This window comes from Haematomicrobium sanguinis DSM 21259 (assembly GCF_000688395.1).
Lineage (GTDB): Bacteria > Actinomycetota > Actinomycetes > Actinomycetales > Micrococcaceae > Haematomicrobium > Haematomicrobium sanguinis.
The window spans coordinates 57,445-115,115 of record NZ_JIAG01000009.1 but is presented as its reverse complement, the minus strand read 5'-3'; the positions used below and the strand labels follow the sequence as shown (position 1 = coordinate 115,115).

Genomic DNA, 57,671 nt, shown 5'->3' with positions numbered 1-57,671 from the left:
GAGCCGATCGAATTTGAGCAGCTTCTCACGCGTGTTCCGCCGCACGCTCACATTCCTGACACGAAAATAGGGTTGTTTTGACAAAGTAGGGGAGTATACGGCCCTACTTTGTCAAAACAACCCTAGAAAGTCGGCGAAGGAGAGGCGCTGTGCCGCCGCGAGGCGACTACCGCTCGCAGGCAATCCCGTCACGGTCGCGATCCAGGTGCTTGTTCGCTGTGTAGAGGGCGTTGTCGACGCGGTGCAAATTCTTGGCATTGCGCTTGGGCTTGCCGTTAGCCAGGTCGCGAGCGCCCTTTTTGCCTACGCCGTGCGGGTACTTTTTCGTCAGCTCGGTGCAGTTCTTGAACTTCTTCGCCGCGAACGGTTGGGCCGCAGAGGTTTGAGGTGTCGCATCCGCGTCCGCCGCCTGTGCGGGCGCAACGGAGGCACCCAATAATGCGAGCGTGGCGACGGCGGGCAGGGTCAATCGAAGGAAATTGCGTGTCATGGTGTCCCCGGAAAGTACTAGTGGGCCGCGAGTTCGGCCAGAAAATAGGATAGCGCCCGGGACGCCCGCCAACCGTCTGCAAAGAAAAATCGCGCGAACCCATTAGCAAGACTGATTCATCGGACTATTCTTGTGGCGTTTGCCCCAGGTTAACCATTCTTTACCTCACCGTTGAGAGGCTACTTCCCATGGCACAAGCACCGAAGAAACCATCCGCTATTTCACGTCGATTCTTTATGGGTCTGGGCGCGGCAACTGCCGCAGGTTCCCTCCTGCCCGTCTCTTTCCAGAAGGCCATGGCGTTGCCGCCGGCGCCCGGGGGATTGCAGGGCGTTGAGCACGTGATCGTGCTGATGCAGGAAAACCGTTCCTTTGACCACTACTTCGGTACGTTGCAAGGCGTGCAAGGATTTGCGGATAAGACCGTGCTGCGGCGGCGCAACTCGGACAAGACCCTTTTTGAGCAATCGCCGAGCGGCTCGGACTCCACCATCATGCCGTTCCTCGCCCGAGACGCGGTCAACAAGGACCAAAAGAACATCGAGTTCCTGGCCTCGCTGCCGCACAGTTGGGGCGATGGCGGCACCGCGGTCGCAGGCGGCTGGTGGGACCAGTGGATCCCGGCCAAGGGCGCCGCGAGCATGGCCGGGTACGATCGACAGGACATTCCATTCCAGTTTGAACTCGCCGACAAGTTCACCATCTGCGACGCCTACCACTGCTCCATTACCACTGGAACCAGCCCCAACCGCAACTATCTGGTGTCCGGCCACACCGGATATGAGCCCGGCACCAACCAACGCGCCGTGACCAACGCCGCCTACAACGCCAGGCATCCCGGCTACGAGTGGAAGGCCTACACCGAATACCTAAGCGATGCCGGTGTCAGCTGGCAGGTCATGCAGGAGTGGGACAACTTCACGGACAACAACACCGAATACTTCCGCGCCTACAAACTCGTGGCGAACAAGGTGCTGGGCGCACTGAATCTCGGCCAAAACTTCCTGAATATGGAGAACTTCTACTCGGCGGTCCGTGCCGCCAGCCCCGCGCGCCGAACCGAAATGCAAAACCGGCTCAACGAGGTCGTCGCCACGCTCTCCGAGCGCGAACAGGAAATGTTCAACGGCGCGCTTCGCCGCGGCGAAGACGGTAGCCTCACCAACCAGTTCCGCACCGCAGTTGAAAGCGGAACACTACCCAAGGTGACCTATCTGGTGGCGAGCGCGGCCGACTGCGAGCACCCGGCCTCGTCCTCGCCGATCCAGTCCTCCAACATTGTCTACGACATCCTCCAGGTCTTTGGCGACAACCCGGAACTCTGGCAAAAGTCCGTCTTCTTGATCAACTATGACGAGTTCGATGGCTACTTCGACCACGTTCCAGCGCCACGCCCCGAACCCAGCATGACCGATGAGTTCTACCAGGGCTCCGCGATGGGTCTCGGACCGCGCGTCCCGATGACCGTCATTTCACCGTGGTCGGTTGGCGGCTGGGTGTGCTCGGAAGTTTTCGACCATACCTCGGTCGTCAAATTCTTGGAAACCTGGACCGGCGTGAAATCGGAGATGCTCACCGACTGGCGCCGCGCGACCGTGGGCGATCTCACCAGCGCACTCAACTTCGAGGGCGCGCCAGTTCCCGCTCTGCCGACGGTCACGCAACCGGGCCCGATTCCGCCCTTCAACGGCCGCTGGGCCGCGCAACCGCCGAGCGCGCAGGCGATGCCCGCCCAGGAACCTGGCGTGCGCGCTTCGCGCCCGCTGCCCTACGCTTTGGACGCGAGCTTCGCAGTTGCAAACGGCACCTTGACGATCACGGTAAAGAACGACGGCGATCGGCCGGCTCCCATAGCCATCTACAACTATGCGGATACTCGCCAAGCACCCATCCACGCCAACGTATCCGGGGCGCGCACGTTCACTCTGCCGGGCTCCGGCGGGATCGACGTCGTGGTGACTGGGCCTAACCGGTTCCGCCGAGACTTCGCCTCGAAATCCGGTGACGTGTCGGTGGCGGCAACTGCAGATCACCGTGCGCAACGCTTGAGCGTCCAAGTAGCTAACGCGAGCCCAGCGAAGCGCACCATGAGGCTCGCAAGTTCGGCCAAGAACAACGCCCGCCCGCTCGTGCTCCCGGCCGGAAAGGCTAAGAGCGTCGGCGTGGACGCTCGCGACAAGTCCGGATGGTATGAGGTGGAGATTGTTGAAGATGGGTTCCGGTACTGGGCGACTGGTCACCTCAACAACGGGAAAGCGTCGGTGACAAGCCCATTTGGCCAGGACGCCGATTACCCAATCGCCTAGTTTCTAAGCGATCCCGAGCTTATCCTTGACCGCGAGAGCCGGGGGATTGGTCGCAGAGCTACCGTCGGGGTAGATCACAGTCGGCACCACTTGGTTGCCGTCATTGATCGACTCGACGAGCTTTGCGGCCTCGGGCGTCTCTTCGATGTTGATCTCGTTGTACTCGATGCCCATCCGGTCAAGTTGCGACTTGAGATTGCGGCAGTATCCGCACCAGGTCGTTGAAAACATGGTGATGGTGCCATCTTGAGGGGTGAATTCCACGGGTGGTCTCCTTGATCTATTCGACTATTTTGCTAACACTGTCACGAAGTTCAGCATTTCCGAATTCGCCGATTAAGCTCGGTGAACATGAGATGGTTCTGGCCCGCGTTTCGGGTCTCCTGGCCGGTGTTTGCCGCGTACTTTCCATTGGGCGCTGCCCTCGGTGTGCTCGCCGTGAGCACCGGCCTGGATTGGTATTGGGCGCCGATTTTCGCAACGATCATCTTCGCCGGGTCTATCGAGTTCGTGGCGATCGGCATGGTCGCAACGGCGATGCCGCTGCTGCAGGTTGCAACCCTTGCGCTGCTGATCAACTTTCGTCACGTCTTTTATGGCTTCAGCTTTCCCATCCAGAAGCTTCGCACCCGGGCGCAAAAGGTGTACGGGATATTCGCGCTCACCGATGAAGCCTTTGCCATTGCGGCGACGCCCGTAGGCAAGGAATTGAGCGGCGCCTCCTTGACGGCGTTCCAGGTTATGACGCAGGTGTATTGGGTCGCCGGAGCCGTGACGGGAGCGCTCCTTGGCGGTTTCCTTCCGCCGAATGTGACCGGATTCGAATTCGCGCTCACCGCCATGTTCGCAGTTCTCTTTCTGATGGCGCGCGAACAAGATCGGAGCGTGGTTGCCCTCATACTTGGATTTCTGGGGGCCGGTGTCGGGTTGCTCAGCGAACGGGTCCTTGCCGCGAATACCTTTTTGCTTTCCGGAATGACCTTCTACTTTGTGGCGACCTCGCTGTGGTTCTGGGGAACACGCCGTCGTCATTCAGGAGGAACCATGCGAGGGGAGGCGCGCGCATGAGCGGGCCCGGCTACACGCTGGCAATTGCGCTGGTCATCGCCGCGGTAACGCAGGTGTTGCGCTGGATCCCGTTTGCGTTGCCGAAGCGAGTGCGGGAGAGCGAATATATGGCGTTTTTGCAGGAGCATTTGCCTGTCGGGTTCATGCTGATCCTGACCGTGTACACGCTCATGCACGTCAATGTCGCGGTGCCGCCGTACGGGATTCCCGAGGCGTCCGCGCTGGCGGTGACCTTCGGACTGTATTACTGGCGAAAGAACCTCGTGGTGGCGACCCTGGGTGGGATCGTCTGCTACTTGCTGCTGGTGAATCTCGTGTTCTAGCGTGGCTCCTCATGTGTCCGAAGGCTTAGCCGCCGGTCAACTCGGCGATGATCTCGACGACAATTGGCATGAGCGCGGCGATGTTTATCGCGACACCTAGCGGAACCGCGAGGGCGCAAACGGCAATGTGACGGTTAGGCTTCACATATACACACCTATGTGCGGTCGCCCGGAGTGAGTTACATACGGCGGCTGCGCGCAGAGCGGGTACATTACCCGGAAATTACTCGACCTGATGAAGGGTTGGCACAACCATGCGACTATCACTTCTGGATCTGTCCATCATCGGCCCCACCGAAACCGCCCGCGAGTCACTCGAGGGCAGCGTCCGGCTAGCCCGCGCGGCCGAAGCCGGGGGTTTGCACCGGATTTGGTTCGCCGAACACCACAACATGCGGGAGGTCGCCTCCAGCGCCACCGCCGTCCTGGTGGGCCACATCGCGGGCGCCACCGAACGGATCAGGGTGGGCGCCGGCGGCATCATGCTGCCCAACCATTCGCCGCTGACGGTCGCCGAACAGTTCGGCACGTTGGAGACGCTGTACCCTGGCCGCATCGACTTGGGGCTTGGCCGCGCTCCGGGCGGTGACCGGCGCACCCTCTACGCTCTGCGCCGCGACGAGACCAGCTCCGACCGTTTCCCTTCCGATGTGGTGGAACTCCAGCGCTACCTGAACGAGGAATTTGACGCCCAAGGCGTGAACGCCGTGCCCGGCTGGGGGACCCGAGTCCCGCTCTACATTCTCGGTTCCTCGCTTTTCGGGGCGGACCTGGCCGCAAAGCTCGGCTTGCCCTACGCGTTTGCCTCCCACTTTGCCCCCGGCGCTCTCCAGGATGCGCTGGCACACTACCGGTCCACATTCCGGCCATCGGCAGAACTCGCCGAACCGTACACCATCGTCGGTGCCAACGTTTTCGCTGCCGACACCCCCGAGGACGCCGAGCGCATCCGCCAGCAGGTCACCCGTCAGCGCGTGAAGCGGTTCTTGCCGCCGGGCCGCAACTACACGGATCAAGAGATTGATCAGATCCTCGCTTCCCCCGAGGGCACGAAGGTCGCCGAGATGCTCAGCGTCTCCGCGGTCGGCACCGGATCCGAGGTGAAGCGCGGTCTAGAGGCCATCAAGCAAGCCACCGGGACCGATGAAATCATCGCGACCTTTAACGGTACCACGGTCGCCGAACGAGTGCGCGCGGTCGAGATCACCGCGGCGTCCGGGGTTGTCAGCGAGACCTAGCCCGAGATGCTAGTATTGACTGTCGGTCATTCGACCGCCAAAACACACCTTGCACCTGGCAAAATCCAGGCGCGCCAAGAAAAGGACCTATTGTGAAGACTGGTATTCACCCGGATTATCACCCCGTCGTGTTCCGTGACCTTGCCTCCGGCAAGTCCTTCCTGACCCGCTCCACCGTCGGCAGCGACAAGACCGTGGAATGGGAAGACGGCAACACCTACCCGCTCATCGAGGTTGAAATTTCCTCCGAGTCGCACCCCTTCTACACCGGCAAGCAGCGCATCATGGACTCCGCTGGCCGTGTCGAGCGCTTCAACCAGCGTTTCAAGGGCTTCGGCGGCAAGAAGTAATCCGCTCCGCAGCTTTGTTGGTGGCCGGTACCTGGTTTCAGGTGCCGGCCACCGCTGTATCTACCGGAAGTAAAGCACCCCAGAAAGCGTTAGCAACCACGTGAACACCGAATACGAAGGACAATACAAGGTCCCCGGCGGCAAACTAGTCCGCGCGAACTTCAGTGCCGAAGACGGCCTGATCACCGACATGAATATCAACGGCGACTTCTTCCTCGACCCGGACGAAGCCCTCGAGGACATCAACAATGCGCTCAACGGTTTGCCGCTGAACACGCCGCGCACCGTGATGATCCGCAGCATTGAGGACGGGTTGCGTGCCGAGGCGGCGCTTCACGGCTTTGACGCCGAGGCAATTACGACGGCGGTGCGCCGCGGAGCGGGTTTCGCCACCACCTGGGATGATCACCAATGGGACGTTATTCCACCAACGCCCATGAGTGCGGCCATGCATGTGGCCGTGGATGAGGTCCTGACCAGGGAGGTAGGGGACGGTGTCCGCAATCCGACCTTGCGTTTTTGGGAGTGGGAGGCTCCCTCGATCGTGATCGGGAGCTTCCAGTCGCTGGCCAACGAGGTTGACGCCGCAAACGTTGAAAAATACGGCGTGGGCGTGGTGCGGCGCATTTCCGGCGGCGGGGCCATGTTCATGGAGCGTGGTAATGCGATCACCTATTCTCTGTATGTCCCGCAAACCCTCGTGGACGGGCTCAGCTATGCCGACTCCTACCCGTTCTTGGATTCCTGGGTCATGGCATCACTGCAAAAGCTCGGCATCAACGCTTTCTACAAGCCGTTGAACGATATTGCGACAGATCAGGGCAAGATCGGCGGTGCCGCGCAAAAACGCATGGCCAACGGGGGACTGCTCCATCACGTGACCATGTCCTATGACATGAACGCGGAGAAAATGGTCGAGGTTTTGCGCATAGGCCGCGAAAAGCTCTCGGATAAGGGCATCAAGAGCGCGGTCAAGCGAGTCGACCCGCTCAAGCGGCAAACCGGGCTCTCCCGCGAAGAGATCATTCGCACCATGATGGACACCTTTGTCGAGACCACCGGCGCCACGCTTTCCGAGCTGAGCGCGGCCGAACGCGCGGAGGCGGAAGAGCTGGTGGCTACCAAGTTCGCGACCCCGGAGTGGACGGCTCGCGTTCCCTAGGCCCATTTACCCTTGGCACAGCAACCGTAAGCACAGCGCCTCACTCTGCAGGCCCAAATTAACTTTGCCGGCCCATATATGCGCCTGCGAAGTTAAAGTGAGCCTGCAAAGTGGTGGCTCTACACGTTGGAGAGGCGCTGAGCGGCGCGCGACTGACCAAGCAGGAAAGCCTCTTCGCGCAGAACACGGGTGAGCGCTGCCGGCGCGTCCGGATGGTCTGCGAGCCACCTCTCGGTGAGTGTTACGGCATCGATTGACGCCTCGGTGTCCGGGCCCTGCCACGAAGGGTAGAGACCGCGAACCAGCCGTTGCGCAATCTCAATACTGTTCTCGGCCCAGAACGCCTCCAGACCCGTAAAGTACTCCGGTACAAACGGGTCCAAGAGGGCGCTGGAACCGTCAGTGAAACCGTCGATCAGCGCGCTTACCTCATCGTTGGAGAGCGCGTCTGCACCACTCACGCGCTCGAAAGCGTCCTGCTTTGCCGCACCCGAATTCTCTGCGCTCACGGCACGCAAATACCCGACGTGACCGCTCGCGGTGCGATCCGCGCGGCGGGCCGTCTCAAGCTGATCTCGCTCAAGTGCGCCCAGGGCCGAGAGTGTGCGCAAAATGCGCCAGCGCAGATCATCATCGAGAGTTTGCGAACCAAGTTCACCGGCGGCGAGAGCGCGCTGCAACCCATCGGCGGATGCCGAAACGAGAGCAGCGACGCGAATCATGAAGCGCGTCCAGATGAGGCGTGTCTGCTCGGGGGCGCGCTCTTGTTCGACCTCGGCAGTATCGAAAACCTGGCGAGCCATTTCGGGACGTGCGTCTTCGCCTAAGTAGTGCGTCAACGCGAAGTACACATTGGCGAGCACCGTCTCCAAGACCGATGAGTATTTTGCTGTGGGGGCATAACGCATAACCGCCTGAATGTATGCGGCGGCAGGCAGTTTTGCGTCCCGGGTCATGGTCCACAGCGCTGCAAGTGAGACGGCTTGAGCCAGCGGGTCCCGCACGTCCTTGAGATTGCTCAACAGTGTGTTCAAGGATTGCTCGTCAAAGCTCACACGGGCGTAGGTCTCGTCCCCGACATTGGGCACTAAGAGGGCCGGTCGAGGTTGGTGGGCCAATTCGGCGACAACGGTTTCCTCGGTCTGCGCATCGACGTCAAAGGTGCCGGTGGCAACCAAGGAGGCATCGTCGTCGTAATCAAAAATGCCAAGCGTAAAGCGCTGCGGACGCGCTCCGCGAACCCCTGTGACCGAATCCGCCGCGTCCTGCACCATGGTTGCCGAGCCGATCTGACCCGCATCCCCGCTCAGTTCGGCACGGAGCTCGGGGACCCCGGAGGTTTCCAGCCACGCCGCAGACCAGGCGCGCATATCCCGCCCAGAAGCACGCTCGAGGGCGTCCAGGAAGTCGTTCAGCGTCGTATTGCCGAAGGCATGCTCGCGGAAATAGCTGCGAGCGGCGTCGATGAAACTGTCGAACCCCACGTAGGCGACCAACTGTTTGAGCACCGAGGCGCCCTTGGCGTAGGTGATGCCGTCAAAGTTCTGTTTTGCGGCATCGAGGTCGGTGATGTCGGCCACGATCGGGTGCGTGGTGGGAAGCGAGTCCTGCTGGTATGCCCAAAGCTTGCGGCGATTGGCGAAATTGACCCAGGCTTCGGTGAACTCGGTGGCCTCGGCCGAGGCGAGGGTGCCCATGTATTCGGCAAAGGACTCTTTGAGCCACAGGTCATCCCACCATTTCATCGTCACAAGGTCCCCGAACCACATATGCGCCATCTCGTGCATGATCGTGTTGGCGCGGGCCGAGTATTGCAGCCGGGTGGCGGCAGAGGTGAAGATGTAGGACTCGGTGAAGGTGACAAGTCCCGGGTTTTCCATGGCGCCAAGGTTGTATTCGGGGACAAACGCCTGGTCATATTTGCCGAAAGGGTACGGGTACTCAAAGAGCGTGTGGAAGTAGGAGAGCCCCGCCTTGGTGAGCGCGAAGATCGCCTCGTGGTCAAAGTGCTCGGCGATGGAGGAACGGCAATAGAGTCCAAACGGAACGGTGAGCTCGGTGGTGCCCCCGCGCCCGTCGGGAACGGTCTCGGTCCATTCGTCGCGGACCTGGAAGTAGGGTCCCGCGAGGATGGTCGTAATGTAGGTGGAAATGCGTTCGGTGGGTTTGAACGTCCAGGTGCTCGTCTCGCCGGTGCGGCGCCAGGATAAGCGCTTGGTGTTGGAAGCTACGACCCAATCTGCCGGCGCGGTCACCGCGAAGGTGAAGCTGGCTTTGAGGTCGGGTTGCTCAAAGTTGGGAAAGACACGGCGGGAGTCCGCGGGTTCGTATTGGGTGTAGAGGTAACACTGACCGTCTGCCGGGTCGAAGAACCGGTGCAGACCTTCGCCAGAGCGGCTATAGCGGGAGTTGGCCGTCACGGTGACTTCGTTGCTGGCTTCGAGGCGCGGCAACTCAATGCGCGCGCCGTTGACCTGCTCGGCCGCATCCAGTGTGGTGCCGTTGAGCGTGATGCTTTCGACGTTTTCGCCCAGGTAATCCAAGAACGTGCTCGCTCCGGGGGAGGAGCACTCGAAACGTATGGTGCACGTCACCGGATAGGTTAATTGTGCCTCGTGCGGTGCGCCGGTGAGATCCAGGTGAACTTGGTAGTCCTGGACGGTGATCAGTTGAGAGCGTTGGCGCGCGTCGGAGCGACTGAGATTCTGGTTATGCACGCTTCACAGTGTAGGCAGATGCGATGTGCCCCGGCCAACACGGCCCGACGGCGGCCAACAGCGGCCAACACCGGCTGGCGCTAAACACAACACCGCCGGGGCCGAGCCCGACACCCGCCTATAACCGGTCTTCGGGCTCATCGGTGGGCCCCTGCGCCTCCTTGCGAACCACGAATCCTTGAAACGCCAATCCCGCGGCGACCCCGAAAACGCCAAACGCGATGATCATGCCGCCCATATCGCCCCAGCCGAAACCGCTGACGGCTTCACCCACTTGGGGCTGAAATAGCAACACCAGAATACCGAGCGCCGCAAAAACCGCCGCCGCCACAAACCACTTCTTCACGCAAATTCGCCTTTGGCTACCTTAAAACTGTTGATCCTTGGCTAGTACCGTCAACCCGGAATCGGTGACGGTAAAGCCGCGAGCGCGGTCCGCCTCCGGATCGACCCCCACGCTTTCACCATCCGGGACCACGACATTCTTGTCGATAATAGCGCGCCGGACGGTGGCGCCTTGACCAATGCGCACATTGTCCATGATGACCGAGTCGGTGACCTCCGCGCCGGCATCGACAAAAACTTCCCGGCCCAACACCGATCCGCCTACCGCGCCACCGGACACCACCACACCGGCAGACACAATCGAATCGGTGGAGGATCCGGATTCGCCCGCGGCGCTTCGCACAAATTTCGCGGGCGGGGCATTGGTGTGCAGGGTGTAGATCGGCCAGGAGGCGTTATAGAGGTCAAAGGCGGGCAGCGGGGCGATCAGATCCATATTCGCCTCATAGTAGGAGTCCAGGGTTCCCACATCCCGCCAGTACCGGGCGTTTTCCGGGGTGGCGCCAGGGACCTCGTTGCGGGTGAAGTCGTAGACGCCCGCCTGATTCTGCTCGACGAAATACGGGATGATGTCCCCGCCCATGTCATGTTTGGTGTCCAAGCGCACGTTGTCCTCATGGAGCGCCTCCACCAGCGCCGACGCCGTGAAGACATAGTTGCCCATCGAGGCCAGAAACGAGTTCGGGTCTTCGGCTAGCCCCGGTGTCGATTCCGGTTTTTCCACAAAACCCTTGATCCGATCCGGGTTCTCAGCGAACGTCTCGATCACCCCAAACTGGTTCGCCAGGGCGAGCGGCTGCCGCACCCCGGCCACGGTGGCATCCGCCCCAGAGTCGATGTGCGCGTCCAGCATTTGCGAAAAGTCCATCCGGTACACGTGATCGGCGCCGATGACCACCACATAATCCGGGGCGGCATCCTTGATGAGATTCTCGGACTGGAAGATGGCGTTCGCCGAACCGAGGAACCAATCCTTGGACACGCGTTGTTGCGCGGGAACGGTCGCAATGTAGTTACCGAGCTGGGTGGACAGCCGCCACGTTTCGGACACGTGCCGGTCCAGCGAGTGGGACTTGTACTGGGTGAGCACCACTATTTGCAGGTACCGCGAATTCGCCAGGTTACTCAGCGCAAAATCAATGAGCCGGTAGCTCCCGCCGAACGGCACCGCCGGCTTCGCCCGATCCATGGTCAACGGCATCAGCCGCTTCCCCTCGCCACCGGCAAGCACAATTGCCAACACTTTCGGTGCCATGACATCCCCCTCTGTTACACCCGGGCCGCGCGTTTACGGCCACACTTCGACCCTAGAACATTCCGGGCCGCATGCACTAGGTTTAGAGCGTGCGGATCGATATGGTGACCAAAGAATTTCCCCCCAACATCTACGGCGGGGCCGGGGTGCATGCCGCCGAACTCGCCCGGGTGCTCAGCTCCCTCGTGGACCTCAAGGTCCACGCCTTTGGCACCAACGCGCCGGCCGACTATTTTGGCGCCCGCGTGGAATTCACGCCTACTCCCGCGAGCATGAGCCAAGCGAACCCGGTGAGCCAGACACTCGCCGTCGACCTTCAGATCATGAATGCGCTGGAAGGTACGAATCTCATTCACTCCCACACCTGGTACGCGAATTTTGCGGGACTGGCCGGCGCGAAACTCTATGGTGTGCCGCATGTGGTGACCGCGCACAGCCTCGAGCCGCTGCGCCCGTGGAAAGCCGAGCAGCTCGGCGGCGGTTACCGGCTGTCCAGCTGGATTGAGCGGGAGGCCTATCAGGATGCCGACGCTGTGATTGCGGTGTCCGAGGGGATGCGCCGCGATATTTTGCGGGTGTACCCGCACATCGATCCGGCCAAGGTGCACACGATTTATAACGGCATTGACGCCGCGCGCTTCCATCCGGTGAAGAACGACGGCGACCTAGCCGCCTTGGGCGTGGATCCTCGCCTTCCCTCGGTGGTCTTCGTGGGCAGAATTACCCGGCAGAAGGGGGTTCCCTACCTTTTGAAGGCGGCGCGCGAGCTGGATCCCGAGGTGCAACTCGTGTTGTGCGCAGGGGCCGCGGATACCCCCGAACTGGCGGCCGAGGTGGCCGAGCTCATCGCGCAATTGCGGGCAACCCGCTCAAATGTGGTGGTGATTGAACGGATGCTCTCCCACGAGGAACTGCTCACGGTGCTCTCGCATGCGACGGTGTTCGCGTGCCCGTCGATTTACGAGCCGCTCGGGATTGTGAACCTGGAGGCGATGGCTTGCGGCGCTCCGGTGGTGGCGACCGCGACCGGGGGAATTCCCGAAGTCGTCGTGGATGGGGTGACCGGGATTTTGGTCCCGATCGAGCAAGCGGACGATGGGACCGGCACACCGGTGGACGAGGCGAAGTTTGTGGCCGATTTTGCCGCCGCACTCAATACCGTTCTCGGCGATCCGGCGATGGCCGCACGCATGGGGGAAGCCGGGCGCAAGCGAGCGGCCGAGGACTTCTCTTGGGAGGCGATCGGCGAGCAGACGGTCGACCTGTACCGCGCCCTCAGCTCCTGACCCCTCCCTCTACTGTGTAGCAGTTAATGCCCATGTTCGGGCCAACATGGGCATTAACTGCTACACAGTCGAGGGGGCTCCTTCGCGAGGGGTTACTTGGCGGGGCGCTTTTCTGGGCGCTTTTCTGGGCGCGGTGCCGATCCGGACGCACGGGCCGCACGTTGTGCCGCGCGCGCTTCATCCTGGCGTTCCGCCTCGGCGCCGGTTGCCACCGCAATACGGATGTTGTCCTCGGTGTATCCGAAGGACTCGATCAAATCCAGCGCGTGCGGGCGGATCTTGACCAAGAGCCGGTTCAGGTAGTCCTTCAGGGTGCGGGCACGCTGACCAGAAATTTGCGTTTCCATCAGGAACCAGCCCAAATGCTTATCGATCAGTCCCAGCCCAAACAGGTCACGAACCCACGTCATGATGCGTTTGGTGTCCGGATCGTCAATACGCTCCAGCCCGCGAGTGAACGCCTCCCACTGCAAGAGTTCCGCATGGGCCGCGGCGGCTTCAATGAGTTTGCTCTGGTTGTCGTTGAAGATCTTGGCGGCGGAGGCCTGGTCCAGTTTCCGCGCCTTGTGCAATGCATCGGCGACCTCTGCCACCATGGTCCGTACTCGGCTTGCTAGCAAGTTGCGCTGCAGCTCGGGGTCCTTGAGCGCATTGGCGGACTTTTTCTCGCTGCCGGTGTCCACCACCGTCTGAACTACCTGGCGCAGCCCGGTGCGGCTGAGCGCCCGGCCCGCTGTCTGGCCCACAATGAGTTTCGCAATGGCACCGGCGTCGGCGGCACGGAATTCGCTCGCATAATCGGCCAAGAGACGCTTTCCGACAAGTTGGAGCAATACGGTGTTGTCGCCCTCGAACGTGGTGTAAACATCCAGGTCGCTGCGCAGCGACGCGAAGCGGTTTTCGATCAGGAACCCGGCGCCGCCGCAGGCTTCCCGGGTGACCTGCAAGGTATCCATGGCGTGCCACGTGGACAAGGACTTGAGCGCCGCGGCGAGGGTCTCGAGATCTTGGCGATCTTCGTCGGTATCGGACTCGCCGGAGAAGACGGCGTCGAACTTTTCCAGGAGCTCTTCGTGGGCGTAGCTCATCGCAAAGGTCGCAGCGAGCGGGCCGAAGAGTCGGCGCTGGTGCTCTTGATAATCCAGAAGCACCTCTTCTTCGGTATTGGAGCTGGCGTTGAATTGGCGGCGCTGGCTTGCATAGGTGATGGCGCCGTAGAGCGCAATCTTGGACGCCGCGACGGAGGCGCCATCAAGGGACACGCGACCCTGGACCAGGGTGCCGAGCATGGTAAAGAAGCGGCGGCCCGGGCTTTCGATGGGGGAGGAGTAGGTGCCATCCTCGGCGACATCGCCATAGCGGTTAAGCAGGTTCGTCCGGGGGATACGCACCTGGTCAAAGTGCAGGCGCCCGTTATCGATGCCGTTCAACCCGCCCTTGATACCGTCGTCTTCACCGCCGATTCCGGGCAGGAAGTCGCCGGCTTCATCCCGCAAATCCACGTAGAACGCATGAACCCCGTGATCCACTCCCCGGGTGATGAGGTGGGCAAAGACCACGGCGGCCTTTCCGTCCTTGGCGGCGTTGCCAATGTAGTCCTTCCACGCCGCGCGGTACGGGGTATTAATGACGAATTCCTGGGTTTCCGGGTCATAGGTTGCTGTGGTGGCAATACTGGCCACATCAGAGCCGTGGCCGGTCTCGGTCATGGCAAAACATCCGGGCACGTCCAAGCTCATGATTCCTGGGAGCCACTTATCCTGATGCTCTTGGGTTCCCAAGTGCAGCACGGCGGCGCCGAAGAGGCCCCATTGCACACCGGCCTTGATCTGCAACGATGGGTCCGCGGTGACGAGCTCTTCGAAGCCGGCAATGTTGCCGCCGTGGTTCTCGTCTCCGCCCAAGCGCTTAGGGAAGGCGCGATGCACGGCTTTGGCGTCCACCAGAACCTTGAGCTGGGTGAAAACGCGTTCGCGGTGTTCCTGATAGGTCAGCCCCTCGACCTTCCACAGCGCCGGATCGGCGGCGAGCTTGCGCGCTTCTTTGCGCACCGAAGCCCACTTGCCTAAAAGCTGTTCGCCAAGCGCCGCTGCATCCAGTTTCGGGGTTTCACGGGTGGTCGTTGTTTCAGTCATTACTGGTCCTTCCATTGATGCTGGCGTACAGCCAGTCCGTAATGAGGTTGCTCATCTTTTCTTCCGAGGGCTTGCTGGAACCCTCGGGGGTAGCGATCCACTGTTCGCCGGCCGCGCGCACCATGCCGATTGCCGCCTGCGGCCAAAAGTTTCTCGCCGCGCGTCCCCGCGCGCTGTCCGAGTCCTTGAATATTTCGCCGAGCGGTTCGGCGAACATGGCGGAAATTTCGCCCAGAAAATCGGTGAACTCGGCGGCTTTGTCTTTATCCAGCGCGGGAGCTGCAAACTCCGGTGTGCCTGTGACAAAGGCGTAAACATTGGGCGAGGTCTGCGCCATCTGCAGGTAGGCGGAAATCATGGCGCGCAAGGTTTCCCGGGGGGAGCTCGCCGCTTGCCCGGCTGAAAGAATCTTGTCCCGCATTTGTGCGACCACCACTTGGCTGACCTCGCTTTGCAGCCCGGCCTTGTCCCCGAAATAGCGGTAATAGACGGACTTGGAGGTCTTGCACTCGGCGGCAATCTCCTCCATGGACACGTTGCCGCCAAGCCGGTGGATTGCTTTTCGGGCGGCGCGAATGAGCTCTCGGCGGCGCGCCACGCGATGGGCTTCCCACCGCGCATGGCGACCGTCCATGGTCTGCTCATCGCTCAAAGCTGAAGACTGGTTCACGATACTTAGCGTATCAGGTACGATTAGTATCGGTAACCACAATTTCGCTAGGAGACCTACATGGCTGCCTCACCCTCACCGAAGCAAACCCGACCCGCCTTGATTCTGGGCGGAAACCGCATCCCGTTCTCACGTGCCGGCGGACCGTACGCGCACACCTCCAACCAGGAAATGCTGACCGCAGCCATTGACGGACTCGTAGCCCGCTACGGCCTTCAGGGGCAACGCATCGGGGAAGTGGCCGGCGGCGCCGTTCTCAAGCACTCCCGCGACTTCAACCTCACCCGCGAGTCGGTGCTGGGTACTGCACTCTCGCCCGACACCCCGGCCTTCGATCTGCAACAGGCCTGCGCCACCGGGCTGGAAACGGTAGTGACGCTCGCGCACAAGATCATGCTCGGTCAAATCGATTCCGCGATCGCGGCCGGTGTGGACTCCGCCTCCGATGCGCCCATTGCCGTCAGCGAGGGCCTGCGCCGCGCGCTTCTGGATCTCAACCGCGCCAAGAGCCTCGGCGATAAGCTCAAGATCATCGCCCGCATTCGCCCCGCCGACCTGGCGCCCAACGCTCCCGGAACCGGCGAACCGCGTACCGGCCTATCGATGGGGGAGCACCAGGCCATCACCACGGCCGCCTGGAAAATCACTCGCGAAGCGCAGGACGAGCTCGCTCTGGCCAGTCACAAGAATATGGCCGCCGCTTATGATCGCGGATTCTTCGACGACCTCGTCACACCGTTCAAGGGCCTGACCAAAGACAACAACCTGCGGCCCGATACCTCAATGGAAAAACTGGCCAAGCTGAAGCCGGTCTTTGGCAAGAGCCTGTCCACCGAGGCCACCATGACCGCTGGAAACTCCACGCCGCTCACCGACGGCGCATCGGCGGTTCTGCTGGGCTCCCAAGAGTTCGCCGACGAGCATGGTTTGCCCGTGCTGGCAGAATTCGTGGACGCGGAAGCCGGGGCCGTCGATTTTGTGCACGGCAAAGAAGGACTCTTGATGGCCCCCGCCTATGCGGTGCCGCGCCTCCTGCAGCGCAACAACCTCACCCTGGATGACTTTGACTACATCGAAATCCATGAGGCCTTCGCCGGCACCGTGCTCTCCACGCTCGCCGCCTGGGAAGACGAGGACTTCGGCAAGACCCGCCTGGGACTGGACGGCGCCTTTGGCACCGTGGATCGCAGCAAGCTCAACGTCAACGGCTCGTCATTGGCAGCCGGCCATCCCTTTGCCGCTACCGGTGGACGGATTGTCGCCTCGCTGGCCAAACAATTGCATGAGAACGGCGGCGGCCTCGGCCTGATTTCCATTTGCGCCGCGGGTGGCCTCGGACTGACCGCCATCATTAAGGGGCGCTAGGCCATGACCGATAAGTACCTCGAACTCGTCAACACCGGCATCACCAAGAAGATTGCCGCACAGCTGGGGTTGCCCCGACCGGCGAAACTCCGCCGCTTTGAGCCCGGCGTCCCGCTGATCGACCAGCCCGTCCTCGTCCTCGGAAAGGGACCGGACGCGGATACCGTTGCCACCCAACTCTTGGACTGGAACCTCGATGTCCGCCGGCACCTCGGTGAGAAGGACAAGGTCGGAGGCATCGCCGTCGTACTCACCGAGGCGAAGACACCGGGCGATCTCTCCGACACGGTGCTGGAACTTGGCCCCGCGCTCAAGGCGGTCAAGCCGGGCGGGCGCGTGATCGTGTTCTCCCGACCGGCAAACCCCGAGGAGGACCCCGCGACCGCGGCCACCCGCCAGGGGATTACCGGTATGGTCCGCTCGCTCGCCCACGAGATGCGGGCCGGTGCCACCGCGAACGGCATCCAGATCGCCGAGGGCGTACCGGTTGACGCGCCCAGTTCCATCGCCGCCCTGCATTTTCTGCTCTCCGGGCGCAGCGCCTATGTGGATGGACAGTTCATCCAGGTGTCCAGCGCCGAGGGCGAGCTTCCGCAGGATTGGGACCACCCGTTTACCGGTCAGGTTGCGGTGGTGACCGGGGCTGCGCGCGGGATTGGCGCCACCATTGCGCGGATCCTGACCCGAGACGGCGCGCGCGTCATTCTGGTGGACGTCCCACAGGCCGGCGAGGCACTGGCGAAGGTCGCGAACGAGGTTCGCGGCACCGCCTTGCAACTCGATGTGACCAAGCCGGACGCGGCGGCGAAAATCCTCGAGCACGCCCAGCAGCGCTATGGCCAACTCGACATCGTGGTCCACAACGCCGGAATCACCCGTGACAAACTCCTCGCGAACATGGATGCGGCTCGCTGGAATTCGGTCATTGCGGTGAATATCGAGTCACAGCTGGCGATGAACAAGGTGTTCTTGGACTCGCCCGTCTTTGCTGAGAATGGACGCATTGTCTCCCTCGCTTCCACCAGCGGCATCGCCGGAAACCGGGGGCAAACCAACTATGCGACCAGCAAGGCCGGCGTGATCGGCATGGTCGCGGCCACTGCCCCGGAAATGGCGACGCGCGGCGGCTCGATCAACGCGGTAGCGCCCGGGTTCATCGAAACCGACATGACCGCGAAAATCCCGTTCCTGACCCGGGAAGTGGCACGCAGGCTTTCCTCCCTGCAGCAGGGCGGGTTACCGGTGGACGTCGCCGAAACCATTGGCTTCTTGGCTAACAACACGGCAGGCGGAATTAACGGGACCACGTTGCGGGTCTGCGGGCAGAACTTGGTGGGCGCATAATGTTGCTCGCCGAGGTTCCCAAGCTTGGCGGACTCTACGCGAAAGCGGCGCTGGCCAGCGTCACTCGGCGCGGGGGCGCGGGCAAGAACGGTCCGCTGACGCTCCCCGGTGAGCGGCACGAAGCGCGCGGTGTTCGCATTCAGAGCACCGCCGTCGACGCTTACGACCGGCTCTTCCACGCCCCCTCAGGTGATCTGGTTCCCAGCGCCTACGTACACTCGGTCGCCTTTCCGGTGGCGATGAGCGTGATGACCCGGGACGACTTCCCGCTGCCCTTGCTCGGGATGGTGCACCTTTCCAACCATGTGGAGCAAACGGCACCGATCAGCCGCACCGACACGCTGGATATCTCCGCCTGGGTCGAGAACCTGCGCCCGCACCCGCGCGGCGCGCAACTCGACGTGCACACCGAGGCGTCGGTGAACGGCAGGGTCGTGTGGCGCGAGCGAGCCGTCTATCTGGCTAAGGGAAAATTTTCGCTCCCGGCAAGCGCCGGGTCACCGGAGCGGGGGATGACCGAGCAGGGCTTAACGGAGCGGAGTACGACGGCGCGCCAAGACTTTGTGCCGCCCGTCCCTACGGCCTTGTGGTCGCTCGGAGCGGGCGTGGGCCGCGAGTATGCGGGAGTATCGGGCGACGTGAATCCCATTCACCTGAGCTCTGTGAGCGCAAAGGCGCTGGGAATGAAGCGGACGGTCGCGCACGGAATGTATTCGGTGGCGCGGGTACTCGCGGAAGCGGGCCGCATCCAGGGAGTGCGCGCCGACCTTGGCCCGTGCGCCTGGGACGTATATTTCGAGGCGCCCATACTCTTGCCAGGAAAAGTGTCTGTGGCCATCACCGACGGTCCCGGCGACTCACGCGAGTTCACGGCGTGGAACGCGAAGAACGGACGGCGTCACTTTTATGGAGACGTGCGCCCGGTCTCGTGAACGGCCGCACAGTAAAGGTGGCACAGTAGATAGTGGCTCAGTAAAAGGTGGCACAGTAGAGGCATGACGCTTTCCACCAGCCAGCTGAGTGTCGATGGGATTCGGGTGCGTTACCGGCGCACCGGCACGGCCAGGAGTTCTGGCCAGACCGTTCTCTTGGTGCACGGTTTCACCCGGAGCCTGGATGATTGGGAGGAGCTTCATGCCCGGGGGAGCGGGTTTGACCTCATATCCCTTGACCTTCCCGGTTTCGGCGAGTCACAACCCTTCGATGGGCCCGTCTCCATCGGCCGCTACGCACAATTTCTGAGCGCATTTCTGGATGAGCTGGGAGTCGCGGACTTTCACCTGGTGGGCAGTTCACTCGGCGGTGCGATCGCCATGATGCTCACCGTCCAGCACCCGGATCGAGTGCAGAGCCTGCTCCTGGCCGACAGTGCCGGTTTTGGCAGAAGTGTCACCCCGGGCCTACGCGTGCTGGATCTCAAACCGGTAGGAAACCTGGTGCTGTCCGTACCCCGGCTGCACGCAAGCGTCGCCGTGCACGGCCTGTTCCACGACCGCAGGCACGCCACCCGCGAACGCATCGACGCCAACATGCGCTACGCAAGCGTGCCGCACTATCGCGAGCTGATCTATGAGCTCGGCGCGAGCCTCGGGAACCTCTTCGGCGTCCGGCGCGGCTGGCGCACCGATCTGGTGTCCCGGCTGGCCCGCCTGGACGTCCCCATCACCATTGTCTGGGGTGCCAAGGACCGCGTGCTCCCTGCGCGTCACCTGCGCCATGCCGCCAGGCTGTTGCCACGCGCCGCCACGATCTTGCTCCCACGGGTGGGGCACCTGCCGCAAATCGAGGCCGCCGCGAGGTTCGCCGAGATCGCATCCGAGCTGTGGAACGCGTCCGGGCGAGGAAACGACGGGCCGCACCCGCGAGCCCGAGGCGCGGCATCGCCGTCGAACATCAGCTAAGACAGCAAAAAGGCGAGGTGCCCGGAGTATTCCGAACACCTCACCCAATGTGTGCGCGAGGGGGGACTTGAACCCCCACGCCCTTGCGGGCACAGCGACCTCAACGCTGCGCGTCTACCAATTCCGCCACCCGCGCAAGGTGGCTCTTTTCGACCGCGACCGGCGAAAAGCAGCAGATAAAACTCTAGCACGCACTCTGCCCAGATCGTGAATCGGGACAACTATGCTGGGAGAGACCCGTCTCACCCACCGTCCAGGAGCCTTTCATGCCAACGACCCACACCCTCACCCAGGCCGAAAACGAGACCATCGACATCGCGCAGAAGCTCATCCGGATCGACACCAGCAACTACGGCAATAACGATTCTCGCGGCGAACGCGAGGCGGCCGAATATGTAGCCGGGTTGATGGCCGAGGTCGGTGTTCAGCCCACGATTTTTGAGTCCGAGCCCGGGCGGGCGAGCGTCATGGCGCGCATGAGCGGCAAGGACTCGAGCAAGGGCGCGCTGGTGGTGCACGGGCACCTGGACGTGGTGCCCGCGTTCGCCAAGGAGTGGAGCGTCGACCCGTTCTCCGCGGAAATCAAGGACGGGCTCATTTGGGGGCGCGGCGCCGTGGACATGAAGGACATGGATGCGATGATCTTGGCAACGTTGCGGCATATGGCGCGCTCGGGCATCACCCCGGAACGGGACCTCATTTTCGCGTTCTTCGCAGACGAAGAGGCGGGCGGGGTGTATGGGTCGCATTACGCGGTGAAAAATCACCGCGATATGTTCGACGGCGCGCGCGAGGCTATCAGCGAGGTCGGCGGCTTTTCTGCCATTATCGGAGGGCAACGGGCGTACCTGATTCAAACCGCCGAAAAAGGGATTTCCTGGCTGAAATTGGTGGCGGCCGGGCGTGCCGGGCACGGTTCGCAAATCAATGACGACAATGCCGTCACGGCGCTGTGCGAGGCTGTGGCAACCGTGGGGAACTACCGGTGGCCCATCGAGCTCACCGACACCACCCGGGCGCTACTAGACGGTGTGACCGAGCTGACCGGGGTGGTCTTTGACCCGGAGAATCCGGAGACGATGCTGGCTCAGTTGGGGACGGTGGCGCGGTTTGTCGGGGCGACGCTGCAAAACACGACGAATCCGACGGCGCTTTCGGCCGGATACAAACACAACGTGATCCCGGGTAGCGCTGAGGCGCTCATTGATGCAAGGACACTGCCCGGGCAAAAGGAACTCGTGTTCGAGACGGTGCAAAAACTCGTCGGGGAGAAGGTCGCGGTGGAGTACGTGCACTCGGACATTTCGCTCGAGGCCCCGCATTCGGGGAATCTGTGGGACGCCATGGTCGATTCGCTGCACCAGGAGGATCCTGACGCGACGGTCTTGCCCTACACGCTCTCCGGCGGCACGGACAATAAAGCTCTCTCCACGCTCGGGATCACCGGTTACGGATTTGCACCCTTGCAATTGCCGGAAGAGTTAGATTTCACCGGTATGTTCCACGGTGTGGATGAGCGGGTTCCGGTGGACTCGCTGAAGTTCGGCACCCGGGTGCTCAACCGGCTGTTGACGACGTATTAAGCGGTGCGGCACGCTTGGGCCGCGTCCGGCCTAGGCTTCCGGCTTAGGCGGTGCGCTCGACGCGTAAGACCCGACGTCGTAACCAAAATTTGGATACCCCGCCCATGTACAGGCGAGTGCGCTCGAGTTCCCACTTGCCATACTCGGCATAGTCGGTCAAAAGCTTTCGCACCTCGCGCATGGAATCTTTCGGCCCCACCGAAACGACCATGTACTCGTACTGGCGGGCGTAATCCCGGCTGCGTTTGATCTGTGGATGCAGAATTTGTTGGCTCATTTGGCTCCATTTTGCTCGTTTTGACGCTAACGTAAAAGTTATGAGTATTGATCCGCGTGTCGCGCTCCAGGCTCTGACCAATGCGTTTGAAGAACACCTTAACGCCGCCGCGAACCGGCGCGGGGATGAAGATCCCGCTGTGGACGCCGCATATTTGGGCATTGCCGAGGCTTTTGATGCCTATGAAGAGGCCCTCTATGACACGTATGACGAGGTCACACCCCTGGAAATCATCGAGGACGATGACGAGGATTCAGACTCCGATGAACTCGAGTTCGTCGACCGTTAAGGCTTGGCTACCTCGTCGAGGACCGCAAGAATCTCCGCTGGGACGCTGACGTTCGCACTCTTCAAAAGTTCTTTGAGCTGATCGTTATTCCGCGCACCCATGACCACTTGAGCGACCTCATCCTTCGCTAAAAGCCAACCGAGCGCGAGCGAGACCGGGCTGATGTTCAGACCCTGGGCGGCCACGCCGAGAGCCTCGACGATGTTGCTGGACGTTTCATCGAGGTAACGGGCCAACGCCGCTTCCCACCGGGAATCGGCCGCTCGTGAGCGCGCGGGTGTTTTCCCGCCCGCGTATTTGCCGCTCAGCGCGCCATAAGCCAAGGGCGACCAGGCCCGCAGGCTCTGTCCGCTGACGGCCACCGCGTCCAGGAGTTCGCGCTCGAGGTCTCGGCGTACTAGCGAGTACTCGGTGCTCACGCTCACCAGCGGCACCGGCGCGAGCGCCGCCGCACGAGCTACCAGCCAGGCGGTATCGGCAACCAGGCCGACATAGCGCGCCTTCCCGGAGGTGTACGCGTATTCGAGGCAGGAGAGCGTCTCTTCCACCGGGGTGCGCCGATCCAGCGGGACGCTCCAAAGGTCGAGGTAGTCGGTGCCTAAGCGGGCCAACGACCCGTCGAGCTGGGCAAGTAGCCGTTGCCGGGAGGCGTCCACCGGGCCGTGGGGATCGGTGGGAACCGGTGCGCTCGTGACGGAGAGGATCACCTCATCACGCGGGGTCGTGTCCGCAAGAATGTCGCTCAGGATCGATTCGGCTTGAGTTTGACCAAAGTGCGGCCCGGTCTCCACCGTTGTGCCACCGGCGGTGATGAAGGTGGAAAACTGTTCCTGAGCATCCTCCTCATTGACCTCGCTGCCCCAACCCATGGTGCCAAGACTGAGGCGTGAAACGCGCAGGCCGCTCTGACCGAGATAAAGGTGATCCATGTGATTAGCCTACGCGGTGGCCCAGCGATCATTGGAGCCGGTTGCGAGTGTCGGTTACCCGGTGGCAATCAACCTCGCGTACAGTGCCTAACGTGGAATGGATAGAAGCAATCATCCTGGGCTTCGTGCAAGGACTCACCGAATTTCTCCCCATCTCGTCGAGTGCGCATTTGCGTATCGTGGGCTCCTTCATGCCCGGCGTGGAAGATCCGGGAGCGGCGTTCACCGCCATCACCCAGATCGGCACCGAAGCGGCCGTCGTGGTGTTTTTTTGGCGCGATATTGTGCGCATCATCAAAGCCTGGTTCGGCCAGATTCTTGGGAAGGTTCCGCGGAACGACCCGGATGCGCGAATGGGCTGGCTCATCATTTTGGGTACCTTGCCCATTGGCATCTTGGGTTTGCTCTTTAAAGACCAGATCGAATCGGTGTTTCGTAACCTGTGGCTGGTTGCGACCACGCTCATAGTCTTTGCGGTGGTTCTTGCGGTCGCGGACGCCATCGGCAAGCACCGCAAACCTCTCGAGAAACTCACGTTCAAGGACGGCATTATTTACGGGTTAGCGCAAGCGTTAGCGCTGATCCCGGGCGTGTCCCGGTCCGGTGGCACCATCTCGGCGGGTTTGTTCTTGGGTTACACCCGCGAGGCCGCCGCCCGGTTCGCGTTTCTCTTGGCCATCCCGTCCGTGTTTGCCGCCGGTTTTTACCAACTGTTTAAGAGCTTGGATGCCCCGTCCGGCCCGTTTAGTATGCCGCAAACCCTGGTGGCGACGGCGGTCGCATTTGTGGTGGGTTACGTCATCATCGGCTGGTTCCTGAAGTACGTGTCCCACAACAGTTACCGGCTCTTTGTGTGGTACCGGATCGGCCTCGGCTTGGCCCTCTACCTGCTTCTCGGTTTCGGCGTCATTCTGCCCTAATCGGCTACTCGCTACACAGAAACGGACTCGCTCGTGAAGTCATGGCCCACCCCCGACGTCCCGGCACTCACCGCCCTGGGTGCACCGGATAATAACGATTCTTTGCAGCTTCGCGGCGTGGACGGTGCGCTCGAGGAGGTGCGGGCCGACGACGGCGCCTCGCTTTACGTCTGCGGCATCACCCCCTATGACGCAACCCATATTGGCCACGCAGCCACATATATCGCCTTCGATCTGCTGGTACGCCAATGGCTGGACTGCGGCGAAAGTGTTGCCTACGTGCAAAACGTGACGGACGTCGACGATCCGCTCTTGGAGCGGGCCACCGCGACAGGTGAGGAATGGGAATCGCTAGCCGGAGCGCAAACCGACCTGTTTCGCACCGACATGGCCGCGCTCGAGGTTGTTCCGCCCACCCGCTTTCGCGGCGTCGTAGAGGAGATCGGCCTCATTGCCGCAGCCGTGACCAAGCTCCTGGAAGCGGGCGTTGCCTACACCCTCGACAATGGTCCCGGTGAAGAACCGGACGTGTATTTCGATTCCGCCGCCGCGAATTCTGCCTGGCATTTGGGCAGCATATCCGGATTGACGGTGGCAGAAATGGAACCGCTTTTTGCCGAACGCGGGGGAGACCCCGACCGCCCGGGCAAGCGCCATCGCCTGGATCCGCTGTTGTGGCGGGGGCGCCGGAACGGGGAACCGTTCTGGACCCCTCGAGGCGTTCCTCCAGGGCGCCCCGGTTGGCATATTGAATGTTCAGCGCTTGCGGCCGAATACTTGCCGCAACCCTTTACCGTCCAAGGCGGCGGCAGCGATCTCATCTTCCCGCATCACGAATTCAGCGCCTCGCACGCGTCCATCCTGACCGATAAGCCCTTCGCTCGGCATTACGCGCACGCCGGCATGGTGGGGCTAGACGGTGAAAAGATGAGCAAGTCCCGAGGCAACCTCGTCTTCGTCTCCGGGCTGCGAGAAAACGGGGTGGACCCGATGGCCATCCGCGTGGCCATCTTGGCGCACCATTACCGTAGCGACTGGTTCTGGAGCGACGCCGAACTGGATGCGGCTCGCTCCAGACTCGAAAGGTGGCGGCGGGCTGCTCCGCACATCGGGCGCGCGAGCGCGCTCGCGCTGACAGAGCAGGTACGGGCGCACCTCGCTCAAGACTTGGACGCCCCGGCGGCACTGCGCGCCATTGACGCGGCAGCAACCGATGCGATCACCGACGCCGACCGGCAGGACACACCCCCTAGCGACTCGGGCGAAGTACTCTTCCGCGCCACACTCCAGGCGCTTTTAGGCGTGCGGCTTTAAGGGTCTTTGCGTTTGCGCAAATATCGTTCGAATTCGCGCGCAATGGACTCGCCGCTCGCTTCGGGCAGGTCTGCGGTGTCCTTCGCCTCTTCCAGTTGCCGCACATAGTTGGCCACTTCCGGGTCTTCGGTGGCGAGTTCGTTCACGCCCCGTTCCCACGCGTGGGCGTCCTCGGCGATGTCCTCCACGTTCACGTGCACCTGCAGGATTTCCTCGAGCGCGCCCAATACCGCCAATTGTGCCTTCGGGGAGGGCGCCTGGCTCACGTAATGCGGCACGGCAACCCAAATGGAAACGGTGGGGATGTCGGCATCCTCCGCGGCCTCGGCGAGCACGCTCGGGATCCCCACGGGGCCCTGATACGTGGGCTTTTCAAAGCCCAAAGCATCGCGGATGTCGGCATTTTCCGAGGTCTTGGTCACCGGCATGGGCCGAGTGTGCGGCACATCGGCGAGCAGCGCACCCACCAACACCAGGTAATCGATATCCCACTCCACCGCCCGGGCGATGACATCCTTGGCAAAGGACCGCCAGTGATACGAGGGCTCCACGCTGGTGACGATCACCAGTTCCACATCGGTTTCCGGATTATCAACCCCCACGTACTTGGTACGCGGCCACCGGAGGCGACGGGAACCATCGGTAGAGAACATGATGCTCGGCCGGGTGAACTGGAAATCGTAAAAATCATCGGATTCGACAATGTCCAGCGTCTCGTGCGGCCATTGATCCCGGATGGCGCGCAAAGAGTCTGTGGCCGCGTCCCCCGCGTCATTCCAGCCCTCAAAAGCAATCACCATGACCCGAATCGGGTCCGCATCGGGGCCGTATTGTTGCCGGTGCACGTCGACGAGGCCGGTAGCTTCCTGGTTCGCGCTGGACTCCACATGCTCTGAATCGCTCATTGTTTTAGCCTAGTAGCCAAAACGGTCAATGTGACTATTGGTTGCAAAGTACGCCACAAGCGCACAAGCGTGCGCCCACGTAGACTGGTTGACATGCCAACACCTGCGCCCAACTCCGCCGTGCCACGAACCGATGCACCCCTCCAAGCGGTGTTATGGGACATGGACGGAACACTGGTGGACACCGAACCGTACTGGATCGAGGCGGAAAAGGCGCTCGTCACCCAGCACGGCGGAACCTGGAGCGACGAAGACGCCTTGCAATTGGTCGGCAATGCCCTGGATAAGTCGGCCCTGCTCCTCCAGGAAGCAGGGGTGGCGATGAGCGTGCCGGAGATCATTGACTGGCTCACCGCTCAAGTCATCGAGCGCACCAAGGCGCATATCCCGTGGCGGCCGGGTGCCCGCGAGCTCATCGACGAGCTCTACGCCGCCGGAATCCCTTCGGCGCTGGTCACGATGTCCTTCACCGAATTGGCGAAGATCGTGCAGGACGCCCTGGGACCCGGGCGCCTCGAATTCATTGTTACCGGAGACCAAGTCAGCAACGGCAAACCGCACCCCGAGGCTTACCTCACGGCCCTCGATCGGCTTGCTAAGAGCCATGGACCCCTGGAGCCACGGCGGGTGGTGGCCATCGAGGATTCCTTCCCCGGCGTGAGTTCGGCCATTGCCTCCGGTGTTCTCACCATCGCGATACCGCATACCGTACCGCTGCCGGAACACCTCGGAGATCTTCAGTGGACAACGCTTGCCGGGAAGCGAGTGGCGGACCTAGAGAGCGCCATTGACGCCCTAGGGAATGTGGACCCCTCATGAATTCGAAAACCTTTTCCGAAGGGATCCCGCTCGGCAAGATCGCTGGCACTCCGATCGTGCTGGCGTACTCCTGGTTCATCATTGCCGCGTTCATTGTGATCACGTGGGGGCCCACGCTGATGGACGCCTTCCCGGATCTGGGAGCCGCGGCGTTCGCACTCGCGTTCGCTTACGCGCTGCTGCTCCTTTTCTCGGTACTGGTCCATGAACTCGCGCACGCACTGGTGGCGCGTGCCTTCAAGTGGCCCTCCACCAAGATTGTGCTGAACTTGTGGGGCGGGCACACCCAATTCGATAACTTCACCGTGTCCGCCGGACGATCCCTGGTGGTTGCGCTCTCGGGTCCGCTCGCGAACTTTATCCTCGCCGGTATTGGGTACCTGCTCCAACCGCTCACCCAACCGGGGACCCCGGGCTCCGCGCTCATGTACATCTTCACCCTGACGAACTTCCTGGTCGCCGTCTTCAACGTTCTGCCCGGTCTGCCCCTCGACGGCGGGCGCATCGTGGAAACGATTGTCTGGAAGGCGACCGGTAACCAGGACAAGGGCACCATCGCCGCCGGCTGGACCGGGCGCATCATTGCCGTCGGTATAGCCATTGTCGCGGTGGGGCTGCCGTGGCTGCGTCAAGAACGTCCGCAGGTGAGTTACATCCTGATCACCCTGCTGATTTGCGGTTTCCTGTGGATGGGCGCCAGCTCCGCGATCAAGAGCGCAACCATTCGCTCCCGCCTGCCGGGCATCAGCGCCGGGAAGCTCATGCGCCCGGCCATCCCCATGCTCGATACCGCCACCGTTGCCACGATCGAACAGGGCGTGCCGCAACCGGGCCAACAAGAGGTGATCCTGCAAAACGCCTCCGGTACGCCCATCGCGATCGTGGATTGGCAGGCCGCGACCTCGGTCCCCGCGAATCAACGCGCCAGCACCCCGGCGACCTCGGTTTCCCGCGCGATCGACCCCGAGGCGATCGTGCCCGAATGGGCGCAAGGCAATGAACTCGTCACCTACATGAACACCCGCGGCGGCACGCAATTCGTCGTCGTCAACACTCAAGGCAATATCGTGGGACTCTTGGACCAACAAGCGCTCATCCGTGCCGTGACCGGAAAGGCAACACCATGACCACCGCGCAAGAAGCCCAAGAACCGCAGGCAGCCCACGGCGCCGAGAACCGCCGCGGACCCCTCAAGCCCGGCGACCGCGTCCAGCTCACCGACGAGCGCGGCCGCATGAACACCATCACGTTGACCCCGAACGGCGTCTTCCACACCCACAAGGGCATCCTCAACCATGACCAACTGATCGGCCAGCCCGAAGGCATCGTGGTAGCCAACACCACCGGACACGAATACCAGGCCCTTCGCCCGCTGCTCTCCGACTTTGTGCTCTCCATGCCGCGCGGAGCCGCCGTCGTCTACCCGAAGGACTCCGGCCAGATTGTCACCATGGCGGACATCTACCCGGGAGCGCGCGTGGTCGAAGCCGGTGTCGGCTCCGGCGCCCTCACGATGTCCCTGCTCCGGGCCGTCGGCGACCAGGGATACCTGCACTCCTTCGAGCGCCGCGAGGAATTCGCCGAGATCGCGCGCGGCAATGTGGAAACCCTCTTTGGCGGTCCGCACCCGGCCTGGAACATCACCATCGGCGACTTTCAAGACGCGGTGGTAGAAACCGAAGAACCCGGGAGCGTGGATCGCGTTGTCCTGGACATGCTGGCGCCCTGGGAATGCCTCGACGCCGTCGCCACCGTGCTCGCCCCCGGCGGCGTCTGGATCAATTACGTCGCCACCGTCACCCAGCTCTCACGCACCGCGGAAGCAATTCGCGACTCCGGACGTTTTAGTGAGCCGGAAGCGTGGGAATCCATGGTGCGCGGCTGGCATTTGGAGGGACTCGCGGTGCGCCCCAACCACCGGATGGTGGCACACACCGGGTTCCTCTTGGTCACCCGCAAACTTGCCGACGGCCACGAATCGCTGGCGTTGCGCAAGCGCGGCACCAAACCTGAATTCAGCGCGGAAGAAATGAACGCCTGGACCCCGGGAGCGGTGGGCGAACGCAACGTCTCGGCCAAGAAGCTCCGCCGGGCCGCACGCGACGCTCGGTCCATGACTCAGCGCGGTTCTCTTCCCGAGGACACCGATTCCACTACGTGAACAACGACGGCGATAGTCACCTTTTCGCCGTAGGCTCACTACCAGAGCATGACAGATAGAGGTTTGCCTGATGAGCGAGAACAGCGACACGACGCCTACCGCAGAGTCCGCGGAACTGGGGCGCCTGCGCCACGAAGCCACCTTAAACGAGCGGCAGGTGAGCGTACTCAGAGAGAAGGTGCGCACCCTTGATCGGCAGCTGGTTTCCGCCGGTGCGCAAAACCGCCGGCTCGTCGAGGTTTTGGAGAACACCAAGGAAGAAATCATCAAGCTCAAGACCGCCTTGGGCAAGGAATCGGTGACGCCTTTCAGCTTCGGCACCGTCCTGAAGGTCAACCGCCACCGCGCACCAGAGGCCGGTGTCAGCATTGAATCGGCCACCGTGGACAGCGTCGACGTATTTCAAGGCGGCCGTAAGGTGCGTGTCAGCGTCTCGCCGCTGATCGACATGGATAACCTGGAACCGGGCCAAGAAGTGCTCCTGAATGAGTCGCTCACGGTTGTCGCCATTCTGGGCTATGACAATCATGGCGAAATCGCCACCGTAAAAGAATTGCTCGGCGAGGACCGCATTCTGGTGGTCGGGCGCACCGATGACGAGCGCGTATACCGGCTCTCCGGCCAGTTGCGCGGCAATGTGCGGGTCGGTGACGCGGTCTCGGTGGATGCCAAAAGCGGGTACGCCATTGAACGCGTGCCGCGAAGCGAGGTCGAAAATCTGGTGTTAGAAGAAGTCCCGGATATCGCCTATGAAGACATTGGCGGGCTCGCACAACAGATCGAGCAAATCAAGGACGCCGTGGAACTGCCGTTCTTGCACCCAGATCTCTACCGCGAACACGGGCTCAAGGCGCCCAAGGGCATCCTGCTCTACGGGCCACCCGGGTGCGGCAAGACGCTGATCGCCAAGGCCGTCGCCAATTCGCTCGCCTCCCAAGCCAAGCAACGCACCGGCAAGGAGGACTCCAAGAGTTACTTCTTGAACATCAAGGGGCCGGAGCTGTTGGACAAATACGTGGGCGAGACCGAGCGTCACATTCGGCTGATCTTTGCCCGCGCCCGGGAAAAAGCTCAGGACGGCAGCCCCGTGGTCGTGTTCTTTGACGAAATGGATTCCCTTTTCCGCACCCGCGGAACCGGCGTGTCCTCGGATGTGGAAACAACAATCGTTCCCCAGCTGTTAAGCGAAATCGACGGCGTGGAACGCCTCGATAATGTGATTGTGATCGGAGCCTCCAATCGAGAGGACATGATCGATCCGGCCATTTTGCGCCCCGGCCGACTCGACGTGAAAATTAAGATTCAACGCCCGGATGCCGAAGGCGCCGCCGACATCTTCGCCAAGTATTTGACCAGCGATCTTCCGTTGAACGCCGATGACCTGAAAGAGAACGGGGATGACCCCGAGTCCACGGTTCAGGCGATGATTCGCAATACCGTGGAGCGCATGTATGAAGAGAACGAGGACAACGAGTTCTTGGAGGTGACCTACGCCAACGGGGAAACCGAGATGCTCTATTTCAAGGATTTCAACTCGGGCGCGGTGATCCAAAACATTGTGGATCGAGCGAAGAAGAGCGCGATCAAGGACCTCTTACAGAAAAACCAGCGCGGACTGCGGATAGATCACCTCTACCGTGCCGTTGCCGACGAATTTCGCGAACACGAGGATATGCCCAACACCACGAACCCGGATGACTGGGCCCGCATTTCCGGTAAGAAGGGGGAGCGGATCACCTATATCCGCACGATCGTGCAATCCAAGTCCGGCCCAGAACCAGGACGCACGCTCGAAGCCGGCGACAACACGGGCCAGTATTTGTGACACGTTCGCGTACACCCGAAAGCGGGGAACAGGATTCGCTTATTCACCGGGTGATCGGCACCGAAACCGAGTACGGGGTGATCGCCCCGGCGGATGCGGGCGCCAATCACACGGTGTTATCCGCTCAGGTGGTGACGGCGTACGCACGGGTACACCCAGAACACCACCCTGTGGGCTGGGACTACACGGACGAGGCCCCGCTGAGCGATGCGCGCGGGTGGGAAGTGTCCAGGGAGGATGCGCACCCAAGCCAGCTGACCGACGTCGTACCTGTTCTTGATGCCCGCCAAGTGGCCCGTAGCGCCCCCGGCAGCTATAGCGGGTGGGATGAAGAGGCGATCTATCGCGAAAACTATTCCGAGGAAGCGGACTCAATGGTGATGAACCTGGTGACCGCTAACGGCGCGCGGCTCTACGTGGACCACGCTCACCCCGAATACTCGGCACCGGAAACGCGAGATCCCCTCGCGGCGTTGCGCTACGATCTCGCAGGCGACGTCGCGGTGCGCCAGTCGATGGCCTACCTGGCCGGGCAACCGGAGCTCCCGGACATCCAGCTGTACCGCAACAACACGGACGGGCGGGTGTCCTACGGTTCGCATGAGAACTATTTGGTGCCGCGCGCGGTGCCGTTTCGGGCGCTGGCAGCGGGTCTGACCCCGTTCTTTGTGACGCGGCAGGTCTTTGCCGGGGCCGGACGGCTGGGGATTGGGCCCAAGAACGAGCCCGGTTTTCAGTTGAGCCAGCGCGCCGACTTTTTTGAGACCGAGATCGGGCTGGAAACGACCATCCGCCGGCCGATCATTAATACCCGCGATGAACCGCACTCGGACTCGGAAAAGTATCGGCGTCTGCACGTCATTATTGGCGATGCCAATCAGAGCCATACCGCGGGGTGGCTGAAGTTAGGCACCACGGCCGCAGTCTTGAGCGTCATCGAGGCCGGGGCGGCACCGGATATCGAGGTGTATGAACCGGTTGCCGCCCTGCAAACGGTGAGCCATGATGTGCGTTTTAGGGCCTCCCTTCGACTGATCGACGGGCGGCGGGTGAGCGCGCTGGATATCCAAGAAATGTATCTGGACGCCGCGAGCAGGCTGGTTGATGCGCGGGACTCGGAAGCCCTCAGGCTCTTGGAGGCGTGGGGTGGCATTGTGGATCGACTGCGCACCGATCCGTTCGGCACGGCGGACACTCTGGACTGGAGCGCCAAGCACGCGCTCATGCAGCGTTACCGTGATCAGCGCGGCCTCGCCTGGGATGACCCGACGCTGCGCCTCGTGGACTTGCAATACGCGGACATCAGGGAGGACCGCAGTATTTATCACAAGCTCATCGCGGCCGGGCGTATGCGAACCCTGCTGGATGCCGAGACCATTCGCCACGCGGCGAGCGAGCCGCCCGCGGACACACGCGCGTATTTTCGCGGTCGCCTCATTTCCCAATTCCCACGCCACGTATTGGGGGCGAGCTGGGATTCGGCGGTGGTCAATAACCCGCGGACTCGGCGCGTGCAGCGCATTGACCTGCGCGAACCATTGCGCGGCACCAAGGCGCTGACCGCGGACCTTTTTGACCGCCATCAAGATTTCGGCGCCTTTCTTGAGGACCTGCTCAAACACTAGGCTGTTAGTCACCACAACCCGAGGAGAATGCGATGTCATCGGAACAGCTCCAACCGCAACGCGGCGAGCAGGAAGAAGAGACCCCGGACCCGCTCACGCCTGGTGCCGGCGGCACCGGCGGGGGAGCGAACGTGCAAGCCGCAGATGACTTGCTGGACGAGATTGATTCGGTCTTAGAATCCAATGCCGAAGAATTTGTGCGCGGCTTTGTGCAAAAGGGCGGGCAGTAGTGGCTGAAGCGGTCGGTCGGGATGCCCACCGCATTCTCGGCAACGGCATGCAATCCTTCACGCGGTTGCTTCAGGACACCCGTCCTGAGTTACTGCCGCCCGCAAGCTTCGGAACCGGCCCCGCGTCCGGGCCGGCCGCGCGGGACGTGGCAGTGTCGGTGCTGGACCGCGATCCCGAAACCCTGCGCGCATCTCACCGGTGCTTCCGGCAGCTCGCGACTGACGAGATCGCAACCGTTCTCGGTGCGGGACAGAAACAACCCTAGGACGTCATGGACCGACGCATATACGGCATTGAAACCGAATTCGGCATCGCCTATTCGGATCCGGCGGGCCGCCAACTCGCACCCGAGGAGATCGCCCGATTCCTGTTTCGTTCCGTGGTGCAATGGGGGCGCTCATCCAACGTCTTTCTCAGCAACGGAGCGCGGCTCTATCTCGACGTGGGGTCTCATCCCGAATACGCGAGCGCCGAATGCGATAGCCTGCGCGACCTGATCTTGCAGGATCGGGCCGGAGAGCGGATTGTCCAGGGTTTGGTGGACTCGGCCCAAGAGCGCATGGCGAGCGAAGGCTACCGCGGAAAAGTCTATGTGTTCAAAAACAACACCGACTCGGCGGGAAACTCCTACGGCAGCCATGAGAACTACCTCATCCCGCGCAAACTCGAATTCTCCCGGCTGACCGAGTCGCTGGTGCCATTTTTGGTGTCCCGGCAAATCCTCGTGGGCGCCGGGAAGGTCTTAGACACCCCACACGGACACATCTACGCGTTCACTCAGCGCGCCGATCATATGTGGGAAGGCGTCTCATCCTCGACCACTCGCTCCCGCCCCATCATCAACACCCGGGACGAGCCGCACGCCGACGCCGAGTACTACCGGCGGTTGCATGTCATTTCCGGCGACTCCAACATGTCGGAAGTGACCACGCGCCTCAAAGTCGGAACCGTAGATCTGCTTTTGCGCATTCTCGAAGCCGGGACCATCATGCCGGACTTCAAACTCGAGAACCCGATTCGCAGCATTCGCGATGTGTCGCATGACCTCACCGGCACCGCACCTATCCGTTTGGCCAACGGCAAAAGCACGACGGCGTTGGACCTCCAGAGTGCCTACCTGGAGATCGCGAGGGGTTTCGTGGAGAAAAACGGTGCGCACCACGAGTACATGGCCGAGATTTTCGACCTTTGGGAACGTACCATCGCCGCCGTGGCGAGCGGCGATTATTCCGGGATCGACACCGAAATCGATTGGGCCATCAAGAAGAAGCTGATTGACCGGTACATGCAGCGTCACGGTCTGGGGTTGGATGCGGCACGGGTGGCGCAACTGGATTTGACCTACCATGACCTGGCCGAAGGGCGAGGGCTGTTTCAGTTGGTGGAGAGTAGGGGCCAGGCGAAGCGTCTTTGCGCCCCCGAGGCGGTGGAAGCCGCGCGAAGTGAACCGCCCCAGACCACGAGGGCGCGGTTGCGGGGGAGATTCGTGGAGGCGGCGCGCCGGGCACACCGCGACTTTACCGTGGATTGGGTGCACTTAAAACTCAACGATCGGGCGCATCACACGCTCCTGTGCAAGGACCCCTTTCTCGCCGAAGACGAGCGGGTCGATGCCATGATCGAGGCGCTCAACGCGTTAGGGCAGTAGCCGGTCAGCTCGCGGTGAGCCGGTGTGGACGAAACTCCCAGCATCGGCGCGTACCTTAAACCCGTACTGTGAAATTGAGTGTGTCCCCGTTGCGGGAGCTATCTTTGGCACGTAGAGTGCCCTAGGACCCTGAACCCCATCAAGAAAGTAGCCTTGTGCGCAAACTTGTCGCCGCGCTGACGGCATCCCTACTTCTCCTTCTCACTCTTGGCGCCTGCGCCAACAGTGACTCCTCCACCGCCTCCTCCGGCCAATCCGGCGCCTTGGACGGTGTGAAAGTCACCGTCGAGGACAAGACCAAGGCACCCAAGGTGGAAATCACCAGCCCGGTCTCGGTGACCGAGCCCGCCGCCGCGTCCAAGGTCGCCGGCGACGGCGCCGACATCAAGGAGGGCCAGCAACTCAAGGTGCAGTTCGCCCTCATCGACCCGGCAAATGGTTCGGTCCTTCAAGACACTTACTCCAAGGATCCGCAAACGGTGTCCATGGACGCGTTCAAACAGGACCCCGCCCTGTATGACGTGCTCAAGAAGAGCAAGGTCGGCGTCCAGGTTGCCTACGCGATCCCGGGACAGCAAACTCCAGTCGACCCATCGGCGTCGCCCTCGGCCAGCCCGACGACTCCGCCCTCCCAGCTCATGATCATGCAGGTGGTGGAAGCGAAGGACGCTCCCGGCAAGGCCGACCAGGGCACGGTCGACCAGTTGAAGAAGGACGGCGCACTGCCCTCCGTGGACACCAAGGACCCGAAAAAGCCCGCTTTCCAAGCACCGAAGAACCCGCAAGAAATCGATCAACTCGTTGTTGACGTGATCGAGGAGGGCGACGGCGAAACCATCACCAACGGCGCCACCGCCGAGGTGAACTACGCGGGTTGGACCTTGAGCGATGGCAAACAGTTCGACTCCAGCTTCGAACGGGGCCAAGCGTTCCCAGTAACCGTGGGTCAGGGTCAAGTCATTAAGGGTTGGGACATGGGTCTTGAGGGACTCAAGTCTGGTACCAAGGCCATCCTGACCATCCCAGGCGACCTCGCCTACGGAGACAACGCGTCCGGTGGGCGCCCGGCAGGCACCTTGGTCTTCTATGTTGAGATCGGCAAGGTCACCCCACCCCAGTAACCTGGGAAGACCAGGAACGTCGCGAGAACACGAGAAAGAAGGCAACCATGTCATTTGGCGAACGAAATTTGGACCGCACGAAACCTGAAATCGATTTCCCCGGCGAAAACGCACCCGAGGAACTGGTGATCACCGATCTCATCGAGGGCACCGGCACCGAAGTTGTTCCCGGTTCACGGGTTTCGGCCCATTACGTGGGTGTTGCCCACTCCACCGGTGAAGAGTTTGATGCCTCGTGGAACCGCGGCGCACCCTTGGACTTCCAGGTCGGTGTCGGCCAGGTCATCCAAGGCTGGGACGAAGGGTTGCTCGGGATGAAGGTCGGCGGTCGCCGTCGCCTCGACATTCCGGCCAACCTCGCTTACGGCGATCGTGGCGCCGGGAATGCCATTGCTCCGGGCGAGTCGCTCATCTTCGTGGTGGACCTCGTCGACGTGAAGTAGCGCCGACACTCTATCCACACCTGCACGGCCTACCTGCCGCACGAACACGTTGCGGCAGGTAGGCTTTTTACGTGTCCGCACAACGCACCGAAAGACTGCTCACCCTGGTCCAAGTCCTCTTGGGGAGTCGACTGGGCCTGACCAAGCGCGACATCTTTGACGCGGTCGAACTTTATGATTACGCCGACACCGAAGTGGCCAAGGAAAAACTCTTCGACCGGGACAAGGCGACATTGCGGGAGCTCGGTATTCCGCTCTCAACCTCCGGGGAGGATGAACTCTTCGAGCACGAAACTTCGGGAACCCGATACCGTATTGACCCCACCAGCTACCGCCTGCCCGAACTGCACTTCACCGCACCGCAAGCCAGGCTTCTGCAACTCGCCTCAAGCGTCTGGGATGAGCTTGTCCTAGGACAGTCGGCGCGCTCCGCGCTCAGAAAACTAGGCATCCAAGAAGAAGCAAGTCCCGCGCTTGGTTCTGGCCACGGCGTCACGAGCGCGAAACTCAACCAACTCACCGAGGCGTTGCGTGATCACAAGGTCGCCACCTTCGACTACCGGAGCGCGAACGGCGACATCCAGCAGCGGAAAGTGAATCCGTGGGGGATAGGAACCCGCTACGCGCACTGGTATCTCATCGGTTTCGATCATGCCCGCAACGAGGAGCGTGTCTACCGGGTTTCGCGCATTATCGGCGAGGTAGGAATCGCGCGTTCTGCCTCGGCTGCACCCGCATATGACATCCCCGCCAATTTTGACATTAAGCGCGCACTGGCCGATATCAGCGAGGCTGTTCCGGAGCGGGACGCCGTTTTCCGCCTCGTTCCCGGACGCGGCCACATGCTCCGGGCGGCCGCCCGCGCACCGGAGGGTGAGGGCGCAGACGCCAACCCCAATGTGGTGACGATACCTTTTCGCTCCGAAGAACACCTGCTCGGGCTGATTCTCTCATCGGCAAGAGCAGTTCTCGACGTGACGCCGCCCCGGTTGCAATCGCTCGCGCAGGAGCAGTTAGCAGCCATAGCTGGCCTCCATACTGCGGCCGTTCCCGAAACGGCAGAGCTCGAGCGCACCCGCCGCCCCATGCCGCCGCGTGAACTGGCCGAACATCGCGTGGTTCGGCTATTGGAATTGATTCCCTATCTACAGGCGCACCCCGGTAGCAGACTCAGCGAGCTCGCAGCCGAGTTTTCCGTGTCCGAAGAGAAGATCCGTGAAGATTTAGACCTGCTCTTTGTGGCGGGCCCCCGCTATTATCCAACCGATCTCATTGATCTCACCATCGATGATGACGGCCGAGTCTTCGTCGAGGATCCGCAAAAGTTTGATCGGCCGCTCACCTTCACCGTGGATGAAGCAAGCGCCCTCGTGACCGGGCTGGAAGCGTTGCGCGATATTGTGGCCGATCCGCAGGAGATTGATGCCACCCAAGCGATCATCAGGGCGGCGCTTCCCGACGGTGCGCTTGAAAACAATATTCACACCGAACTCGTCGGGTTGGGGCTGGGGGAGACCTATGCCACCCTGCAACAGGCCATCCAGGACGGAGAGCAGGTGCGTCTGGAATACCTCAATCCGGTTCGTGACGAGCGCAGCGTGCGAAGGGTCGACCCCTGGTCGCTGACCCAGGAGCAGGGCCAGTGGTATCTGAGCGGATGGTGTCATCTCTCCGAGGAGCCGCGCACCTTCCGCCTGGATCGCATTGCTGCCCTCGAGCGCGAACACGTCGCACAGACGCATCCATCGCACACCGACGGGTCCATCAGCACGGCAAGAACTCACACCTGCACCCTGCGCGTCCTCCCGGGAAGCACGTATCCCGCTTCGCCAACCGGCAACCGATTTACGGACGGAAGCGTGGAGGCAACCCTGGAAGTCTTTGACGATGAATGGCTACCGCAACTGCTGTGTACCTACCCGGGGGAGATCCAGGTGCTCGAGCCGACATCAGCCCGTGACGCGGTGACCCAATGGCTCGCCGAACTTCCGCTCCTGGCTGACACGGAGCAACACGCGCAATCATCGGATCAATTGCGTTAGAGTATTCGCTATGCCGTGGTGGTTTTGGATGTTGCTGTGGGTCGTGATCATTCTCGCGAGCCTACTTCTGTATGCCTGGCTCGGCTGGCGGCTCTTCCGCCAGGGACGCGCGCTGGTGCGGGACGCCTCCACACAAGTGGCACGTTTTAGCCAGGTCGCCGATGAGCTGCGCGCCTCCACCTCAGCCTTCGATACGGAGAAGTTTCAGTCAGAGGGGCTGGCCAAGAGCGGAATTTATGAGCCCTTCATCCAGGCACAGACCGCGTATGTAGCGGGAAAGCAGCAGCGCCGCGAGAAGCGACGGCTAGTCCGGATCCAACGCAAGCTCACCCGCAACCAACCGCAGTCACTTCGTGACCTAAAACACCTGTAAAGTTTAAGTAGCTAAGAAAGGCTTTTTCATCATGTTGGGTAATCTCCAGGGATGGCACATCGTCATCATTCTCGTGGTCGTCGTTCTGCTCTTCGGCGCGCCTAAACTTCCCGGACTTGCTAAGAGCATTGGACAGTCGATGCGCATCTTCAAGTCCGAGGTCAAGCAACTCAAGGATGAGAAAGAGGAAACCAAGAAGGACGAGTACGGCAACCCCATTGCCGAAGGCGAAATCATCGAGGAAACCCGCACCACGGTGCGCCGCGAAGGTAACACCGAACCTCCTTCCTCCACGACGCGCTAGGCCCCATGGCCCTACAAACGAAGCGAAAGGCCAACCCGGAAGGCCGGATGGCCCTTCGCGAGCACTTGCGCGAATTACGCAACCGGCTCATCAAGGCGATGATCGCCCTGTTGCTCGGGTGCATTGCAGGATTCTTCCTCTATCAACCGGTCTTTCGTGTGCTCTCGGAGCCAATCGCGGAACTCCAAGAACGCGGCCGCGTCGCGACTCTAAACTTTGACGGCGTCGCGTCCTCCTTCGACCTCATGTTCCAGACATCGCTGTTCATCGGCTTGATTCTGGCTAGCCCGGTGATTTTGTATCAGGTTTGGGGCTTCGTCACCCCGGGGCTGAAGAAAAACGAGCGTAAATACGCGCTGAGCTTTATCGCGGTCGCTGTTCCGCTCTTCCTCGCCGGCATCGCCACCGCCTACATCATTTTGCCCAGCGCGGTCTACGTGCTGACCGGATTCGTGCCGGACGGCGTACCCACCTCGAACATCATCACCGCGCAAATGTACCTGATGTTCGTCATGCGCCTCATGATCGCGTTCGGCATCGCCTTCGTCCTCCCGGTCATCCTGTTTGGGCTGAACCTGATCGGCATCCTCAAGGGCAAAACCATTCTGAAGTCCTGGCGCATCACGGTCTTCATCATCTGCCTCTTCTCCGCGATCGCCACCCCAGGTGGCGACGCGCTCACCATGTTCGCGATGGCCGGACCGCTCCTGTTGCTCTTCGGCCTCGCCATCGGCTTGAGCATTTGGAATGACAAACGCCGCGAAAAAAAGAACGCGAAACTCGTCGCCGCGGCGGAGGCCGAGATCAAAGCCACCCCGGTCAAGGACCTCTAGGCCACGCCGAGAGCACAACTGAACGTCCGCCGTCCCTGCGCGCATTAGGCTAGAAGAATGAGCTCACCCGCGCAACGCTACGCCGAATCCCAAGAGCGCAACCGCCTCGCCAAGACCGAATTCGGCAAATTCAGCCAGGGCCAGGGCTTCGACCTCGATCCCTTCCAAATCCAAGCCTGTCAGGAACTCGAAGCCGGCAAGGGTGTCCTCGTCGCAGCCCCCACCGGCGCGGGCAAAACCATTGTGGGCGAATTCGCGGTGCACTTGGCGCTCGCCCAGAGCAAAAAGGCGTTTTACACCACCCCTATCAAAGCCCTTTCCAACCAGAAGTACACCGAGCTCGTGCGCACCTACGGGCCAGAGCGGGTTGGGCTGTTGACCGGGGACGTCTCCATCAACCCGGAAGCGGATGTGGTGGTCATGACCACCGAAGTGCTGCGCAACATGATTTACGCGGACTCGAGCACCCTGGAGCACCTCGGGTTCGTGGTCATGGATGAGGTGCACTACCTCGCCGACAAATTCCGCGGCGCCGTCTGGGAAGAAGTCATCATCCATCTTCCCGAGAGCGTGCAGCTGGTCTCGCTGAGCGCGACCGTCTCCAACGCCGAAGAATTCGGTGCCTGGCTGGACACCGTGCGCGGGGACACCTCGATCATTGTCTCCGAACACCGGCCGGTGCCCTTGTGGCAGCACGTGATGGTCGGAAACCGCATCCTGGATCTCTTCGTCAACGAGGTCAGTTTCGACGAATTGGACACTGTTGACGGCGCCGACCCGCAGGTCAACGGTGCCCTCATCGACCTTGCCAAAGATGAGACACGGCTCAACCAAGCCTCCGGGTGGGGCCAGAATCGTTCCCGCCGCGGCGGACACCAGCGCCGCCGCTACACCGCACCCAAGACCAAGCACCGGGTGGCCAGCCGCGTCGAAGTCATCCGCGCCCTCGACCAGGCCGGGCTGCTCCCGGCCATCACCTTCATCTTTTCGCGCAACGGCTGCGACCAGGCGGTCGCCCAGTGCGTGTCCAGCGACCTGTGGCTCACCACCGAAGAAGAGCGCCGCGAGATCGCCCAGGAGATGGACGACGGCGTTGCTCACCTCCCCGAGGCAGACCTAGAAGTGCTGGGCTACTGGGGATTCAGAGAAGGCCTGTTGCGCGGCTTTGCCGCACACCACGCCGGAATGCTGCCCACCTTTAAAGAGATCGTGGAAAAACTTTTTGCCCGCGGGCTCATCAAGGCGGTGTTCGCCACCGAGACGCTCGCGCTCGGGGTGAACATGCCGGCACGCAGTGTGGTGCTGGAAAAATTGGACAAGTTCAACGGTGAAAACCACGTACAGATCACGCCGGGGGAGTACACCCAGTTGACCGGACGGGCTGGCCGGCGCGGTATCGACGTGGAAGGCCATGCGGTCGTGCTGTGGCAGCCCGGCACCGACCCGGCCGCCGTCGCCGGTCTCGCTTCTCGCCGCTCCTACCCGCTCAACTCCAGCTTCCGACCGACCTACAACATGAGCATTAACCTCATCTCCCAGTTCGGGGTCAAACGCACCCGGAGCATCCTGGAGTCCTCCTTTGCGCAGTTCCAAGTCGACCGGTCCGTGGTCGGCATGGCCAAAGAGGTGCGCAACCGGGAGGAGTCGCTCAAGGGCTACGAGAAAGCCATGGAGTGCGATCGCGGCGACTTCGCCGAGTACGCGGCTATCCGCCGCGAATTGGGGGACGCCGAGAAGGGCGTGGCCAAATCGAAAAACCGGAACCGACGCTCGGCGGCCGCCCGCTCACTCACCGATCTGCTACCCGGGGACGTGCTCAAGGTGCACGGACGAAAATTTGGAGGGCACGTCGTCGTACTTAACCCGGACTCCGCCGCGCCGCAACCGCGCCCAACCGTGCTCACCGAAGACAAGCATCTGCGCCGGCTCGGCGTGCAGGAGCTGGACGGTCCTGTCGAAATTGTGTCCGCGATCCGGGTGCCCAAGCGCATTGCGGCGAAAACGCCGAAGGAGCGTCGCGACCTGGCCTCCTCCATGTTGGCGGCGCTACGCGAGGGGCGGCCGCCGCGGCACCGCACCGAGGCGCACGTGGAGGGCGGAAGCAGCGATCGCGAAGAGCAGATTGCCGCCTTGCGCCGTCAACTGCGGGCGCACCCCTGCCAAGGGTGCCCGGACCGTGAAGCGCACGCGCGCTGGTCGGAGCGGTGGACCCGGTTGCGCAAGGACACCGACGTGCTGATTTCACAGATCAAGGGCCGGACCAACACCATTGTGAAGACCTTTGACCGGGTGTGCCAGGTGTTGGCGGAGAACGAATATCTGGAGCGGGACGCCGAGCACGGCTGGGTGCCGACCGAGCGCGGGCAACAGTTGCGGCGCATTTACGGGGAGCGCGATTTGCTGACCTCGATGACCCTGTCCGCAGGTGCCTTCGACGGATTAGAAGCGGCGCAAGTGGCCGCCCTGGCCTCGGTGCTGGTGTATCAGGCGCGGCGCGAGGAAGCCGGTTTGCCGGGCAAGGTGCCGCCGGGAATGGACGCGAGCATCGACACGGTTATCCGTTTGTGGTCCAAACTGACCGACCAAGAGGAACAGGCCCGTTTGCCGGAGACCGCCGAGCCGTCCTTTGGTCTGCTGTGGCCGATGTACAAGTGGGCGCGCGGCCGCTCGCTCTCGCGGGTCCTGGAAGGCACCGAATTGGCCGCCGGCGATTTTGTGCGCTGGGCGAAGCAGGTCATCGACGTGTTGGACCAGTTGGCCAAGGTGCCGCACATTGCCCCGGCGTTGCGCGGCACGATCGATCAGGCTGTTGACCTGGTGCGGCGGGGCGTTGTTGCCTCCACCGTGGTCGAAGGCTAACGGACGCAGGTCTGCGCGGGCTCGTCAGCCCGCGAGGTGAAAGGAATACATTGTTGTGAGTGATGAAGCTGTGCCCGCAGAGCGGACCCTGTACCTGAACGGATCCGTGTATTCGGGCGCGGACCCGTTTGCTACGGCCATGATGGTGGAAGGCTCCACGATCGCGTGGCTGGGTTCGGAAGAGGCTGCGGCGACCTTACGCTCCGAGGCGGATCGGGTGGTCGACCTGGCAGGGGCCGTGATCACGCCCGGGTTTGTGGACTCGCACGCGCACATTACCGAGACCGGGCTGGCATTGGTGCAACTGGATCTGCGATCGGCGCGCTCCGCTAGTGAGGTGTTGGAGGCTGTTGCGCGCCGTGCGTCCGAAGCCCCGGGGGAGCGGATTGTCGGTTTTGGCTGGGATGAGACCACCTGGGATTCCCCCGTGCTGCCCACATCTGAGGAACTGTCCCGGGCCGCCTCGGGGGCTTCTGTCTATCTCTCACGTGTTGACGGGCATTCCGGGCTTGCCTCGGCCGCGCTGGTGGCCGAGCTGGGCTTGGGCGAGCATCCGGAAAACTCTGCGGGTTGGTTGCGCGGCGAGGCGCGCAAGATGGCGAATCTTGCCACCGCGCCCGTCTCGTCCAGCGAACGAGCCCGCGCGCAACGCACTGCCCTGGAGCGGGCGGCATCACTCGGGTTTGTGGCGCTCGTCGAGAATGGTGCACCACAGATTCAAGCGGTGGCGGACGTGCGCGAACTCCTCGAGTTAGAAGGCTCGCTTTATGAGGGCGGCACACCGCTGCCGGAAGTACAAGCGCTCTGGGGGGAGTGGGTGGACTCGCCCGAGGCGGCCGCGGACATTGCGGCACGGTTTGAGGGGCGGTTGCTCGGGCTGGGCGGGGATCTGAATGCGGACGGGTCCCTGGGGTCGCGGACCGCGCACTTACGCGAACCGTATTCCGACGATCCGGCCACCCGAGGTGTGGCCGCGCTCGACGCCGATCAGATTGCAGCGCACATTGCGGCCGCATCCACCCTTGGCGGGCTCGTGGGGTTCCATGTGATTGGCGATGGCGGTGCCGAAAACATTCTTGCCGCGCTCGGAACGCTTCGGCTCCAGGACCCGAAAGCGCTCATGCGAGCCCAGGTGCGCCTGGAACATGTCGAACTGCTGCGCGACTCCGATATTGAAGCCCTCTCCGGATTCCCGGTGCACGCGAGCATGCAACCGCGTTTCGATGGTTTGTGGGGCGGACCCGACGGCCTCTACGAGCGTCGGCTGGGGGATCGGGCGAGCTCGATGAACCGGTTCGCGTCTCTCTTGCGAGCAGGCGTACCGCTGGTGTTCGGCTCCGACTCGCCGGTGACCGAGATGAACGGGTGGCGCTCGGTCAAAGACGCCGCGTACCACCACAACCGGCAAGAGCGGATTTCCGCGCGCGCCGCGTTCCGTTCGCACACCCAGGTGCCCTGGCGGTTCACGGCACTTCCCGGCCGTACGGCGGCACCGTATGACGGTTTCGAGGACCTGCGCACTCATGCGCTAATGGGGCAACTCGCCGTCGGCGCACCCGCGTCCTTTGCGATCTGGGACGCCGAAGAATTGGCGATCGAGGTTCCCGATAGCCGTGTGTCGGTCTGGAGCACCGACCCGCGGGCCGGCACCCCCATGCTTCCGGCGCTGGATTCCTCGCGGCTTCCGGTGTGTTTGAGCACCATCCACTACGGGCGCACGCTCTATGAAGACGGCTCACTGGGAAGTTCAAGCTAACGTTCAAAGATTTCTGTGCCCGGTGATCCCGGCGGCACCCGGTGTGACTAGGGCAAACTCACAAAACCGCAAGTCAGGGCCGTGTTGACACCGAGCCTAGGACATACCAGAATCGAAGTTCTACGGGTTCCGCTGTGCTGGAATCCGGCCGCAACAATCGAGAGCACGCAGAGAAGAATGCTGGCGGTTATCCGCTGGGTTTTCTGTGTCTGTTTTCCTGTGCGCGGTGACCTATACGGGTAGGCCCATACGTCAGTAGAAAACAAAACTAGAGCAGGAACAGCGCCCTGGTTTTGGCCCGAAGGCGTATGGGCCTACCCATTTTCTTTTCCCCTCCCGCCCCTGCCCATTCCCGCCCCACTCGCTATCGACTGTGCAAGACACGCGCGCGACACGCCGTTAAACCGTGCATTATCTGCACAGTGGATTTCGAGTGCGCAAATTCCGGGTTGCGCGCCGCCTCATTTATACTGGAATTTCGCTCGCCTGTTGCCGCACCCTTTTCGTGTCTTGGCAACCCCTGCCGAGCGGCCCGTCCCCTGTTCGCTTTTACGAAGGATTCCGCCTGTGCGCGTTGTGACCATCATCCCGACCTACAACGAGATTGAGGCACTCCCGGTCACCTTTGGACGGTTGCGCGCTGCGGTACCGGACAGCGACGTGTTGATCGTGGATGACAACTCACCGGACGGGACCGGGGAGTGGGCCAACGAGCAGGCGGCTAAAGACTCCCAAGTGCACGTACTGCACCGCACCGGCAAAGAGGGACTCGGGGCCGCGTACATTGCCGGATTCCGCTGGGCGCTGGCCCGCGATTACGACGTCATCATTGAACTCGACGCCGACGGATCGCACCGCCCGGAGCAACTTCAAGGATTGATCGACGCGGTCGCGAGCGGAGCCGACCTCGCCATTGGGTCACGGTGGGTGCCCGGCGGCGAGGTGGTCAATTGGCCGTGGTACCGCAAGGTCATCTCGGTGTGCGGCAGCACCTACTCGCGGCTCATGCTCGGCCTCAAGGTTCGGGACATCACCGCCGGCTTCCGCGCCTTCAACCGGCGCACCCTGGAAGCAATCGACTTCGATGCCATCGAATCCAAGGGTTACGGGTTCCAGGTGGACATGACCTTCCGGGTGGCGCAGCTTGGCTTCACGATCGTGGAGGTGCCCATTAGTTTTGTTGAGCGTGAACTCGGTGCCTCCAAGATGAGCGGAAACATTGTGGTCGAGGCCATGTGGAACGTCACCAAGTGGGGCCTGGCTTCGCGGTGGAAGAAGCTCGCCGGCAAATGAGTGCACCGCGGTGACTTTCGCGGCGCCAAGATAGACCCATAAACGTTATGGGTCTGCCGGCACAGAAGACCGGACCCGGAAACTCGCTCTACCAGCCACAAAGTAGAGGTGCGCCGACCCCGCAAGGCGCGCAACGCCGTCGTACGTAAAGAACAAGCCCCGCACCACCAATGGTGATGCGGGGCCTTCTTGATTGAGAAAACTAGGCCGACTGGCGTTCGCCGCGGCGGGCGCGCAGGATGTTGAGGCGATCCTCGAGGATCTGCTCCAATTCCTCGACGCTGCGACGCTCGAGCAGCATGTCCCAGTGGGTGCGGACCGGCTTTTCGTTGCTGTCTTCGGGCTTCTCGCCGTTGACCAGCACGGCTTCCTTACCGGACTTGGAGACCCAGGTCGCGGGAATTTCGGCTTCGGCGGCGAAGGTCACAAAGACCTGTTCGCCGTCTTCGCAACGGTATTCGATCCGCTGACGAGGAGCTGGCTCCACTCCGGATTCGGTTTCCATACTTTGCGCGCCAAGGCGCATGCCGCGGAGGCTGCGATCGCTCATGTGTACTCCTCGAGTTGTGGGCCAGAGACGTTATTAACAACGATGTGAGACGGTTCGTTGTTCCGGCACCCAAACATTAAACTATAGTGGTTCGCTTGACTCGCCGTAAAGTCCGGCGTATAAACCGCCGGCAGCGAGCAGTTCCAGGTGGGTGCCGGATTCGATCATGTGCCCGCGTTGGAACACGAAAATCCGGTCGGCGCCGGTGATGGTGGAGAGCCGGTGCGCAATCGCGATGGTGGTGCGGCCAGCCATGACGTTCTCCAACGCTTCCTGCACCACGCGTTCGCTGACGGTGTCCAACGCGCTGGTGGCCTCGTCCAGGATGAGGATTGCCGGGTTTTTCAACACGACGCGTGCGATGGCAAGGCGCTGTTTTTCGCCGCCGGAGAGCCGGAATCCGCGTTCGCCGACGATCGTGTCATAGCCGTCAGGGAACTCGGCGATGCGCTCGTGGATATTGGCGATGCGCGCCGCGTCCTCAAGCTCTTGGGCGGTGGCATCCGGTTTGGCGTAGCGCAGGTTTTCGGCGATCGTGGCATGAAAGAGATAGGTCTCTTGGGTGACCATCCCGATCGCCGCGCGCAACGAATCCATGGTGAGGTCGCGGATGTCCTGGCCGTCTACTTTTACGCGGCCGCCGGTGACCTCGTAGAGGCGGGGCACCAAGTAGGCGAGCGAGGTTTTCCCGGCACCACTTGGTCCCACGAAGGCCGCAAACTCGCCCGGTTTAATGGTGAGGCTGACGTCTTGGAGTGCCGGAGGGGTGTCGGTGCCTTCGGCGTCGGGGTAGCGGAAGGTGACGTCCTCTAGGGCGACCTCGCCGCGGACCGTTCCCGGGTTGAGCACCCTGGCGCCCGGGCGATCCTGTATTGCCGGCGTCAGGTCCATGTACTCGAAGATGCGCGCGAACAACGCCTGGCTGGTCTGCACGTCCAGCGACACGCGCATGAGCGAGAGGAGCGGACCGCTCACGCGGGCCTGCAACGTTGTGAACGCCACGATGGTTCCGGCGGTGATAACCCAATCTTGGGTAATGAGAAGGCCCGCGCACAGGTACACGATCGCGGGGGTGGCGTTCATGACCAGTTGCACGGCGCCGAAGAAGCGCTGGCCGGTCATTTGCTGCTTGATCTGCAGGCGGACCTGCCGCCGATTCTCGGCAGCGTAACGCTCGGTCTCTGCGTGTTCTTGGTTGAACACCTTGGCGAGCACAATCCCGGAGACACCGAGCGCTTCCTGAGTGACCGCGGTCATTTCCGAGAGTGACTCCTGGGTCTGGCGGGCAATTTCCTGCCGGATCCGGCCGATGCGCACTTGCAGAATCACTAATAGCGGCATCAGGAAGAGCGCAACAATGGTCAGTTGCCAGGACAGAATGATCATGCCGGTGAGAGCTGAGGCGACGGTGACCACATTGGAGATGATCGCCGGAATGGTGCTGGTGAGCACACCCGACACCCCGCCGACGTCATTGGCAAGACGGGACTGAATAACCCCCGTCTTGGTACGGGTGTAGAACGCCAGGTCCATGGCCTGCAGGCGGCCAAACAGTTCGGTACGGATGTTCGCAACCACATTGTTGCCCACCGTAGTGGTGATGTACGTGCGCCAAATCCCAAGGGCCACCCACACGATGGACACCAGCAACATCAAACCCACCAGTTCCCACACGATGTCCATCTGAACTCCGCCGCTGGGCGGGAATAAGCCGCGATCAAAGAGCTGCTGGGTCAACAACGGCACCGCGACAACCAGCGCCGCCGTGACCACCACCAGCACGGAGGTGAGAATCAGTTTGCCGCGGTAGGGCCGCAAAAGCCGCAAAATGCGGCGACCCAAATGGCGGATCTGGGGCCGTTCGCCGGTCTCCGGAGCGCGGAGCAGACGCCCGCCGCCACCCATCGGCATCCCACTCATCGACACCATCCTTGTCTCGCCACACTCATGCGGCCCCGAGCAAAACTGTACCCCACCCCTCCGGCGCCGGGACGTGGGAGTCCGCGGTATGCCGGGGGAGCGGGGTACAGGTTTGCTCTATAAAGAGTTACGGGGTTGTGTCCCCGGGCGCTCCGGAGGCACTCGATCCGCCGGGCGCACCGGACGCCCCGGCACCCGTACCAAACAGTCCGGACGCGCTGGCGGTTTCCTTGACGTCGCCCAGCGCGCTGCCGATGCCCTTGAGCGCCTCGCCGACCTCGCTGGGGATGATCCACAACTTGTTCGATGTGCCCTCGGCCAGTTTCGGCAGGGTCTGCAGGTACTGGTACGCCAACAGCTTCTGATCCGGATTCCCCTGATGAATCGCGTCAAAGACCTTGCCGATCGCCTGCGCTTCACCATCGGCGCGCAGAATCGCGGCCTTCGCGTCACCCTCAGCCTTCAAGATCGCGGACTGCCGTTCACCCTCGGCGGTCAGAATCTGCGACTGCTTGGTACCTTCAGCGGTCAGAATCGCGGCGCGGCGGTCACGCTCGGCACGCATCTGCTTCTCCATCGAATCCTGGATCGACAGTGGCGGATCGATCGCCTTGAGCTCCACGCGGGACACGCGAATGCCCCATTTGCTCGTGGCCTCATCCAGCACGCCACGCAACTGACCGTTAATCTGATCGCGCGAGGTCAGCGCCTCTTCCAAGTTCAAACCGCCGACCACGTTACGCAGCGTGGTGGTGGTCAGCTGCTCCACAGCCTGAATGTAGTTCGCAATCTCATAGGTTGCCGCCCGCGGGTCGGTCACCTGAAAGTACACGACGGTGTCGATGGACACCACGAGGTTATCCTCAGTAATCACCGGCTGCGGCGGGAAGGAGACAACCTGCTCGCGCAAATCCAACAGCGGCAACAACCGGTCCACGAAAGGAATCAAAATGTTGAGCCCAGGAGTCAGCGTGCGCTGATACTTGCCCAAGCGCTCCACCACGCCCGCCCGCGCCTGCGGCACAATCCGGATCGCCCGGACCAGCACAATGACCACGAAGAGCACTATGACAATCAAAAGTATCCATAAAATCGCTTGGCCTACTGGCATGGTTCCCCTTTGTTAGGTGTGATTCTCAGTTGCTATTTGCCAAATTCGGTGGTGGTCGCCGGACGCGTCGACACAATCGCGATGGCCCCGTCAATGCGGGTCACGAGCACCTTTTCGCCCACGCTAATTGCGGTCCCGTCTTCGCTGCGCGCGCTCCAGGTATCGCCCTCGATCTTCACCGTCCCGGTCACCGAATCGACCGGTTCGATCGTGAGCGCGCTCTCGCCAATGAGCCGGTCGGCGTTGGTACGCAGCTCCGGGTCATTTTTGTGCATTTGCCGCAGCGCAATGGGGCGCACCACAAAAATCATCACGAGCGAGACCACCGCAGCGACCACAAATTGCAGTGGGAAGGGCACACCAAACAAGGACACGATGAGACCGGACAGCGCGCCCACGGACATCATGATGAAAATCAGATCGAGCGTGAGCATTTCGACGCCCGCCAGAACAAGGACCAGCACCAGCCACAGCGCCCATCCGTTTTGTACAAGCCAATCGAGCATTCTCATCCTCCGCAATCGCGGCCGTGCCGCGCAATTTTCGTCGTTCTTTCAATCTATCCGTTTTCGCGGCGCCGGTGGGGTGAATTTCGGCAACAGTTTCATTACTTGCGCGCCTCAGCTCTCGGCTGGCTTGCTATGAGGTACGACGGCGTTGCGCACCTATCAGCCTCACGTCCAGGTGGACTTCGGTCACCGGGGCAAAGACCGTGTGCACCTGTTCACGGGTGTGTTCGAGTGTGCGGTGAAAGGCCATCGGCCCCATTTGTATGAGGTCGACGAGGGCCGCGCGGTCCAGCTCCATCGCTCCCGTAATGCTCTCCTCGAGAAGCACGTTGAACCCCGCGGCATCCAGATCGGTGCGCAGTTTTGCGATCTTGTCATGTGCGAGGTCGAGGGCAAGCCCGTTCTCACGGAGTTCGCGCAAGTGATTTTCGCCGGGGATCCCGATGATCAAGAGGCCGTCCTCATGAAGAATGCGAGCGGTCTCAGCCAGGTTTCGCGGCGCAAAGACGCTGAGCGCCACGGCAAAAGAGCGATCCCTAAAAGGGAGTGGCCGCCACAGGTCCCACACAATGGCGGTATCGGCCGGGCGGCGGGCGCGGAATCGCTTGAGCGCGGGAACCGAGAGGTCGAGCCCGGTACCGTTCACCGCGTAGTCCGGGACCAGGCGCTGCGCGATGCCATCGAGGTAGTAGCCGGTGCCGGCCCCGAGATCCACGATCTCCAGAGTGGTGCCGCCCGATGCCCGAGAATCGCCACCGGCGCGCTCCGCCGCGGTGCCACCATCGGCTCCCGCGGCAAGCCGGGTGCGGATGAACCGGGCTGCGTGCTCGAGGAACGGCTCGTAGTGGCCGCGGGCGAGGAAGGCGTCCCGATGACTGAGCATCGCCGCAGTATCGGATTGCAGTTTCGTGGCAGCACCCACCATGAGATTCAGGTATCCCTGCTTCGCGAGATCGAAATGGTGTCCGTTCGAGCAGTCGGCGCTCCGGGCGGGAAAGTCGATGCCAAGCGGTGCACCGCAGTGCGGGCACGTGAGGTGGGTCAGGGAGGGCATGCTGAATAGTTTAGGTGTTCCCGCTACCGGGTCTGGGTGCTTGAATGGTTCTCATGCGCCCAGACCAATTGGAACTCCTGACGGCCTTGACCGCCCCCAGTGTTCTCCCCGGAACCGACACCATCGCCTTTGCCACCTCGACACCATCCTTTGACACCGACGGGTATCGCGGATTTGTGTACACCGTGACGGCCACCGAACCGGAAGTCCCGGATCAGCCGAGTGCGCCGCGCCGGTGGACCCGGCAGGAAAGCGATCGCCACCCGGTGTTTTCACCCGATGGGTCAATGCTTGCCTTCACCCGGTTGGTGGATGGCAAGCCGCAAATATTTATTGCCCCGGTGAATGGTGGTGAACCCTGGCAGGTGACCGATCGCCAGTTGGGCGTGTCCGAGTTCGCTTTTTCACCGGATTCCGCTCAGTTAGCCTTTGTCAGTCGCGAACCGGAAGACGGTCGCTACGGGGAGACCGAGGGCGTGGATTCGAGGCACGAGGACCCGCGCGTGATTACGGCCAACAAATACCAGGAGAACGGACTCGGCTACGCACTTGACCGCCCCGGGCAGGTTTTTGTTGTCGACGTCTCGCCCGAAGGTTTAGAGCCCCGGGCCGAGCTCACCGGCCGGGCCAAAAAGGCGCAGTCGGCTCGCGAGCGCGAAGAGGCGCACGAACACCCGGCCGATGTGCCCCGGCCACGGCGCATTCACCCCACCGGTCGGTCGCAGAGTTCGCCGCGGTTCAGCGCCGATAGTAGCGGCGTGTACCTGGTGACCACCGTCGCCGACGATTGGGACTCCACCCTGGAGGCGACCATCGTTTTCGTTCCGCTTTCGGGGGATGACGTGCACCCGGTGACCAACCGCCAGGGGCCGGTGGAATCGACAGGTACTCCGTGGCCCAGCGCGGATGGCACGACTCTTTTCTATCTCGCGCAGAGCCTGGGGGAATCGGGAACCGATTTCGTGGCGCGGCAACCCGTCTTGATGGCACAACCGGTCGGCGGAGGCGCCCCTGTGCGGCTGACCGACCCCGATCTGGATTACGTGGCGGCGATTCTGGATGAATCCAGCGACGGCGGGCTGCTCTTCACGCTTTGGGAACGCGGCCAGCACATCCTTTACCGCGCCCGGCCCGACTCTTCCGGGAGCACTTCCTTTAGCATCGAGAAACTGAGCGAACCAGATATCAGCGTGGAGGGCGCCGCGTTCATCGATCCGGACCGCATTGCCCTGACCTATCGGAGCGGGCACACCCACGGCGACATTGGGATCCTATCGACCAGGGACACGAACCCTCGCGCCGTGCGTGCGCTCACCGATTATTCCGGCCGCCTGCGCAACGAAAGCACCGTGATCACGCCGCTTACTCTCGAGGCACGTAGCGCGGACGGCTACCCCATTCACGGTTGGGTTCTGGCCCCGAAGGGGGAGGGGCCGCACCCGGTGCTCCTCAATATCCATGGCGGACCGTTCCATGCCTATGACGCCAACTACTTTGATGAAGCACAGGTGTACGCCGAGGCTGGCTATGCCGTGGTCATGTGCAACCCGCGCGGTTCGGCCAGCTACGGCCGTGATCACGGGCTCGCCATCAAGGACGGGTTTGGAACCGTGGACCAGGATGATGTGCTCGCGTTTCTTGACCACACCCTGAGCTTGCCGAACCTTGACGACACTCGGGTCGGGATCATGGGCGGCTCTTATGGCGGCTACCTCACCGCGTGGATCCTGAGTAAAACCGACCGATTCGCGGCAGCCATTGTCGAGCGCGGGTTCTTGGAACCGCACAGCTTTCAAGGGACCTCGGACATCGGCTGGTTCTTCGGGGACGAATACGTGGGCGTAGCGGACACCGACATCGCGCGGCAAAGCCCCATGGAACATGCCGACAAGGTGAGCACACCCACCATGGTGATCCACTCCGAAGACGACCTACGCTGCCCCTTGGAGCAGGGCCAGCGGTACTACACGAAGCTCAAGCGAGCCGGGGTAGCGACCGAGTTGGTGGTGTTCCCGGGCGAAAACCACGAGCTGACCCGCTCGGGCACCCCGTGGCATCGGCGGCGACGCTTTGAGATCGTTCTCGACTGGTTCGCGCGGTACTTGCCGGTGGGCTAAAAAGGAGGCATCGCCGTCGTTCATCCCACCCGCGTTTCGCATCCCGGTACCGCAAAAATTGACGCGTACGCGGCTCTGAAAACGCGGTACGGGGATGCGAAACGTCAGAAGCGCAGTGCGCGGGCGGCGTCGTCGATGGTGGGCTGGGCCCAGCGGGCGGCGTATTCTTCGCTCGTGGTGAGCGAGCGGGTGCGCATTTTGTCCACGTACACGGTGCCGTCGAGGTGATCGCATTCGTGTTGCATGATGCGTGCCTGCCAGCCGGTGTAGGTGGCGGTCATGGCCTGGCCACTGGGGGTGTCGAAGCTGACCTCAACCTCGCGCGGCCGCGCTACCACCCCTTGGAAACCGGTGAAGGAGAGGCAGCCCTCGTAAAACGCGACGGTGTCCTCGCTTGCCGGCTGGTATCGGGGGTTGATGAGCGCGGTGTAGGGTAGCGGGGCTCGCTCGCGGGCGTGGGCGATGTCCTCGGAAATGGGAAATTGGTCCTCCACCACCGCGATGCGAACTGGAACCCCGATTTGCGGTGCGGCGAGGCCCACGCCCGGGGCGGCGAGCATGGTGCGGCGCATGAGCGCAAGGAATGCGGCAAGTTCCTCGGCGCTGACTTGGCCGGCGAATCTCTCGGCGGGTTGGCGGAGGACCGGGTCGCCCATTTGGCGGATGGGGGCGATGAAGTCGGGGTCGAGCTCGGCCTGCTGGAGCAGGATCCTGATCGCGGAGGCGACATCGGCGCTCGGGCTGGTAGGGCTCGGTTCGGTTGGCAATTCGCTCACTTTTCGAGTGTACGGGCTGTAGGTTTGACGTCCTCGCTTCGATAGACTCATGGCGGCACGGCCCGACCGAACCGGGCGTTCTTGCGACGATTTTGAGGAGATCCATGGCTGAGCAGTCTTCCGGTGTGAGCGCCGCGTCTGGGACAAAGGCCGACAGTCACGAGCTGATCCGCGTACAGGGCGCGCGCGAGAACAACCTCAAGGACGTGTCGGTCGACATTCCTAAGCGCCGCTTGACGGTGTTTACCGGAGTGTCGGGGTCGGGGAAGAGCTCGTTGGTTTTTGACACCATCGCCGCCGAATCGCAACGCATGATCAATGAGACCTACAGTTCCTTTCTGCAAGGGTTCATGCCGTCCTTGGCGCGGCCGGATGTGGATGTGCTGGAGGGGCTGACCACGGCGATTCTGGTTGATCAGGAGCGGATGGGCGCCAATTCGAGGTCCACCTTGGGCACGGTCACCGATGTCAATGCGATGCTCAGGATCCTTTTCAGCCGGCTAGGTGAGCCGCACATCGGGTCTTCGAATGCGTTTTCCTTTAATGTGCCGTCCGTCTCCGGTGCGGGCGCGGTGACGCTGAGCAAGGGCGGGGAAACGGTCAAGGAACGGCGCGAATTTCACATCACCGGAGGCATGTGTCCGCGCTGCGAGGGGATGGGCTCGGTCACCGATGTGGACTTGAGCCAGGTTTTTGACGAGAACAAGAGTTTGCGCGAGGGTGCGATTACTGTTCCGGGGTACACGGCCGATGGCTGGGCCGTGCGGATCATTGCCGAATCGGGTTTTGTGCCCGGGGACAAGCCGATCAAGGATTTCACCAAGAAGCAACGCCAAGATTTCTTGTACAAGGACGCGACCAAGGTCAAAATCGGCAACACCAACATGACCTATGAGGGGCTGATTCCGCGCATCCAAAAGTCCATGCTGAGCAAGGATAAGGATGCGATGCAGCCGCACATTCGGGCGTTCGTGGAGCGTGCGGTCACCTACATCACCTGCCCGGAATGCGAGGGAACGCGCCTGAGCGAAGGTGCGCGGAAGTCCAAGATCCTGGGCAAGAGCATCGCCGATGCCTGCGCAATGCAGATCAGCGATCTCGCCGAGTGGGTCAAGACGATCGATGACCCGACAGTGGCGCCGCTGACGTCCGCGCTCGTGGAAACGCTGGATTCTTTTGTCGAGATAGGGCTGGGGTACTTGTCTTTGGACCGGCCGAGCGGAACTCTCTCCGGCGGCGAGGCGCAGCGCACCAAAATGATTCGACATTTAGGTTCCTCGCTGACCGACGTCACCTACGTCTTTGACGAGCCCACCATCGGCCTGCACCCGCACGACATTCAACGCATGAACACGCTCCTGTTGCGCCTGCGAGACAAGGGCAACACGGTGCTGGTTGTGGAGCACAAGCCGGAAATGATTCAGATCGCCGACCATGTGGTGGACCTCGGTCCGCGCGCCGGCACGCACGGCGGCGAGATTTGCTTCGAAGGCACGGTGGCGGATCTTCGCGCCAGCGGGACGTTGACCGGGCAGCACCTGGATGATCGAGCGTCCTTGAAAGATTCGGTGCGCCAACCCCAGGGTTCGCTGAAGGTGCGCGGCGCGTCCACGCACAATCTTCAAAACATTGACGTTGACGTGCCGATGGGCGTGTTGACCGTGATCACAGGGGTTGCCGGTTCGGGCAAGAGTTCGCTGGTTCAAGGCTCGATTGCCGGCCTGGATGGCGTCATTTCGGTGGATCAAACCGCGATTCGCGGTTCGCGGCGATCCAACCCCGCGACCTATACCGGTCTGCTGGAACCGATTCGTAAGGCGTTTGCGAAAGCGAATAACGTCAAACCGGCGCTCTTTTCTGCCAATTCTGAGGGCGCGTGCCCGGTGTGCAAGGGCGCCGGCGTGGTCTTTACCGAACTCGGGTTTATGGAGACGGTGTCCACGCCGTGCGAAGAGTGCGAAGGCACCGGGTTCCAGCCTGCAGTGCTGGAATACCGACTCGCGGGCAAGAACATTAGCGAGGTTCTCGCGATGACCGTCGATGACGCGCTGGAATTCTTCGGGGGAGGGGAGGCGAAGCTTGCTGCCGCCCACAAGATTCTGGGCTACCTGCAGGACGTGGGGCTCGGCTACTTGAGCATCGGACAGCCGCTCAACACGTTGTCCGGCGGCGAGCGTCAACGGCTCAAACTGGCGACGCATATGGGGGACAAGGGCGGAATTTTCATCCTGGATGAACCCACAACCGGGTTGCATTTAGCCGATGTCGATCAGTTGTTGGGCCTGCTGGACAAACTGGTGGATGCCGGCCGGACGGTGATCGTGATTGAGCATCACCAGGCGGTCATGGCTCATGCGGATTGGCTCATCGACATGGGCCCCGGTGCGGGGTACGACGGCGGTCGGATAGTTTTCGAGGGAACGCCGCGTGATTTGGTGGCTGGCAAGGCGACGCTCACCGGCAAACACTTGGCAGATTATGTCAAGTAAACCCGCTAGCCCGCCACACCCCACAATCGACTGTGCAGAACACGCACGCGACACGCCGTTAAAACGTGCATTATCTGCACAGTCGATTTCGAGTGTGCAGCGCTTCGGGCGCCGACGTATCGTGCCTAGACGATTTTGATTGTTCCCACCGGCTGGTAAGCCGAATCCATGAGCTCGTGTGTCATTTGTTCACCGAGATCTACCTGGTTTATTGCTCCGGCCCAATAGCGAAGAATTCTGCCGGCTTCATCGGCAGGCGGCGCTGGCAGTTTGTCAAGATCGATTTCTAGGACGAGTTTCACCTTGGGCACCAACTTCCTTGTCACGGCGGCGCGTTCAACGCGATTGTCCGCGTACCACGGCGCACACTCGATTTCCATTGTGCAGTAATTGCACGGTTTAACGGCGTGTCGCGTGCGTGTTCTGCACAGTCGATGTGAGCACAGTCGGCGGGAGCACAGTCGGCGGGAGCACAGTCGATTTGTGGCGCCGATAATGTACATTATGTCAACTAGAGTTTATCTGGTCCCGGGCTTGAGTGCGGTGCCGCTTCCCCGCTAACGTGCGCTCGCGCTTCGCGGAGCGTAAGTAACGAATTGCCATGCTCGGTGGTTGTGAGGATCTGGTCGGTGGTGTGAAAGCCGAGTTTGTGAAGGACGCGGCGAGATGCGAGGTTCCAGTCCCAGACGGTTGCCCACAGCCGTGACATGCCTATCGAGTCAGCCCAGGCAATGATCTCGGATGCCGCCTCGGTCGCGAATCCGTGCCCCTGGAACTCTTGGAGAATCTCGAACGCAAGTTCTGGTTCTTCTAGTCCGTCCATACTATTTTCGACCAGCCCGCAATACCCCAAAACACCGCCAGTAGCCTTGAGCTCGACGGCGTAGAGCTTCCACCAGACCATTTCCTGGATGTGAATGCGTTCGGCGATGTCTGACACGCTGGGGCGACCATGTTCGTCAACCTGGCGATGTAATGGAACGCGATGATCTCGCTCCCGCCACAGTTCCCGAAACACGACAGCATCCTGCGCACGCTGCGCCCGAAGAATTAACCGCTTGGAGAGAAACTCATCGGGCATCCTCACGTCGCTGCCACACCTTTGCTCCGCTTGAGCGTCACCGTCGCGTCAACCACGTCACCTAATTCGATACCGAGCTGCCTGCGCACCCGCACCCTGAGGGGAATAACGTAGGACCCCTCGTACGGCATCAGCGCGGTTTCAAAGATCTGTCCGGTCACCTCGACATCGGCATAAAAACAGCCCCAACCGTAACTCCACTCGGGAATCTCCGACGCGATCTGCTCCCCCACGTCCTGCGGGAAGAGACCGAAATAAAACGGCGCGGGGCCGCGCCATTCGATCACCGGAACGCGGCTAGAAAACGTGGGGCCCATGATGCTCCTAAGATCATTGCGCACGGTGCGCGCTCGCTCTGAACGAGTTAAACGAACGGTACCTGTCAGGCTACGCCCCGAACCCACGTCTGTAACGGTTCAAAGCTCTCGCCGTGCGGTCCGGTCAGCGCAACGGGCACACCGTTGAGAGCCATCACAAAGCGACCGCCAACCTGTGCGCGCTGCTCGTCGGTCAGTCGCTCTCGCACTGAACGCACCACATCCGGACCCTCATTGCTCAG

The 57,671-nt window shown here is 61.9% G+C and carries 55 protein-coding genes and 1 tRNA gene (2 of these 56 only partly in view); 35 read left to right on the top strand and 21 right to left on the bottom strand.

From position 1 onward, the window contains the following. Nucleotides 1-81: the 3' portion of a lipoate--protein ligase family protein gene (locus tag O148_RS15930; protein WP_051620060.1), read on the top strand. It extends 714 nt beyond the left edge of the window; 81 of the gene's 795 nt are visible here — the last part of the coding sequence; its start codon lies off the left edge, out of view; its stop codon occupies nt 79-81. A gap of 85 nt (nt 82-166) precedes the next feature. Here O148_RS15930 and O148_RS0109420 read toward each other — a convergent pair whose 3' ends face one another. Then, on the bottom strand, nt 167-490 hold the full coding sequence (locus tag O148_RS0109420) for an excalibur calcium-binding domain-containing protein (protein WP_075204339.1): 324 nt from the start codon (nt 488-490) through the stop codon (nt 167-169). 188 nt (nt 491-678) lie between these two features. On the opposite strand from O148_RS0109420, the gene O148_RS15925 reads away from it, so the two are divergent. After that, the gene (locus O148_RS15925; RefSeq protein WP_075204338.1) at nt 679-2,796 is read left to right on the top strand and encodes a phosphocholine-specific phospholipase C; all 2,118 of its coding nucleotides are present in this window, start codon (nt 679-681) and stop codon (nt 2,794-2,796) included. Between the two features lie 3 nt (nt 2,797-2,799). Here O148_RS15925 and O148_RS0109410 read toward each other — a convergent pair whose 3' ends face one another. Next, the gene (locus O148_RS0109410; RefSeq protein ID WP_026530705.1) at nt 2,800-3,060 is read right to left on the bottom strand and encodes a mycoredoxin; all 261 of its coding nucleotides are present in this window, start codon (nt 3,058-3,060) and stop codon (nt 2,800-2,802) included. Nucleotides 3,061-3,147: 87 nt separating this feature from the next. Here O148_RS0109410 and O148_RS15920 point away from each other — a divergent pair, with 87 nt between their 5' ends. From O148_RS15920 to O148_RS0109380, 5 genes are all read left to right on the top strand, one after another. After that, nucleotides 3,148-3,864, top strand: a complete 717-nt coding sequence (locus O148_RS15920; RefSeq protein ID WP_084157238.1) for an AzlC family ABC transporter permease — start codon at nt 3,148-3,150, stop codon at nt 3,862-3,864. Next, a complete protein-coding gene (locus tag O148_RS0109400; RefSeq protein WP_026530704.1) occupies nt 3,861-4,187 on the top strand; it encodes a branched-chain amino acid transporter permease in 327 nt (108 codons plus the stop codon). The genes O148_RS15920 and O148_RS0109400 overlap by 4 nt, the downstream gene beginning before the upstream one ends. 254 nt (nt 4,188-4,441) lie before the next feature. Then, nucleotides 4,442-5,425 (top strand): LLM class flavin-dependent oxidoreductase, encoded by a 984-nt coding sequence (locus tag O148_RS0109390; protein ID WP_026530703.1) that lies wholly within the window; start codon nt 4,442-4,444, stop codon nt 5,423-5,425. 92 nt (nt 5,426-5,517) lie between these two features. Beyond that, nucleotides 5,518-5,775: a type B 50S ribosomal protein L31 gene (locus O148_RS0109385; RefSeq protein WP_026530702.1), complete on the top strand. Its 258-nt coding sequence runs from the start codon at nt 5,518-5,520 to the stop codon at nt 5,773-5,775. Nucleotides 5,776-5,875: 100 nt separating this feature from the next. Then, nucleotides 5,876-6,937, top strand: a complete 1,062-nt coding sequence (locus O148_RS0109380) for a lipoate-protein ligase LplAB (protein WP_026530701.1) — start codon at nt 5,876-5,878, stop codon at nt 6,935-6,937. 119 nt (nt 6,938-7,056) lie between these two features. Here O148_RS0109380 and pepN read toward each other — a convergent pair whose 3' ends face one another. The 3 genes from pepN to glgC form a co-directional block, all read right to left on the bottom strand. After that, a complete protein-coding gene (pepN, locus tag O148_RS0109375) occupies nt 7,057-9,654 on the bottom strand; it encodes an aminopeptidase N (RefSeq protein ID WP_026530700.1) in 2,598 nt (865 codons plus the stop codon). Nucleotides 9,655-9,772: 118 nt separating this feature from the next. Next, nucleotides 9,773-10,000: a hypothetical protein gene (locus tag O148_RS0109370; protein WP_026530699.1), complete on the bottom strand. Its 228-nt coding sequence runs from the start codon at nt 9,998-10,000 to the stop codon at nt 9,773-9,775. 21 nt (nt 10,001-10,021) lie between these two features. Further along, entirely contained in the window at nt 10,022-11,254 is a 1,233-nt protein-coding gene (gene glgC, locus O148_RS15915) for a glucose-1-phosphate adenylyltransferase (protein ID WP_035745661.1), read from the bottom strand. Between the two features lie 89 nt (nt 11,255-11,343). Here glgC and glgA point away from each other — a divergent pair, with 89 nt between their 5' ends. Continuing rightward, nucleotides 11,344-12,540, top strand: a complete 1,197-nt coding sequence (gene glgA, locus O148_RS0109360; RefSeq protein WP_026530698.1) for a glycogen synthase — start codon at nt 11,344-11,346, stop codon at nt 12,538-12,540. A 92-nt stretch (nt 12,541-12,632) separates the two neighbouring features. Here glgA and O148_RS0109355 read toward each other — a convergent pair whose 3' ends face one another. Continuing rightward, entirely contained in the window at nt 12,633-14,675 is a 2,043-nt protein-coding gene (locus O148_RS0109355) for an acyl-CoA dehydrogenase family protein (RefSeq protein WP_035745659.1), read from the bottom strand. Then, nucleotides 14,668-15,345 (bottom strand): TetR/AcrR family transcriptional regulator, encoded by a 678-nt coding sequence (locus O148_RS15910; RefSeq protein ID WP_035745657.1) that lies wholly within the window; start codon nt 15,343-15,345, stop codon nt 14,668-14,670. The genes O148_RS0109355 and O148_RS15910 overlap by 8 nt, the downstream gene beginning before the upstream one ends. A gap of 60 nt (nt 15,346-15,405) precedes the next feature. On the opposite strand from O148_RS15910, the gene O148_RS0109345 reads away from it, so the two are divergent. From O148_RS0109345 to O148_RS15905, 4 genes are all read left to right on the top strand, one after another. Continuing rightward, nucleotides 15,406-16,710: an acetyl-CoA C-acetyltransferase gene (locus O148_RS0109345; protein WP_026530696.1), complete on the top strand. Its 1,305-nt coding sequence runs from the start codon at nt 15,406-15,408 to the stop codon at nt 16,708-16,710. A gap of 3 nt (nt 16,711-16,713) precedes the next feature. Next, on the top strand, nt 16,714-18,054 hold the full coding sequence (locus O148_RS0109340; RefSeq protein WP_026530695.1) for a 3-oxoacyl-ACP reductase: 1,341 nt from the start codon (nt 16,714-16,716) through the stop codon (nt 18,052-18,054). Further along, nucleotides 18,054-18,986 carry a MaoC/PaaZ C-terminal domain-containing protein gene (locus tag O148_RS0109335; protein ID WP_035745655.1) on the top strand — a complete coding sequence of 311 codons (933 nt, stop codon included), beginning with the start codon at nt 18,054-18,056 and terminating at the stop codon, nt 18,984-18,986. Before O148_RS0109340 ends, O148_RS0109335 begins: the two co-directional genes overlap by 1 nt. 63 nt (nt 18,987-19,049) lie before the next feature. Then, entirely contained in the window at nt 19,050-19,955 is a 906-nt protein-coding gene (locus O148_RS15905) for an alpha/beta fold hydrolase (RefSeq protein ID WP_051620057.1), read from the top strand. 52 nt (nt 19,956-20,007) lie between these two features. Here the strand turns inward: O148_RS15905 and O148_RS0109325 are convergent. Continuing rightward, nucleotides 20,008-20,091 (bottom strand) — tRNA-Leu (locus tag O148_RS0109325). Between the two features lie 130 nt (nt 20,092-20,221). Between O148_RS0109325 and O148_RS0109320 the strand changes: the two genes are divergently transcribed. Then, nucleotides 20,222-21,538 (top strand): M20/M25/M40 family metallo-hydrolase, encoded by a 1,317-nt coding sequence (locus tag O148_RS0109320; RefSeq protein WP_026530693.1) that lies wholly within the window; start codon nt 20,222-20,224, stop codon nt 21,536-21,538. Between the two features lie 43 nt (nt 21,539-21,581). Here the strand turns inward: O148_RS0109320 and O148_RS0109315 are convergent, their stop codons facing one another. Next, nucleotides 21,582-21,815 (bottom strand): DUF5703 family protein, encoded by a 234-nt coding sequence (locus O148_RS0109315; RefSeq protein WP_026530692.1) that lies wholly within the window; start codon nt 21,813-21,815, stop codon nt 21,582-21,584. Between the two features lie 40 nt (nt 21,816-21,855). Here O148_RS0109315 and O148_RS0109310 point away from each other — a divergent pair, with 40 nt between their 5' ends. Continuing rightward, nucleotides 21,856-22,104, top strand: a complete 249-nt coding sequence (locus tag O148_RS0109310; RefSeq protein WP_026530691.1) for a hypothetical protein — start codon at nt 21,856-21,858, stop codon at nt 22,102-22,104. Here O148_RS0109310 and O148_RS0109305 read toward each other — a convergent pair. Beyond that, the gene (locus O148_RS0109305; RefSeq protein ID WP_026530690.1) at nt 22,101-23,033 is read right to left on the bottom strand and encodes an aldo/keto reductase; all 933 of its coding nucleotides are present in this window, start codon (nt 23,031-23,033) and stop codon (nt 22,101-22,103) included. The genes O148_RS0109310 and O148_RS0109305 overlap by 4 nt on opposite strands. A 92-nt stretch (nt 23,034-23,125) precedes the next feature. Here O148_RS0109305 and O148_RS0109300 point away from each other — a divergent pair, with 92 nt between their 5' ends. Next, nucleotides 23,126-23,953 carry an undecaprenyl-diphosphate phosphatase gene (locus O148_RS0109300; protein ID WP_026530689.1) on the top strand — a complete coding sequence of 276 codons (828 nt, stop codon included), beginning with the start codon at nt 23,126-23,128 and terminating at the stop codon, nt 23,951-23,953. 33 nt (nt 23,954-23,986) lie between these two features. Further along, entirely contained in the window at nt 23,987-25,267 is a 1,281-nt protein-coding gene (gene mshC, locus O148_RS0109295; protein ID WP_026530688.1) for a cysteine--1-D-myo-inosityl 2-amino-2-deoxy-alpha-D-glucopyranoside ligase, read from the top strand. Here the strand turns inward: mshC and O148_RS0109290 are convergent. Next, nucleotides 25,264-26,172: a proteasome assembly chaperone family protein gene (locus O148_RS0109290; protein WP_026530687.1), complete on the bottom strand. Its 909-nt coding sequence runs from the start codon at nt 26,170-26,172 to the stop codon at nt 25,264-25,266. The genes mshC and O148_RS0109290 overlap by 4 nt on opposite strands. Nucleotides 26,173-26,265: 93 nt before the next feature. On the opposite strand from O148_RS0109290, the gene O148_RS0109285 reads away from it, so the two are divergent. From O148_RS0109285 to O148_RS0109205, 17 genes are all read left to right on the top strand, one after another. Next, nucleotides 26,266-26,991 (top strand): HAD family hydrolase, encoded by a 726-nt coding sequence (locus tag O148_RS0109285; protein WP_026530686.1) that lies wholly within the window; start codon nt 26,266-26,268, stop codon nt 26,989-26,991. Beyond that, nucleotides 26,988-28,118 (top strand): site-2 protease family protein, encoded by a 1,131-nt coding sequence (locus O148_RS0109280; RefSeq protein ID WP_026530685.1) that lies wholly within the window; start codon nt 26,988-26,990, stop codon nt 28,116-28,118. Before O148_RS0109285 ends, O148_RS0109280 begins: the two co-directional genes overlap by 4 nt. Further along, on the top strand, nt 28,115-29,152 hold the full coding sequence (locus tag O148_RS15900; protein WP_051620056.1) for a tRNA (adenine-N1)-methyltransferase: 1,038 nt from the start codon (nt 28,115-28,117) through the stop codon (nt 29,150-29,152). The genes O148_RS0109280 and O148_RS15900 overlap by 4 nt, the downstream gene beginning before the upstream one ends. Nucleotides 29,153-29,222: 70 nt before the next feature. Beyond that, the gene (gene arc, locus O148_RS0109270; RefSeq protein ID WP_205618180.1) at nt 29,223-30,977 is read left to right on the top strand and encodes a proteasome ATPase; all 1,755 of its coding nucleotides are present in this window, start codon (nt 29,223-29,225) and stop codon (nt 30,975-30,977) included. Next, on the top strand, nt 30,974-32,602 hold the full coding sequence (dop, locus tag O148_RS0109265; RefSeq protein WP_026530683.1) for a depupylase/deamidase Dop: 1,629 nt from the start codon (nt 30,974-30,976) through the stop codon (nt 32,600-32,602). Before arc ends, dop begins: the two co-directional genes overlap by 4 nt. 32 nt (nt 32,603-32,634) lie before the next feature. Next, nucleotides 32,635-32,832, top strand: a complete 198-nt coding sequence (locus tag O148_RS0109260) for a ubiquitin-like protein Pup (RefSeq protein WP_026530682.1) — start codon at nt 32,635-32,637, stop codon at nt 32,830-32,832. Beyond that, the gene (locus tag O148_RS0109255) at nt 32,832-33,098 is read left to right on the top strand and encodes a hypothetical protein (RefSeq protein ID WP_026530681.1); all 267 of its coding nucleotides are present in this window, start codon (nt 32,832-32,834) and stop codon (nt 33,096-33,098) included. The genes O148_RS0109260 and O148_RS0109255 overlap by 1 nt, the downstream gene beginning before the upstream one ends. A 6-nt stretch (nt 33,099-33,104) precedes the next feature. After that, on the top strand, nt 33,105-34,481 hold the full coding sequence (gene pafA, locus O148_RS0109250) for a Pup--protein ligase (RefSeq protein ID WP_026530680.1): 1,377 nt from the start codon (nt 33,105-33,107) through the stop codon (nt 34,479-34,481). A 155-nt stretch (nt 34,482-34,636) separates the two neighbouring features. Next, nucleotides 34,637-35,602, top strand: coding sequence for an FKBP-type peptidyl-prolyl cis-trans isomerase (locus O148_RS0109245; RefSeq protein WP_026530679.1), 966 nt, complete (start codon nt 34,637-34,639; stop codon nt 35,600-35,602). A 47-nt stretch (nt 35,603-35,649) separates the two neighbouring features. Then, complete coding sequence (locus O148_RS0109240) at nt 35,650-36,045, top strand: FKBP-type peptidyl-prolyl cis-trans isomerase (RefSeq protein WP_026530678.1); 396 nt, start codon at nt 35,650-35,652, stop codon at nt 36,043-36,045. 71 nt (nt 36,046-36,116) lie between these two features. Further along, complete coding sequence (locus O148_RS0109235; RefSeq protein WP_026530677.1) at nt 36,117-38,087, top strand: helix-turn-helix transcriptional regulator; 1,971 nt, start codon at nt 36,117-36,119, stop codon at nt 38,085-38,087. A 10-nt stretch (nt 38,088-38,097) separates the two neighbouring features. After that, a complete protein-coding gene (locus tag O148_RS0109230; protein WP_026530676.1) occupies nt 38,098-38,460 on the top strand; it encodes a hypothetical protein in 363 nt (120 codons plus the stop codon). A 31-nt stretch (nt 38,461-38,491) separates the two neighbouring features. Then, nucleotides 38,492-38,764, top strand: a complete 273-nt coding sequence (gene tatA, locus O148_RS0109225; protein WP_026530675.1) for a Sec-independent protein translocase subunit TatA — start codon at nt 38,492-38,494, stop codon at nt 38,762-38,764. A 5-nt stretch (nt 38,765-38,769) separates the two neighbouring features. Then, nucleotides 38,770-39,597, top strand: a complete 828-nt coding sequence (gene tatC / locus O148_RS0109220; protein WP_026530674.1) for a twin-arginine translocase subunit TatC — start codon at nt 38,770-38,772, stop codon at nt 39,595-39,597. Nucleotides 39,598-39,654: 57 nt separating this feature from the next. Further along, nucleotides 39,655-42,456, top strand: a complete 2,802-nt coding sequence (locus tag O148_RS0109215) for a DEAD/DEAH box helicase (protein WP_026530673.1) — start codon at nt 39,655-39,657, stop codon at nt 42,454-42,456. Between the two features lie 55 nt (nt 42,457-42,511). After that, nucleotides 42,512-44,212 (top strand): amidohydrolase, encoded by a 1,701-nt coding sequence (locus tag O148_RS0109210; protein WP_026530672.1) that lies wholly within the window; start codon nt 42,512-42,514, stop codon nt 44,210-44,212. Between the two features lie 567 nt (nt 44,213-44,779). Continuing rightward, on the top strand, nt 44,780-45,505 hold the full coding sequence (locus O148_RS0109205; protein ID WP_026530671.1) for a polyprenol monophosphomannose synthase: 726 nt from the start codon (nt 44,780-44,782) through the stop codon (nt 45,503-45,505). A 202-nt stretch (nt 45,506-45,707) separates the two neighbouring features. Here O148_RS0109205 and O148_RS0109200 read toward each other — a convergent pair whose 3' ends face one another. The 5 genes from O148_RS0109200 to O148_RS15890 all read right to left on the bottom strand — a co-directional run bounded on the left by O148_RS0109200 (nt 45,708) and on the right by O148_RS15890 (nt 50,649). Continuing rightward, entirely contained in the window at nt 45,708-46,055 is a 348-nt protein-coding gene (locus tag O148_RS0109200) for an RNA polymerase-binding protein RbpA (RefSeq protein WP_026530670.1), read from the bottom strand. Nucleotides 46,056-46,136: 81 nt separating this feature from the next. Further along, complete coding sequence (locus tag O148_RS0109195; protein ID WP_035745702.1) at nt 46,137-47,975, bottom strand: ABC transporter ATP-binding protein; 1,839 nt, start codon at nt 47,973-47,975, stop codon at nt 46,137-46,139. Nucleotides 47,976-48,102: 127 nt separating this feature from the next. Then, nucleotides 48,103-49,086 carry an SPFH domain-containing protein gene (locus tag O148_RS15895; RefSeq protein ID WP_051620055.1) on the bottom strand — a complete coding sequence of 328 codons (984 nt, stop codon included), beginning with the start codon at nt 49,084-49,086 and terminating at the stop codon, nt 48,103-48,105. 32 nt (nt 49,087-49,118) lie between these two features. Next, entirely contained in the window at nt 49,119-49,592 is a 474-nt protein-coding gene (locus O148_RS0109185) for an NfeD family protein (protein ID WP_026530668.1), read from the bottom strand. A 133-nt stretch (nt 49,593-49,725) separates the two neighbouring features. Further along, entirely contained in the window at nt 49,726-50,649 is a 924-nt protein-coding gene (locus tag O148_RS15890) for a putative RNA methyltransferase (RefSeq protein WP_051620054.1), read from the bottom strand. Between the two features lie 53 nt (nt 50,650-50,702). Between O148_RS15890 and O148_RS0109175 the strand changes: the two genes are divergently transcribed. Continuing rightward, the gene (locus O148_RS0109175; RefSeq protein WP_026530667.1) at nt 50,703-52,766 is read left to right on the top strand and encodes a S9 family peptidase; all 2,064 of its coding nucleotides are present in this window, start codon (nt 50,703-50,705) and stop codon (nt 52,764-52,766) included. Between the two features lie 104 nt (nt 52,767-52,870). Here O148_RS0109175 and O148_RS0109170 read toward each other — a convergent pair whose 3' ends face one another. Further along, the gene (locus tag O148_RS0109170; protein WP_026530666.1) at nt 52,871-53,542 is read right to left on the bottom strand and encodes a peptide deformylase; all 672 of its coding nucleotides are present in this window, start codon (nt 53,540-53,542) and stop codon (nt 52,871-52,873) included. Nucleotides 53,543-53,646: 104 nt separating this feature from the next. Here O148_RS0109170 and O148_RS0109165 point away from each other — a divergent pair, with 104 nt between their 5' ends. Then, complete coding sequence (locus O148_RS0109165) at nt 53,647-56,031, top strand: ATP-binding cassette domain-containing protein (RefSeq protein ID WP_051620052.1); 2,385 nt, start codon at nt 53,647-53,649, stop codon at nt 56,029-56,031. A 125-nt stretch (nt 56,032-56,156) separates the two neighbouring features. Here the strand turns inward: O148_RS0109165 and O148_RS15885 are convergent, their stop codons facing one another. From O148_RS15885 to O148_RS15875, 4 genes are all read right to left on the bottom strand, one after another. Next, on the bottom strand, nt 56,157-56,411 hold the full coding sequence (locus O148_RS15885) for a hypothetical protein (RefSeq protein WP_035745649.1): 255 nt from the start codon (nt 56,409-56,411) through the stop codon (nt 56,157-56,159). A 131-nt stretch (nt 56,412-56,542) separates the two neighbouring features. Continuing rightward, complete coding sequence (locus O148_RS15880) at nt 56,543-57,112, bottom strand: GNAT family N-acetyltransferase (protein WP_075204336.1); 570 nt, start codon at nt 57,110-57,112, stop codon at nt 56,543-56,545. A gap of 2 nt (nt 57,113-57,114) precedes the next feature. Continuing rightward, nucleotides 57,115-57,429 (bottom strand): DUF1905 domain-containing protein, encoded by a 315-nt coding sequence (locus tag O148_RS0109150; RefSeq protein ID WP_026530664.1) that lies wholly within the window; start codon nt 57,427-57,429, stop codon nt 57,115-57,117. 65 nt (nt 57,430-57,494) lie between these two features. Continuing rightward, a protein-coding gene (locus O148_RS15875) for a DUF2332 domain-containing protein (protein WP_035745647.1) crosses the window boundary here: on the bottom strand, nt 57,495-57,671 show its 3' portion. It continues 870 nt past the right edge of the window; 177 of the gene's 1,047 nt are visible here — the last part of the coding sequence; the start codon falls outside the window, past its right edge — the gene reads right to left on this strand; the stop codon is at nt 57,495-57,497.

Excerpts from the sequence above, each read along its gene's own strand:
- O148_RS0109420 (WP_075204339.1), bottom strand. The coding sequence starts at position 490 with ATGACACGCAATTTCCTTCGATTGACCCTGCCCGCCGTCGCCACGCTC.
- O148_RS15925 (WP_075204338.1), top strand. The coding sequence starts at position 679 with ATGGCACAAGCACCGAAGAAACCATCCGCTATTTCACGTCGATTCTTT.
- O148_RS15920 (WP_084157238.1), top strand. The coding sequence starts at position 3,148 with ATGAGATGGTTCTGGCCCGCGTTTCGGGTCTCCTGGCCGGTGTTTGCC.
- O148_RS0109400 (WP_026530704.1), top strand. The coding sequence starts at position 3,861 with ATGAGCGGGCCCGGCTACACGCTGGCAATTGCGCTGGTCATCGCCGCG.
- O148_RS0109390 (WP_026530703.1), top strand. The coding sequence starts at position 4,442 with ATGCGACTATCACTTCTGGATCTGTCCATCATCGGCCCCACCGAAACC.
- glgC (WP_035745661.1), bottom strand. The coding sequence starts at position 11,254 with ATGGCACCGAAAGTGTTGGCAATTGTGCTTGCCGGTGGCGAGGGGAAG.
- O148_RS0109355 (WP_035745659.1), bottom strand. The coding sequence starts at position 14,675 with ATGACTGAAACAACGACCACCCGTGAAACCCCGAAACTGGATGCAGCG.
- O148_RS0109345 (WP_026530696.1), top strand. The coding sequence starts at position 15,406 with ATGGCTGCCTCACCCTCACCGAAGCAAACCCGACCCGCCTTGATTCTG.
- O148_RS0109340 (WP_026530695.1), top strand. The coding sequence starts at position 16,714 with ATGACCGATAAGTACCTCGAACTCGTCAACACCGGCATCACCAAGAAG.
- O148_RS0109335 (WP_035745655.1), top strand. The coding sequence starts at position 18,054 with ATGTTGCTCGCCGAGGTTCCCAAGCTTGGCGGACTCTACGCGAAAGCG.
- O148_RS15905 (WP_051620057.1), top strand. The coding sequence starts at position 19,050 with ATGACGCTTTCCACCAGCCAGCTGAGTGTCGATGGGATTCGGGTGCGT.
- O148_RS0109320 (WP_026530693.1), top strand. The coding sequence starts at position 20,222 with ATGCCAACGACCCACACCCTCACCCAGGCCGAAAACGAGACCATCGAC.
- O148_RS0109315 (WP_026530692.1), bottom strand. The coding sequence starts at position 21,815 with ATGAGCCAACAAATTCTGCATCCACAGATCAAACGCAGCCGGGATTAC.
- O148_RS0109310 (WP_026530691.1), top strand. The coding sequence starts at position 21,856 with ATGAGTATTGATCCGCGTGTCGCGCTCCAGGCTCTGACCAATGCGTTT.
- O148_RS0109305 (WP_026530690.1), bottom strand. The coding sequence starts at position 23,033 with ATGGATCACCTTTATCTCGGTCAGAGCGGCCTGCGCGTTTCACGCCTC.
- O148_RS0109290 (WP_026530687.1), bottom strand. The coding sequence starts at position 26,172 with ATGAGCGATTCAGAGCATGTGGAGTCCAGCGCGAACCAGGAAGCTACC.
- O148_RS0109285 (WP_026530686.1), top strand. The coding sequence starts at position 26,266 with ATGCCAACACCTGCGCCCAACTCCGCCGTGCCACGAACCGATGCACCC.
- O148_RS0109280 (WP_026530685.1), top strand. The coding sequence starts at position 26,988 with ATGAATTCGAAAACCTTTTCCGAAGGGATCCCGCTCGGCAAGATCGCT.
- O148_RS15900 (WP_051620056.1), top strand. The coding sequence starts at position 28,115 with ATGACCACCGCGCAAGAAGCCCAAGAACCGCAGGCAGCCCACGGCGCC.
- arc (WP_205618180.1), top strand. The coding sequence starts at position 29,223 with ATGAGCGAGAACAGCGACACGACGCCTACCGCAGAGTCCGCGGAACTG.
- O148_RS0109260 (WP_026530682.1), top strand. The coding sequence starts at position 32,635 with ATGTCATCGGAACAGCTCCAACCGCAACGCGGCGAGCAGGAAGAAGAG.
- pafA (WP_026530680.1), top strand. The coding sequence starts at position 33,105 with ATGGACCGACGCATATACGGCATTGAAACCGAATTCGGCATCGCCTAT.
- O148_RS0109240 (WP_026530678.1), top strand. The coding sequence starts at position 35,650 with ATGTCATTTGGCGAACGAAATTTGGACCGCACGAAACCTGAAATCGAT.
- O148_RS0109230 (WP_026530676.1), top strand. The coding sequence starts at position 38,098 with ATGCCGTGGTGGTTTTGGATGTTGCTGTGGGTCGTGATCATTCTCGCG.
- tatA (WP_026530675.1), top strand. The coding sequence starts at position 38,492 with ATGTTGGGTAATCTCCAGGGATGGCACATCGTCATCATTCTCGTGGTC.
- tatC (WP_026530674.1), top strand. The coding sequence starts at position 38,770 with ATGGCCCTACAAACGAAGCGAAAGGCCAACCCGGAAGGCCGGATGGCC.
- O148_RS0109215 (WP_026530673.1), top strand. The coding sequence starts at position 39,655 with ATGAGCTCACCCGCGCAACGCTACGCCGAATCCCAAGAGCGCAACCGC.
- O148_RS0109200 (WP_026530670.1), bottom strand. The coding sequence starts at position 46,055 with ATGAGCGATCGCAGCCTCCGCGGCATGCGCCTTGGCGCGCAAAGTATG.
- O148_RS0109195 (WP_035745702.1), bottom strand. The coding sequence starts at position 47,975 with ATGAGTGGGATGCCGATGGGTGGCGGCGGGCGTCTGCTCCGCGCTCCG.
- O148_RS15895 (WP_051620055.1), bottom strand. The coding sequence starts at position 49,086 with ATGCCAGTAGGCCAAGCGATTTTATGGATACTTTTGATTGTCATAGTG.
- O148_RS0109185 (WP_026530668.1), bottom strand. The coding sequence starts at position 49,592 with ATGCTCGATTGGCTTGTACAAAACGGATGGGCGCTGTGGCTGGTGCTG.
- O148_RS15890 (WP_051620054.1), bottom strand. The coding sequence starts at position 50,649 with ATGCCCTCCCTGACCCACCTCACGTGCCCGCACTGCGGTGCACCGCTT.
- O148_RS0109175 (WP_026530667.1), top strand. The coding sequence starts at position 50,703 with ATGCGCCCAGACCAATTGGAACTCCTGACGGCCTTGACCGCCCCCAGT.
- O148_RS0109165 (WP_051620052.1), top strand. The coding sequence starts at position 53,647 with ATGGCTGAGCAGTCTTCCGGTGTGAGCGCCGCGTCTGGGACAAAGGCC.
- O148_RS15885 (WP_035745649.1), bottom strand. The coding sequence starts at position 56,411 with ATGGAAATCGAGTGTGCGCCGTGGTACGCGGACAATCGCGTTGAACGC.
- O148_RS15880 (WP_075204336.1), bottom strand. The coding sequence starts at position 57,112 with ATGCCCGATGAGTTTCTCTCCAAGCGGTTAATTCTTCGGGCGCAGCGT.
- O148_RS0109150 (WP_026530664.1), bottom strand. The coding sequence starts at position 57,429 with ATGGGCCCCACGTTTTCTAGCCGCGTTCCGGTGATCGAATGGCGCGGC.